51 protein-coding genes, 4 tRNA genes and 2 pseudogenes are annotated in these 56422 nt (G+C 69.2%); 42 read left to right on the plus strand and 15 right to left on the minus strand.

The window, feature by feature from the left end:
- The 4 genes from ACIPK3_RS31025 to ACIPK3_RS31040 all read right to left on the minus strand — a co-directional run.
- Nucleotides 1-188 (minus strand): hypothetical protein (locus tag ACIPK3_RS31025; protein ID WP_402575071.1); only part of this gene is annotated, 188 nt, incomplete at its 3' end.
- A gap of 207 nt (nt 189-395) precedes the next feature.
- The gene (locus ACIPK3_RS31030) at nt 396-1055 is read right to left on the minus strand and encodes a LuxR C-terminal-related transcriptional regulator (RefSeq protein ID WP_402575201.1); all 660 of its coding nucleotides are present in this window, start codon (nt 1053-1055) and stop codon (nt 396-398) included.
- A 229-nt stretch (nt 1056-1284) separates the two neighbouring features.
- Nucleotides 1285-2661, minus strand: coding sequence for a sensor histidine kinase (locus ACIPK3_RS31035; RefSeq protein WP_402575073.1), 1377 nt, complete (start codon nt 2659-2661; stop codon nt 1285-1287).
- Between the two features lie 111 nt (nt 2662-2772).
- Nucleotides 2773-3975: a sensor histidine kinase gene (locus tag ACIPK3_RS31040; RefSeq protein WP_402575075.1), complete on the minus strand. Its 1203-nt coding sequence runs from the start codon at nt 3973-3975 to the stop codon at nt 2773-2775.
- A gap of 207 nt (nt 3976-4182) precedes the next feature.
- On the opposite strand from ACIPK3_RS31040, the gene ACIPK3_RS31045 reads away from it, so the two are divergent.
- From ACIPK3_RS31045 to ACIPK3_RS31110, 14 genes are all read left to right on the plus strand, one after another.
- On the plus strand, nt 4183-4587 hold the full coding sequence (locus ACIPK3_RS31045) for an NADH-quinone oxidoreductase subunit A (RefSeq protein WP_402575077.1): 405 nt from the start codon (nt 4183-4185) through the stop codon (nt 4585-4587).
- A complete protein-coding gene (locus ACIPK3_RS31050) occupies nt 4578-5186 on the plus strand; it encodes an NADH-quinone oxidoreductase subunit B (RefSeq protein WP_402575079.1) in 609 nt (202 codons plus the stop codon). Before ACIPK3_RS31045 ends, ACIPK3_RS31050 begins: the two co-directional genes overlap by 10 nt.
- The gene (locus ACIPK3_RS31055; protein WP_402575080.1) at nt 5183-6646 is read left to right on the plus strand and encodes an NADH-quinone oxidoreductase subunit C; all 1464 of its coding nucleotides are present in this window, start codon (nt 5183-5185) and stop codon (nt 6644-6646) included. The genes ACIPK3_RS31050 and ACIPK3_RS31055 overlap by 4 nt, the downstream gene beginning before the upstream one ends.
- Entirely contained in the window at nt 6643-7611 is a 969-nt protein-coding gene (locus ACIPK3_RS31060; RefSeq protein WP_402575082.1) for an NADH-quinone oxidoreductase subunit H, read from the plus strand. The genes ACIPK3_RS31055 and ACIPK3_RS31060 overlap by 4 nt, the downstream gene beginning before the upstream one ends.
- Nucleotides 7612-7691: 80 nt before the next feature.
- Complete coding sequence (locus tag ACIPK3_RS31065) at nt 7692-8207, plus strand: 4Fe-4S binding protein (RefSeq protein WP_402575203.1); 516 nt, start codon at nt 7692-7694, stop codon at nt 8205-8207.
- Complete coding sequence (locus ACIPK3_RS31070) at nt 8204-8842, plus strand: NADH-quinone oxidoreductase subunit J (RefSeq protein ID WP_402575084.1); 639 nt, start codon at nt 8204-8206, stop codon at nt 8840-8842. The genes ACIPK3_RS31065 and ACIPK3_RS31070 overlap by 4 nt, the downstream gene beginning before the upstream one ends.
- Entirely contained in the window at nt 8842-9237 is a 396-nt protein-coding gene (nuoK, locus tag ACIPK3_RS31075) for an NADH-quinone oxidoreductase subunit NuoK (RefSeq protein WP_402575086.1), read from the plus strand. The genes ACIPK3_RS31070 and nuoK overlap by 1 nt, the downstream gene beginning before the upstream one ends.
- Nucleotides 9234-11228: an NADH-quinone oxidoreductase subunit L gene (locus ACIPK3_RS31080; RefSeq protein WP_402575088.1), complete on the plus strand. Its 1995-nt coding sequence runs from the start codon at nt 9234-9236 to the stop codon at nt 11226-11228. The genes nuoK and ACIPK3_RS31080 overlap by 4 nt, the downstream gene beginning before the upstream one ends.
- Nucleotides 11229-11234: 6 nt before the next feature.
- Nucleotides 11235-12809 (plus strand): NADH-quinone oxidoreductase subunit M, encoded by a 1575-nt coding sequence (locus ACIPK3_RS31085; RefSeq protein WP_402575090.1) that lies wholly within the window; start codon nt 11235-11237, stop codon nt 12807-12809.
- Nucleotides 12806-14341 (plus strand): NADH-quinone oxidoreductase subunit N, encoded by a 1536-nt coding sequence (locus ACIPK3_RS31090; protein ID WP_402575092.1) that lies wholly within the window; start codon nt 12806-12808, stop codon nt 14339-14341. The genes ACIPK3_RS31085 and ACIPK3_RS31090 overlap by 4 nt, the downstream gene beginning before the upstream one ends.
- A gap of 255 nt (nt 14342-14596) precedes the next feature.
- Complete coding sequence (gene htpX / locus ACIPK3_RS31095; protein ID WP_402575094.1) at nt 14597-15460, plus strand: zinc metalloprotease HtpX; 864 nt, start codon at nt 14597-14599, stop codon at nt 15458-15460.
- A complete protein-coding gene (locus ACIPK3_RS31100; protein WP_402575096.1) occupies nt 15457-15849 on the plus strand; it encodes a YccF domain-containing protein in 393 nt (130 codons plus the stop codon). Before htpX ends, ACIPK3_RS31100 begins: the two co-directional genes overlap by 4 nt.
- Before the next feature lie 378 nt (nt 15850-16227).
- Entirely contained in the window at nt 16228-16494 is a 267-nt protein-coding gene (locus tag ACIPK3_RS31105; protein ID WP_402575098.1) for a GlsB/YeaQ/YmgE family stress response membrane protein, read from the plus strand.
- Nucleotides 16495-17065: 571 nt separating this feature from the next.
- Nucleotides 17066-17761, plus strand: coding sequence for a L,D-transpeptidase family protein (locus ACIPK3_RS31110; RefSeq protein WP_402575100.1), 696 nt, complete (start codon nt 17066-17068; stop codon nt 17759-17761).
- 4 nt (nt 17762-17765) lie between these two features.
- On the opposite strand, the pseudogene ACIPK3_RS31115 reads toward ACIPK3_RS31110, so the two are convergent.
- The 4 genes and pseudogenes from ACIPK3_RS31115 to ACIPK3_RS31130 all read right to left on the minus strand — a co-directional run.
- A pseudogene (locus ACIPK3_RS31115) lies at nt 17766-17901 on the minus strand (gfo/Idh/MocA family oxidoreductase); the annotation flags it as partial.
- Nucleotides 17902-17915: 14 nt separating this feature from the next.
- Nucleotides 17916-18200: a hypothetical protein gene (locus ACIPK3_RS31120; protein ID WP_402575102.1), complete on the minus strand. Its 285-nt coding sequence runs from the start codon at nt 18198-18200 to the stop codon at nt 17916-17918.
- 110 nt (nt 18201-18310) lie between these two features.
- Complete coding sequence (locus ACIPK3_RS31125; protein WP_402575104.1) at nt 18311-19519, minus strand: phosphatidylserine/phosphatidylglycerophosphate/cardiolipin synthase family protein; 1209 nt, start codon at nt 19517-19519, stop codon at nt 18311-18313.
- Between the two features lie 259 nt (nt 19520-19778).
- Nucleotides 19779-20798: a saccharopine dehydrogenase family protein gene (locus ACIPK3_RS31130; RefSeq protein ID WP_402575205.1), complete on the minus strand. Its 1020-nt coding sequence runs from the start codon at nt 20796-20798 to the stop codon at nt 19779-19781.
- 150 nt (nt 20799-20948) lie between these two features.
- On the opposite strand from ACIPK3_RS31130, the gene ACIPK3_RS31135 reads away from it, so the two are divergent.
- The 3 genes and pseudogenes from ACIPK3_RS31135 to ACIPK3_RS31145 all read left to right on the plus strand — a co-directional run.
- Complete coding sequence (locus ACIPK3_RS31135; RefSeq protein WP_402575106.1) at nt 20949-21884, plus strand: helix-turn-helix domain-containing protein; 936 nt, start codon at nt 20949-20951, stop codon at nt 21882-21884.
- A gap of 247 nt (nt 21885-22131) precedes the next feature.
- Entirely contained in the window at nt 22132-22680 is a 549-nt protein-coding gene (locus tag ACIPK3_RS31140) for a putative immunity protein (protein ID WP_402575109.1), read from the plus strand.
- Between the two features lie 211 nt (nt 22681-22891).
- Nucleotides 22892-23167 (plus strand): annotated as a pseudogene (locus tag ACIPK3_RS31145) (GNAT family N-acetyltransferase); the annotation flags it as partial.
- A 124-nt stretch (nt 23168-23291) separates the two neighbouring features.
- Here ACIPK3_RS31145 and ACIPK3_RS31150 read toward each other — a convergent pair.
- Nucleotides 23292-23780 (minus strand): YajQ family cyclic di-GMP-binding protein, encoded by a 489-nt coding sequence (locus tag ACIPK3_RS31150; protein ID WP_402575111.1) that lies wholly within the window; start codon nt 23778-23780, stop codon nt 23292-23294.
- 227 nt (nt 23781-24007) lie between these two features.
- Here ACIPK3_RS31150 and ACIPK3_RS31155 point away from each other — a divergent pair.
- Together ACIPK3_RS31155 and ACIPK3_RS31160 are read left to right on the plus strand one after the other, a co-directional pair.
- Nucleotides 24008-24089 (plus strand) — tRNA-Tyr (locus tag ACIPK3_RS31155).
- A gap of 824 nt (nt 24090-24913) precedes the next feature.
- A complete protein-coding gene (locus ACIPK3_RS31160; RefSeq protein ID WP_402575113.1) occupies nt 24914-25147 on the plus strand; it encodes a hypothetical protein in 234 nt (77 codons plus the stop codon).
- A gap of 34 nt (nt 25148-25181) precedes the next feature.
- Here ACIPK3_RS31160 and ACIPK3_RS31165 read toward each other — a convergent pair whose 3' ends face one another.
- Both ACIPK3_RS31165 and ACIPK3_RS31170 read right to left on the minus strand, forming a co-directional pair.
- Nucleotides 25182-25838 carry an SDR family oxidoreductase gene (locus ACIPK3_RS31165; protein ID WP_402575115.1) on the minus strand — a complete coding sequence of 219 codons (657 nt, stop codon included), beginning with the start codon at nt 25836-25838 and terminating at the stop codon, nt 25182-25184.
- Between the two features lie 65 nt (nt 25839-25903).
- Nucleotides 25904-27172 (minus strand): amidohydrolase family protein, encoded by a 1269-nt coding sequence (locus tag ACIPK3_RS31170; protein ID WP_402575117.1) that lies wholly within the window; start codon nt 27170-27172, stop codon nt 25904-25906.
- 247 nt (nt 27173-27419) lie between these two features.
- Here ACIPK3_RS31170 and ACIPK3_RS31175 point away from each other — a divergent pair.
- The 9 genes from ACIPK3_RS31175 to ACIPK3_RS31215 all read left to right on the plus strand — a co-directional run bounded on the left by ACIPK3_RS31175 (nt 27420) and on the right by ACIPK3_RS31215 (nt 33068).
- Nucleotides 27420-27492: transfer RNA gene (locus tag ACIPK3_RS31175), tRNA-Thr, on the plus strand.
- Between the two features lie 46 nt (nt 27493-27538).
- Nucleotides 27539-27611 (plus strand) — tRNA-Met (locus tag ACIPK3_RS31180).
- A gap of 89 nt (nt 27612-27700) precedes the next feature.
- On the plus strand, nt 27701-27865 hold the full coding sequence (gene rpmG / locus ACIPK3_RS31185; RefSeq protein WP_003948671.1) for a 50S ribosomal protein L33: 165 nt from the start codon (nt 27701-27703) through the stop codon (nt 27863-27865).
- Nucleotides 27866-27965: 100 nt separating this feature from the next.
- Nucleotides 27966-28418 (plus strand): MaoC family dehydratase N-terminal domain-containing protein, encoded by a 453-nt coding sequence (locus ACIPK3_RS31190; protein WP_402575119.1) that lies wholly within the window; start codon nt 27966-27968, stop codon nt 28416-28418.
- A 5-nt stretch (nt 28419-28423) separates the two neighbouring features.
- Nucleotides 28424-28852, plus strand: coding sequence for a MaoC family dehydratase (locus ACIPK3_RS31195; RefSeq protein ID WP_402575121.1), 429 nt, complete (start codon nt 28424-28426; stop codon nt 28850-28852).
- A gap of 133 nt (nt 28853-28985) precedes the next feature.
- Entirely contained in the window at nt 28986-29555 is a 570-nt protein-coding gene (locus ACIPK3_RS31200) for a TetR/AcrR family transcriptional regulator (protein ID WP_402575123.1), read from the plus strand.
- Between the two features lie 96 nt (nt 29556-29651).
- Nucleotides 29652-31121, plus strand: a complete 1470-nt coding sequence (locus tag ACIPK3_RS31205; protein WP_402575125.1) for a DHA2 family efflux MFS transporter permease subunit — start codon at nt 29652-29654, stop codon at nt 31119-31121.
- Nucleotides 31122-31315: 194 nt separating this feature from the next.
- Entirely contained in the window at nt 31316-32371 is a 1056-nt protein-coding gene (locus tag ACIPK3_RS31210; RefSeq protein ID WP_402575127.1) for a UDP-N-acetylmuramate dehydrogenase, read from the plus strand.
- A gap of 22 nt (nt 32372-32393) precedes the next feature.
- Nucleotides 32394-33068 (plus strand): hypothetical protein, encoded by a 675-nt coding sequence (locus tag ACIPK3_RS31215; RefSeq protein WP_402575129.1) that lies wholly within the window; start codon nt 32394-32396, stop codon nt 33066-33068.
- Here ACIPK3_RS31215 and ACIPK3_RS31220 read toward each other — a convergent pair whose 3' ends face one another.
- Nucleotides 33069-34109 carry an adenosine deaminase gene (locus tag ACIPK3_RS31220; RefSeq protein WP_402575131.1) on the minus strand — a complete coding sequence of 347 codons (1041 nt, stop codon included), beginning with the start codon at nt 34107-34109 and terminating at the stop codon, nt 33069-33071.
- A 130-nt stretch (nt 34110-34239) separates the two neighbouring features.
- A complete protein-coding gene (locus tag ACIPK3_RS31225) occupies nt 34240-35466 on the minus strand; it encodes a pyridoxal phosphate-dependent aminotransferase (RefSeq protein WP_402575133.1) in 1227 nt (408 codons plus the stop codon).
- Nucleotides 35467-35730: 264 nt separating this feature from the next.
- On the opposite strand from ACIPK3_RS31225, the gene ACIPK3_RS31230 reads away from it, so the two are divergent.
- From ACIPK3_RS31230 to nusG, 3 genes are all read left to right on the plus strand, one after another.
- Nucleotides 35731-35803, plus strand: a tRNA-Trp gene (locus tag ACIPK3_RS31230).
- 107 nt (nt 35804-35910) lie between these two features.
- The gene (secE, locus tag ACIPK3_RS31235) at nt 35911-36198 is read left to right on the plus strand and encodes a preprotein translocase subunit SecE (protein WP_402575135.1); all 288 of its coding nucleotides are present in this window, start codon (nt 35911-35913) and stop codon (nt 36196-36198) included.
- 80 nt (nt 36199-36278) lie between these two features.
- Entirely contained in the window at nt 36279-37124 is an 846-nt protein-coding gene (gene nusG / locus ACIPK3_RS31240; protein ID WP_402575137.1) for a transcription termination/antitermination protein NusG, read from the plus strand.
- A 69-nt stretch (nt 37125-37193) separates the two neighbouring features.
- On the opposite strand, the gene ACIPK3_RS31245 is transcribed toward nusG, so the two are convergent.
- A complete protein-coding gene (locus ACIPK3_RS31245) occupies nt 37194-37613 on the minus strand; it encodes a DUF4440 domain-containing protein (RefSeq protein WP_402575139.1) in 420 nt (139 codons plus the stop codon).
- A 142-nt stretch (nt 37614-37755) separates the two neighbouring features.
- On the opposite strand from ACIPK3_RS31245, the gene rplK reads away from it, so the two are divergent.
- The 7 genes from rplK (at nt 37756) to ACIPK3_RS31280 (ending at nt 49496) form a co-directional block, all read left to right on the plus strand.
- Complete coding sequence (rplK, locus tag ACIPK3_RS31250) at nt 37756-38190, plus strand: 50S ribosomal protein L11 (RefSeq protein ID WP_402575142.1); 435 nt, start codon at nt 37756-37758, stop codon at nt 38188-38190.
- A 96-nt stretch (nt 38191-38286) separates the two neighbouring features.
- Nucleotides 38287-39012, plus strand: a complete 726-nt coding sequence (gene rplA / locus ACIPK3_RS31255; protein WP_402575144.1) for a 50S ribosomal protein L1 — start codon at nt 38287-38289, stop codon at nt 39010-39012.
- Nucleotides 39013-39243: 231 nt separating this feature from the next.
- Complete coding sequence (locus ACIPK3_RS31260) at nt 39244-40083, plus strand: DUF1396 domain-containing protein (RefSeq protein ID WP_402575146.1); 840 nt, start codon at nt 39244-39246, stop codon at nt 40081-40083.
- A 299-nt stretch (nt 40084-40382) separates the two neighbouring features.
- Complete coding sequence (rplJ, locus tag ACIPK3_RS31265; RefSeq protein WP_402575148.1) at nt 40383-40913, plus strand: 50S ribosomal protein L10; 531 nt, start codon at nt 40383-40385, stop codon at nt 40911-40913.
- 114 nt (nt 40914-41027) lie between these two features.
- Nucleotides 41028-41411, plus strand: coding sequence for a 50S ribosomal protein L7/L12 (gene rplL, locus ACIPK3_RS31270; protein WP_402575150.1), 384 nt, complete (start codon nt 41028-41030; stop codon nt 41409-41411).
- 600 nt (nt 41412-42011) lie between these two features.
- Nucleotides 42012-45497: a DNA-directed RNA polymerase subunit beta gene (rpoB, locus tag ACIPK3_RS31275; protein WP_402575152.1), complete on the plus strand. Its 3486-nt coding sequence runs from the start codon at nt 42012-42014 to the stop codon at nt 45495-45497.
- 96 nt (nt 45498-45593) lie between these two features.
- The gene (locus ACIPK3_RS31280; RefSeq protein ID WP_402575154.1) at nt 45594-49496 is read left to right on the plus strand and encodes a DNA-directed RNA polymerase subunit beta'; all 3903 of its coding nucleotides are present in this window, start codon (nt 45594-45596) and stop codon (nt 49494-49496) included.
- An 83-nt stretch (nt 49497-49579) separates the two neighbouring features.
- Here ACIPK3_RS31280 and ACIPK3_RS31285 read toward each other — a convergent pair whose 3' ends face one another.
- Nucleotides 49580-50851: a hypothetical protein gene (locus tag ACIPK3_RS31285; RefSeq protein ID WP_402575156.1), complete on the minus strand. Its 1272-nt coding sequence runs from the start codon at nt 50849-50851 to the stop codon at nt 49580-49582.
- Nucleotides 50852-51272: 421 nt separating this feature from the next.
- Between ACIPK3_RS31285 and rpsL the strand changes: the two genes are divergently transcribed.
- From rpsL to tuf, 4 genes are all read left to right on the plus strand, one after another.
- Nucleotides 51273-51644: a 30S ribosomal protein S12 gene (rpsL, locus tag ACIPK3_RS31290; protein WP_003948652.1), complete on the plus strand. Its 372-nt coding sequence runs from the start codon at nt 51273-51275 to the stop codon at nt 51642-51644.
- Nucleotides 51645-51646: 2 nt separating this feature from the next.
- Nucleotides 51647-52117 (plus strand): 30S ribosomal protein S7, encoded by a 471-nt coding sequence (gene rpsG / locus ACIPK3_RS31295; protein WP_005481264.1) that lies wholly within the window; start codon nt 51647-51649, stop codon nt 52115-52117.
- A gap of 39 nt (nt 52118-52156) precedes the next feature.
- Complete coding sequence (fusA, locus tag ACIPK3_RS31300) at nt 52157-54283, plus strand: elongation factor G (protein WP_402575158.1); 2127 nt, start codon at nt 52157-52159, stop codon at nt 54281-54283.
- Between the two features lie 154 nt (nt 54284-54437).
- Entirely contained in the window at nt 54438-55631 is a 1194-nt protein-coding gene (tuf, locus tag ACIPK3_RS31305; protein WP_351143372.1) for an elongation factor Tu, read from the plus strand.
- Nucleotides 55632-56422: the final 791 nt, after the last annotated feature.

The raw sequence follows: 56422 nt of genomic DNA on the forward strand, positions 1-56422 counted from the left end.
TTCCCGAACAACGCCGTCTCCGACGTGAACCGGTCACCCGTGAGCTGCATCCCATCACCCGAATCACCCGCAAAACGAATGATCACACGATCCAGGCTGCGGACATCCTTCACGCCACCCGGTTTGCGCTGATCTCCCACGACGGCTCCGTCGGCCTGCTCCGCTGGGCTGCTGACCTGGCTGGTCACTGAACTGGACCTCCTTCGAGGCGGCTGTCCGGGCGTGTCCGTCCCGCGGACTCTGCCAGGATCAACCCTACGTCGCCCTGACTTGTCATGATTTCTCGCCCCCGAGCTCTTTCTGGTGACGCTCCCCGCCTGTTTCTCGGTTCTGGATTCTGGGTTCTGGGTCTATCGGTTCCGGGTTCGGGACTTCGCTGACACAGTGTCAGTCCATCAGGAGTTCAGGTAGGTGAGGACGGCCAGAACACGCCGGTGGTCCCCTTCGCTGGGGGACAGGCCGAGCTTCAGGAAGATGTTGCTCACGTGCTTCTCGACTGCTCCGTCGCTCACCACCAGTTGCCTGGCGATCGCCGAGTTCGTCCGCCCCTCGGCCATCAGGCCCAGAACCTCCCGCTCCCGGGGGGTGAGCCCCGCGAGTACGTCCTGCTTGCGGCTGCGTCCCAGCAGCTGCGCGACCACCTCCGGGTCGAGGGCGGTGCCGCCTCCCGCCACCCGCACCACCGCGTCGACGAACTCCCGCACCTCGGCGACCCGGTCCTTGAGGAGATAGCCGACCCCCCGGGTGGAACCGGCCAGCAGTTCGGTGGCGTACCGCTCCTCCACGTACTGTGACAGCACCAGCACGCCGAGCCCGGGATGCTCCTTGCGCAGCCGTACCGCGGCCCGCACCCCCTCGTCGGTGTGCGTCGGTGGCATCCGTACGTCCGCCACGACGACGTCGGGCAGCTCGCCCCGCCCGTCGAGGTCGGCGATGGTCTTGACCAGCGCCTCGGCATCCCCGACCCCGCTGACGACCTCGTGCCCCCGATCGGTCAGCAACCGGGTCAGGCCCTCCCTGAGCAGCACTGAATCCTCGGCGATGACCACCCGCACCCTGTCCTCCACGATCTTCCAGCCCCCGTGCTCGCGCGTCTCCGTCTGTACGAAGGCCCAGCATTCCAGCAAGGGGGACGCGCCGCCCCCGGGCAGCGGGAATCGGGACACGGCTGTCAGGATCCGTGCCCCGAAACGGCTTGTCGTCGATCTGTCGTAGATCTGTCGTGGGCCTGTCGTGGGCCTGTCGTCGGCCTGTTCTCGGCCTTTCGGGGCCGTCGTGCGGTGGTCAGCCTCGCCAGGGCAGCTCCGCCGTGACCCTGGTGGGCCCGCCCGCGGGTGAGTCGACCGCCAGGATCCCGTCCACCGCGTCCAGCCGCTCGGCCAGCCCGGCGAGTCCGGAACCGGCGGACATGTCGGCTCCCCCCGTGCCGTCGTCCATGACCTGGAGCATCAGCCGGTCCTCCGAGCGCCACACGTCCACCGTCGCGCGACCGGCCCGCGCGTGCTTGCTGACGTTCTGGAGCAGCTCGGAGACGGTGAAGTAGGCGATCCCCTCGATGGCCGGCGCCGGACGCTCCACGAGGTCCACCTCGACCTGCACCGGCACCGCGCACCGCGAGGCGACCGCGGACAGCGCCGCGTCCAGCCCCCGGTCCGTGAGCACCGCCGGATGGATTCCGCGGGCCAGGTCACGCAGCTCCTGGAGCGCCGTCTTCACCTCGCCGTGCGCCTCCTCGACCATCCGCGCGGCCGTCCGCGGGTCCTCGGTCAGCTTCTCCTTCGCCAGCCCCAGGTCCATGGCCAGCGCGACCAGCCGCGCCTGCGCTCCGTCGTGCAGGTCCCGCTCGATGCGCCGCAGGTCGGCGGCGGCCGTGTCGACCACCGTCCCCCGGTCCGACTCCAGCTCCACCACCCGCGTCACCAGCCGCGACGGCCCGAGCAGCCCCCGCACCAGCAGCCTGTCCACCAGCGTCAGCGAACGCACGATCCACGGCGTGGACAGCGTCAGCAGCAGCCCGACCAGCGCGGTCACGGTGATCTCGAACGGGTTGTCGAGGTAGACGCGGTGGGTGTCGTCGCCGTACAGCTGAAGGCCGTCCTGGCCGCCGTACATCGGGAACACCCAGAACCACAGCGGATACGACACCAGCGCCCAGCCACACGTCCAGAAGGTCAATGCGACGACGAACGAGAACACCGACCAGGGGAACTGGAGCACCGCGTAGAGCAGGTGCCGCCACGACGTGCCGCTCTTCAGCGTCGCACCCATCCAGCCCAGCGCGCCCGGCCGGGCCACCCGCAGGGGCTCCGGGTCGGCCACTTCCAGGCGCAGCAGCTCGCGCGCCCGCGCCCGCTCCAGGACCCCGAAGCCCCGGCACCCGGCCAGCGCCGCCGCCAGCACCGGAACACCGAGGAACGTCACCAGCAGGCCCGCCCCGAGCGACACCGTCGTCACGGCGAACACGAACAGCAGGATGCCGATCGGCAGGCCGAGCAGTACGTAACCGAACTCCCGCAGGCTGCGGGCCTCGAACGGCGCGCGCAGCACGGCGGGCACGCGATGCTCCCGCGCGTCCTCCGCGCTCCGGAACCCGGGGCCGCCGTAGTACCCGTAGTCCTGCTCGTACCCCTGCTCGTACTCCCGTCCGTACTCCGTGGCCATCAGCGTCGTCCGTTCTCCTCGTCAGGCGGCCGTCTTGCCGTGCCTCCACACTCCCGTGCCGCGGGTTCTCAGGCCATGGAGGCCGTCGGCGTCCTGATCGGGGGGTTTTCCCTACCCCCGGGGAGGGGTGCGGTCCCGATCACGGTCCCGCCAGGGCAGCTCCGCCGTGACCGTCGTCGGACCGCCGGGCGGGGAGTCGACGACGAACAGCCCGTCCACGGCGCCCAGCCGCTCCGCGAGCCCCCGCATCCCGGTACCGCCGTCCAGCCGCGCGCCCCCACGGCCGTCGTCCCACACCTGTATCAACAGCCGGTTCTCCGACCGCCACACGTCGACCGACGCCGACCTCGCCCCGCTGTGCTTGCTGATGTTCTGCAACAGCTCCGAGACCGTGAAATAGGCGATCCCCTCGATCGCGGCCGCCGGTCGGGCGTCCAGGTCGGCCGTGACCTTCACGGGCACCGTGCAGCGGGAGGCGACCGACGACAACGCGGCGTCCAGACCGCGGTCGGTGAGCACCGCCGGGTGAATGCCGCGCGCCAGGTCGCGCAGCTCCTGGAGGGCCAGCTTCACCTCGCCGTGCGCCTCGTCCACCATCGCCGCCACCTGCTCGTCGGCCCGGCCCTCCAGCAGCTTCTCCTTGGCCAGACCCAGGCCCATCGCCAGATTGACCAGGCGGGCCTGCGCCCCGTCGTGCAGATCGCGCTCGATACGCCGCAGATCCGCGGCCGCCGTGTCGACCACGACCCCCCGGTCCGACTCCAGCTCGGCGATACGGCGCTCCAGCTCGTCGGACGGCGACAGCAGCCCGCGCACCATCATCCGGTCGACGTTGGTGAAACCCCGAACGATGAACGGCAACACCGGCCACAGCACGAAAAGGCCGGTCAGGGTGATGACGAAGGTCAGGATGCCCCACGGCAGCCGCACCAGGCCGTACAGCAGGGTCCGCCACCCCACCGGGTCCCGCAGCGCCATCCACACCCGCTGGAGCAGCCCGCCGGCCCTGGCGAACGGCAGCGCGCTCGGCTCCTCCACCCGCACCCCGAGCAGTCCTCGCGCCCGCGCGCGCTCCAGCCCGCCCAGCAGCCGCGCGCCCAGCAGCGCCAGAGCGAGCAGCGGAAAACCCACCACCGTGACGGTGAGCCCGCCGCTGACCGCCACGGCGGTGACGGCGTAAGTGAACCCGACCACCGCCACCGGCAGGTTCAGCAGGGAATGTGCGATCTCCCTCCAGGTACGGGAGTCGTAGGCGAAACGGGCCGGCGGCAGCGGCTCGTCACCGGGGGAGTCGGAAGGGGAAGGTGCGGTCATACCGGCAAGCGTGCCGTGTGACGGGGGAGGGCGCCATGATGTTCTCCGTCGCCCCTTCCTGGGGAAAACCCCACCCCGGCATCTCAGGGTGTGACGGGCTGCTTACGGTCTCTTTATCAGGGCCTAGACTCCCGTGCGTACAGATCGTCGAATCAGTCGCATCAAGCGTTGACCGGTGTCGCCAGGCCAGGGAGCGAGGGACGGACGTTGCGGGAGACGTTGGGGGGCTCGACCGTCGTTGCGGCGGACTACTTCCAGTCCTACTCGGTCGTGGGACTGCTCGTTCTGGTGGGCGTACTGTTCGTGGCAGTCGCCTTCGGCGCGGGACGGCTGCTGCGCCCGGTGGTCCCCACCCCCGAGAAACTGCTGACCTACGAGTGCGGCGTGGACCCCGTCGGTGAGGGCTGGGCACACACCCAGGTCCGCTACTACGTCTACGCCTTCCTGTACGTGATCTTCGCGGTCGACTCGATCTTCCTGTTCCCCTGGGCGACCGTCTTCGCCGCCCCGGGCTACGGCGCGACCACGCTCGTGGAGATGTTCATCTTCCTCGGCTTCCTGACCGTGGGCCTGCTGTACGCGTACAAGAAGGGAGTGCTGACATGGACGTGACTCCCGAGCCCTCCGGACCGGTGCCGCTTCCCGAGCCGATGCGGCTGGGCACGCTCGCCCGCCTCGCCCCGGAGCCCATGAAGGTGGTCCTCAACTGGGGCCGCCGCTACTCGCTCTGGGTCTTCAACTTCGGCCTCGCCTGCTGCGCCATCGAGTTCATCGCCGCCTCGATGGCCCGCCACGACTTCATCCGGCTGGGCGTGATCCCGTTCGCACCGGGCCCGCGCCAGGCCGACCTGATGATCGTCTCCGGCACGGTCACCGACAAGATGGCCCCCGCGGTCAAGCGGCTGTACGAGCAGATGCCCGAGCCGAAGTACGTCATCTCCTTCGGCGCCTGCTCCAACTGCGGCGGCCCCTACTGGGACTCCTACTCCGTCACCAAGGGCGTCGACCAGATCATCCCCGTCGACGTCTACGTCCCCGGCTGCCCGCCGCGCCCCGAGGCACTGCTCCAGGGGATCCTCAAGCTCCAGGAGAAGATCGCCAAGGAGTCCCTGGAGGAGCGCTACGGCGCCACCGGGACCCCGCGCCCCTCCGCCGCCGCGCTGCGGAGCCCCCTGGTACAGCCGCCCGCTGCCGAGGGAGACCCGCGATGACCACGGTCGGCTGGCTGCCCGCCCCCGCCGAGGAACTCTTCGGCCCGGAGGCCACGGCCGAGGAGTCGTACGAGGTCCTGACGGTGGACGTTCCGCCGTCCTCCTGGCTCACCGCCCTGGAGACGGCCCGAACGACCCTCTCCTGCACCTACTTCGACTGGCTGAGCGCCGTCGACGAACCGGGCACCGGCTTCCGCGTCGCGGCGCACGTGGCCGCCCTGTCCCCGGTCCGCCGACTGCTGCTGCGCACCACCGTCCCGCACGAGGACCCGGTACTCGCCTCCGCCGTCGGCGTCTACGCGGGCGCCGCCTGGCACGAACGCGAGACCCACGAAATGTTCGGCGTCCGCTTCGAGGGCCACCCCGCCCTGGACCACCTTCTCCTGCCCGAGACCTTCGAGGGCCACCCGCTGCGCAAGGACTTCGTCCTCGCGGCCCGAGTCGCCAAGGCCTGGCCCGGCGCCAAGGAACCGGGCGAGTCCGACCACGGCGGCCCCAAGCGCCGCCAGATTCTGCCCCCGGGCGTCCCCGACCCCAACGAATGGGGCCCCCTCAAGGGCCAGCTGCCTCCCGCCCCGGCCCGCCCGGCCCGGGCGGCGGCCCGCCCCGCTCGCGCGGCCGGCGAAGCCGGCGCGGGGGAGCGGCCGGTACGGCGTGCCCGCACCGCGGCGGAGCCGGCAGGCCAGGCCACAGCGGCGGAGCCGGCAGCCACCGACCAGACACCGCCGACCGGGAACGTCCCCCCCACTGCCCCACGCCGGGCGCGCAGCGCGAGCGACGGATCCGCTTCCCAACAGCACCCCACCACCCAGCCTCCGGAGTCCCCTGAGGCCCAGCCTCCCGCCGCCGGTCCGCGCCGGGCGCGCAGTGCGAGCAGTGGGTCCGCTTCCCAGCGGGCGCAGGATGCGGCTGAGGCGTCTGCCCCTGAGCCTGCCGAGCCGACCGGTCCGGCTGCCGGTCCGCGCCGGGCGCGCAGTGCGAGCAGCGGGTCCGCCTCTCAGCGGGCGCAGGATGCGGCCGAGAAGCAGATCCCCGATCCGGCCGCCCAGCGCAGCTCGGACGCCCCCTGGCACCACGCCCGCCCAGCCTTCGACGAGCCGGCCCAGAAACAAGAGCCGAAGCCGGAGCGCGGTCCGGACTCAAGTCCGGCCCCTGCGTCGGACTCGACCCCGGACGCGACTACGGAGCCGGAGCCGGAGCGTGCTCCGGACCTGGCGCGTGCCCCGGAGCCGACGCCGGACTCGGACCGTGCCCCGGAGCCGGAACGTGACCCGGACCTGATGCGCGAGCCGGACCCGGAGACGGGCCCGACGCCTGTCCCGGAGGCGCCCGCTTCCGAGTCGCCCGGCCCCAAACGGCCTGCCTCCGAACAGTCCGCCTCCGAGGACGCCGTCCCCGAATCGGATGCTGCCCCCGAACCGGACGCCGCCCCCGACAACCCCACCGGAGGCCCGCAGTGAACGACGTGCTCGACGTCGCCCTGCGACTCCTGGTCGTCTTCGTCGTCTTCCTCACTTTCCCGCTGATCGTCGGGCAGGCCGAGCACAAGGTGATGGCCCATATGCAGGGCCGGCTCGGCCCGATGTACGCCGGTGGGTTCCACGGCTGGGCCCAGCTCGTCGCGGACGGCGTCAAGTTCGCGCAGAAGGAGGACGTGGTCCCGGCGGGCGCGGACCGCCGTATCTTCCAGCTGGCCCCCGCCGTGGCCCTCCTGCCCTATCTGCTCGTCCTGCTCGCCATCCCTGTCGGACCCGGCGAGGGCGCGGTCGGCCAGGTCGTGGACGCGGGCGTCTTCTTCGTGCTCGCGGTGATGGGCGTCGGCGTCCTCGGCTCGCTCATGGCCGGGTGGGCCAGCGCCAACAAGTTCTCCCTTCTCGGTGGCCTGCGCACCGCCGCGCAACTCCTCGCCTACGAACTTCCGATGCTCCTCGCGGCCGCCTCGGTGGCGATGGCGGCCGGCACGGTCTCCCTTCCCGGCATCGTCGATGCCTTCCACTGGTGGTGGCTGCCGTGGCAGATCACCGGTGCGCTCGTGTTCTTCGTGGCCGGTCTCGCGGAACTCCAGCGCCCTCCCTTCGACATGCCCGTCGCCGACTCGGAGATCATTTTCGGCGCGTACACCGAGTACACCGGCCTGCGCTTCGCGCTGTTCCTCCTCGCCGAGTACGCCGGGATCATCGTCCTGTGCGGCCTGACCACCGTCCTCTTCCTGGGCGGCTGGCACGGTCCCTGGGGTGCCGACGGCCTCGGCTGGGTGTGGACCCTGCTGAAGGCGGCGGTCCTCGCCTTCGTCGTCATCTGGCTGCGCGTCACCTATCCCCGGCTGCGCGAGGACCAGCTCCAGAAGCTGTCCTGGACCCTCCTCGTCCCCCTCTCCCTCGCCCAGATCGCCCTCACCGGCATCGTCAAGGTGGTGATCTCCTAGTGGCCGAGAAGCCCCGGCCCGCCCGGTCCCGCATCCCTGGCTCCGGCCTCGCCAAAGGTCTCGCCGTCACCCTGCGCACGATGACCAGGAAGACGGTCACCGAGCAGTACCCGGAGGTTCAGCCCGACCTCGCGCCGCGCACCCGTGGCGTGATCGGTCTGTTCGAGGAGAACTGCACGGTCTGCATGCTGTGCGCCCGCGAGTGCCCGGACTGGTGCATCTACATCGACTCCCACAAGGAGACGGTCCCGGCGGCCACCCCCGGCGGCCGCGAACGCAGCCGCAACGTCCTCGACCGCTTCGCCATCGACTTCTCCCTGTGCATGTACTGCGGTATCTGCATCGAGGTCTGCCCTTTCGACGCGCTGTTCTGGTCACCCGAGTTCGAGTACGCCGAGACCGACATCCGTGAACTCACCCATGAGCGCGACAAGCTCCGCGAATGGATGTGGACGGTCCCGGCACCGCCCGCCCTCGACCCCGGCGCGGAGGAGCCCAAGGAACTCGCCGCTGCCCGGAAAACCGCCGAGAAGCTCGCGGCGACCCAGGCGCAGGCCCAGGCCGAGCCCCGGCTTCCCGAGGAGGGCAACGCGTGAGTCTCGCCGCCGTCACCCACGGCTTCCTCTCCCCGAACGGTGTCGAGATCGCCTTCCTTCTCGTCGGCCTGGTCACCTTCGGCGCCGCCCTGGTCACCGTCACCACCCGGCAACTGGTGCACGCCGCCCTGTGGCTCGTGGTGGCCCTCGGCGGTCTCGCCGTCGAGTACCTCCTGCTCACCGCCGAGTTCATCGCCTGGGTGCAGGTCCTCATCTACGTCGGGTCCGTCGTCGTCCTCCTTCTGTTCGGTCTGATGCTCACCAGGGCGCCCATCGGCCGCTCCCCGGACGCCGACTCCGGCAACCGGTGGGCCGCCCTCACCGTGGCGGTCGCCGCCGCGGCCGCCCTGGTCTGGGTGGTCGTCGACGCCTTCCGCACCACCTGGGTCGACCTCGACGGCGCCGCCGCGGGGTCGACGAAGGTCACCGGCGAGAGCCTCTTCCAGAACTGGGTGCTGCCCTTCGAGGCCCTCTCGGTCCTGCTCCTCGCGGCCCTGGTCGGTGCGATCGTCCTGTCCCGCAAGGCGAAGGCCGAGTCCGGCCCTCCCCATGTGAACTCGCGACCGGTGACCGAGAGTTCCACCTCCGTCACGGATTCCGGGATTCACCCGATCGAGCAGGAAGGCGCCCGCTGATGCACCTCGCCTATCCCGCCGTGCTCTCCGCCCTCCTCTTCTGCACCGGCCTGTACGGCGTCCTCGCCCGGCGCAACGCGATCCTGGTCCTGATGTCGGTCGAGCTGATGCTCAACGCCGTCAACCTCAACCTGGTCGCCTTCGACGTCTGGCTCAGCAAGACGGCCGCCGACACCCTGCACTCCGGGCAGGCCCTGACCCTGTTCACCATCGCCATCGCCGCCGCCGAGATCGGCATCGGTCTGGCGATCGTCCTCGCCGTGTACCGCAACCGCGGCACCTCCGACATCGACAGGCTCCGCGACACCGCCGAGGGCCACGAGCCCGACGGCCCCGACGGCGACGGCCCCGACAGCGGCGCGCCCGCGGCCGAGAAGGCTGAGGCCACCGCGTGACCACGACCACCCTCGCCGCCCTCGTCCCCCTCCTGCCGTTCCTCGGCGCCGTCGGCGGCCTGCTGCTCGGCCGCACCGCCCCCGGCTTCGTCCGGCCGCTCGCGATCCTGCCGACCCTCGCCGCACTGGCCCTGACCGTGCTGGTCGCCGTGCGCCAGGGCGGCGGCACCGCCGTCACCGCCCACACCCAGCTCACCCCGACCGGCTCGATCCCGATCGAACTCGCCCTGTACATCGACGGGTTCGCGGCCCTCGTCGCCGTACTCGTCGGAGTCGTCGCCACCTGCGTGCAGGTCTACTCGACCGGCTACCTGCGGGACGACCCGCGCTACCCCTCCTACGCGGCCCTCGTCTCCCTGTTCACCTCCGCGATGTTCCTGGTCGTCTACTCCGGCGACCTGATCGTGCTGCTGGTCGGCTGGGAAGTCATGGGCATCTGCTCCTACTTCCTGGTCGGCCACTACTGGGAGACCCCGGAAGCCCGCGCCGCCTCCCTCAAGGCCTTCCTGGTCACCAAGCTCGGCGACGTCCCCTTCCTCATCGGCCTGTTCGCCCTCGCCACCGACGCCGGGTCCTTCCGCATCACCCGGGTCCTCGACGCCGTGGCGAACGGCGGACTGCACCACCCGACCCTGATCGCCCTGCTGCTTCTCGCGGGCGTGGCGGGCAAGTCGGCCCAGTTCCCGCTGCACACCTGGCTTCCCGACGCCATGGCGGGCCCGACCCCCGTCTCCGCGCTGATCCACGCCGCGACGATGGTCGCCGCCGGTGTCTACTTCGTCGCCCGCCTCCTCCCCGTCTTCCAGGCGTCCTCCGCCGCGCTGGTCGTCCTCGCCGTCATGGCCGCCGTCACCATGGCCGGTTCGGGCCTCGCCGCCCTCGCCCAGGACGACATCAAACGCGTCCTCGCCTACTCGACCATCGGCCAGCTCGGCTACATGACCGGCGCCCTCGCCGTCGGCGACCGCGGCGCCGCCGTCTTCCACCTTCTCTCCCACGGCGCGTTCAAGGCGCTGCTGTTCCTCGCCGCGGGCGTGATCATCCACGCCGCGGGCACCAACTCACTGGCCGCCATGTCCCGCATGAGCCATCTGCGCGACCGCGTCCCGGACGCCTTCTGGACGATGACCGTGGCGCTCCTCGCGCTCGCCGCGATCCCGCCCTTCAGCGGCTTCTTCTCCAAGGAGTCCGTGCTCGGCGCCGCCGAACACGTCGCCACCGGCCACACCGGACACGCCCCGCCCGGCGCCGGCTGGATCGTCCTCGTCGCCGGCCTGCTCACCGCCCTGCTCACCGCGGGCTACGCGACCCGCCTGTGGCTGCTCGCCTTCCACGGCCGTGGCGCGGAGGCGCCGGACCACGGCAGGCAGCCCCTGACGATGACCGTGGTGCTGTGGGTGCTCGCCGTCCCGTCGCTCGCCCTCGGCGGGCTCGCCTACCGTGTGCTGCCCGACTGGTTCGACGGCCGCGACCTCAACCCGACCCTCCTCACCTCGATCCTCGGCACCGGCCTCGCCCTGGTCGGCGTCCTGGTCACCTACGGCGCCTGGCAGCGCACCGCACCGCTCGCCGCACGGTTCCCCCTCGGCGCGGTCGCCGCCCATCCCGAGGGCGACGCCGGACTCGTCGAGGAGGAGGCCATCGCCAGCCACAAGGCCGCCTACGGCGACGTGGCCCAAGCGCCCGACCCGGCGGACCCCGGACGGCTGCTGCTCGGCCCGCTGCACCGGCACGCCGCCGTCGGCTTCCACCTGGACGCCCTGTACGCGGTGCTGTTCGTCCGCCCGGTCCAGGCCGGGGCGAGCCTCGTACGGTTCCTCGACCGCGAGGTCGTCGAAACCTACGTACGCGGCGCGGCCGCGCTGCCACGGCTGCTCGGGGCGGCCGTACGCCGCGCGCAGACCGGCAATGTGCAGACCTACGTGAGCGCGCTGCTCGCCGGCTCCGTCGTCCTGGCGGTGGCCGTCCTCCTCGTCGCCACGGGAGCGTGAGCAGGCGTGATCGATATCAGCGAGTCCGTGATGCAGTTCCTTCTGGCGTTCGTCGTCGTCGGCCCGCTCCTCGGGGCCGCCGCCGCTCTCCTGCCCGCACCGCCCGGGCTGAAGGGGAAGTCACCCGAGCAGGCCGTACTGCGGCACGGTGTGACCGTCACCGGTGCGGTCCTCGCCGCCGCGATCGTCCTCGCGCTCGGCTTCGACCACGACCACCCGGCGAAGATGCAGGCCACGACCGACATCAGCTGGATCCCCGCACTCGACGTGCGGATCCACCTCGGCATCGACGGCATCTCCCTCCCCCTCCTGGTCCTGACCGCGCTGCTGACCTTCCTCTGCGCGCTGTACTCCTACTTCAAGCCGCCCACGGGCCCGGCCCCGAAGGCCTTCGTCGCGCTGCTGCTCGTCCTGGAGGCCGGCACCCTCGCGAGCTTCGCCGTCCTCGACCTGCTGCTGTTCTTCCTCGCCTTCGAGACGGTGCTCATCCCGATGTACTTCCTCATCGCCCGCTGGGGCGGTGTGGACCGGACCCGGGCCGCCTGGCAGTTCATCCTCTTCACGCTGCTCGGATCCGTCGTCATGCTGCTCGGCCTGCTCCTGATCGGAATCAAGGCGGGCACCTTCGACATGGTGGCACTCGCCACTGACAACGGCCGGTCCCTGACCACATCCGTGCAGGTCATCGCCGTTCTGGCGATCGGGATCGGGCTCGCGGTGAAAACCCCGATGTGGCCGCTGCACAGCTGGCTGCCCGACGCCCACACCGCCGCGCCCACCGTCGGCTCGGTCCTGCTGGCCGGTGTCCTGCTGAAGATGGGCACCTACGGGTTCGTCCGGATTCTGCTGCCGGTCGCCCCGGACGGCTTCCACACCTTCGCGCCCTACCTCGCCGCCTTCGCCGTCGTCGGGATCATCTACGGATCCCTGGCCTGCCTGGCCCTCGCCAGACAGGGCGCCAAGGGCGATCTCAAGCGGCTCATCGCCTACTCCTCCGTCGGGCACATGGGCTTCGTCCTGCTGGGCATCTCGACCATGACCCCGACCGGCGTGAACGGCGCCCTGTTCGCCAACATCGCCCACGGCCTCATCACCGGCCTGCTGTTCTTCCTGGTCGGAGCCCTGAAGGACCGCACCGGCACAACCGACCTCGACACCCTCGCGGAAGGGGCCGGTGCCGCGCTCTACGGCAAGGCCCCCCGCCTGGGCGGTCTCCTCGCGTTCGCGGCCGTCGCCTCCCTCGGCCTGCCCGGCCTGGCCGGGTTCTGGGGCGAGATGCTGGCCCTGTTCGGCGCGTTCGACCCCGCGGCGGGCCTCAGCCGGCCCGCGTTCCTCACGTTCATGTCGGTCGCCGCGTTCGGCACGCTGCTGACGGCCGCGTACATGCTCGCCGTGGTCCGCCGGGTGTGCATGGGCGCCGTGCCGCAGGAGGCGCCGAAGCTCGCCGACGTCCAGACGTACGAGTTCGCGGCCTGGACCCCGCTCGTCGCCCTCACCGTCGTCGCCGGACTGTGGCCGAGGGCCCTCCTCGGCCTCAGTGATCCGGCCGTGCAGCAGCTCCTCGCAGGAGGCACCCGATGAGCGTCCTGGCCCAGCCGCAGGCCCAGACGGCCGTCGCGTCGGCGGTCCAGTCCGTCGACTGGCTCGCGATCGCTCCGCCCACCGCCGCGGCGGTCGTCGCGCTCGCCGTCCTCGTCGCCGACCTGTTCCTGCCCGAGGCCAGGAAGGCCGTGCTCGGCTGGGTCTCCGTCGCGGGACTCGCCGTATCGGCCCTCCTGCTGCTGCCCCTGCTGGGCGGCGACCGCAGCACCTTCTGCCTGACCGGCGACCCGCACACGTGCAGCTACACGGCGGACCGGTTCACCCTCGTCATCCAGTTCCTCGTCCTCGGTGGCGCGCTCCTCGCCGCCCTGCTGTCGGTCACCGCGCTGAAGGACGACCGCAGGAAGATCCCGGAGGGCGAGTTCTGGTTCCTGCTGCTGTCGTCGGCGTCCGGCGCGGCCCTGCTGCCCGCCTCCCGCGACCTCGCCACCCTGGTCGTGGCCCTGGAAGTGGCCTCGCTGCCCGCCTTCGCCCTGGTCGGCATCCGGCACGGCGACCGGAGGTCCTCCGAGGCCGCCCTGAAGTTCTTCCTGTCGTCGGTCACCGCCACCGCGGTGAGCCTGATGGGCATCAGCTTCGTCTACGCCTCCACCGGCACCCTCTACCTGGCCCAGGTGGCCGCCCGCATCCAGCACGTCCCCGGCCAGCTCCACACGCTCGCCCAGGCCGGAGTCGTCCTCACCCTCGTCGGCTTCGCCTTCAAGACGGCCGCGGTCCCCTTCCACTTCTGGGTGCCCGACACGTACGTGGGAGCCCCGCTGCCCGTCGCCGCCTATCTGTCGGTCGTCGGCAAGGCGGTCGGCTTCTCCGGCCTGATCCTCGTCACCGTCGTGGCCCTGCCCTCGTACGGCGGCGTCTGGGGGCCCGCGCTCGCCGCGCTCGCCGCCCTCACCATGACCGTCGGCAACGTCGGCGCCCTGCGGCAGCAGGCCACGCGCGCGTACAGCGCGGTACGGCTGCTCGCCTGGTCCTCCGTCGGCCAGGCGGGGTACCTGCTGGTGCCGATCGCCGCCGCCGGATACGACCAGGACCCCCGGAAGGCGATCGGCTCCACCGTCGCCTACGCCCTGATGTACGGCGCCGTGAACCTCGGCGCCTTCGCGGTGGCCGCACTGGTCGGCCGTACGAAGTCCCTCAACCGGGTCTCCGACTACCGGGGCCTGTACGCGTCCCACCCCCTGGCCGCCCTGATCCTGGCGTTCTTCCTGCTCTGCCTGGCCGGACTGCCGCCGGGCGTCATCGGCCTCTTCGCGAAGGTCACCGTCTTCTCGGCGGCCGTCGACGCGGGACTCGGCTGGCTGGCCGTGGTCATGGCCGTCAACGTGGTGATCGCCCTCTTCTACTACCTCCAGTGGACAGCCCTGCTGTTCCGCGCCCCCGAGGGCGAGCCCGCCAGGCACCGCGTCCCGGGCCCGCTCACCGCCGCGATCACCGTCAGCGCGGTCCTCGGCGTCGTCCTGTCCGGCGCGCCCCAGCTGGTGCTGCGCTTCGCGGGCGCCGACCTGTTCTGAGCCGTACCGCGCTCTGAGTCGTACCGCGACGTGGCGGACGACCGGCCCCACGCGCGGCGGGGCCGGTCCGCCATCACCCGGACGGCGGACCCGGGCCGCCGTGCCCGCCGGGGAACCCGCGGCCGCCGCCTGGCGTTGACCATTGCGGGAGGGTCCACTGGACGTGACACCGCACAGTGACACCACAGTGGCCCCGCCTCAGCAAGCAAATCCGCAAGCAAAGGGTTCCCCTGCCGCACACTTGGAGGGCGTACCGTGCACCGCCGGCACAACGGGCTCAGGACGGCAGTACTCCTCGGGGGACTGTCCGCACTCATCATCGTCATCGGCAGCTTCTTCGGCCGCACGGGACTGATCGTCGCCGTTTTCGTCGCGCTCGGCACCAACGCGTACGCGTACTGGAACAGCGACAAGCTGGCACTGCGCGCGATGCGCGCCCGCCCCGTCAGCGAGTTCGAGGCCCCGGCTCTCTATCGCATGGTCCGCGAGCTCTCCACCCAGGCCCGCCAGCCCATGCCCCGCCTCTACATCTCACCGACCGAGGCGCCGAACGCCTTCGCGACCGGCCGCAACCCGCGCAACGCCGCCGTGTGCTGCACCGAGGGCATCATGCGACTCCTGGACGAACGCGAGCTGCGCGGTGTGATCGGCCATGAGCTCAGTCATGTCTACAACCGCGACATCCTCATCTCGTCGGTCGCCGGCGCCCTCGCCTCGGTGATCATGTTCCTGGTGAACTTCGCCTGGCTCATTCCCATAGGCCGCTCCGACGACGACGACGGCCCCGGTCTGCTCGGCATGCTGTTGATCATGATCCTGGGCCCGCTCGCCGCCACCGTCATCCAGCTGGCCATCAGCCGCTCCAGGGAGTACGAGGCGGACGCCTCGGGAGCCCAGCTCACCGGCGACCCGCTCGCCCTCGCGGGCGCCCTGCGCAAGCTCGACGCGGGTACCAAGCAGCTACCCCTGCCTCCCGAGCCCAAGATCGAGACCGCGAGCCACATGATGATCGCCAACCCCTTCCGCCCGGGCCGGGGACTGTCGAAGATGTTCTCGACACACCCGCCGATGGCGGAGCGGATCGCACGGCTAGAGAAGATGGCAGGTCGCAACCAGTGAAGACCATTCTGAACGTTATTTGGCTGGTCCTGAGCGGCTTCTGGCTGTTCCTGGGCTACCTGCTGGCCGGCGTCCTGCTCTGCATCACCATCATCGGCATCCCGTTCGGCATAGCGGCGTTCCGGATCGGCGTCTACGCCCTGTGGCCCTTCGGATATACGACGGTCGAGCGCCGTGACGCCGGAGCCCCCTCCTGCATCGGCAACGTCCTGTGGCTGGTTCTCGCGGGCTGGTGGCTGACCCTCGCCCACATCGTCACGGGTGTCGCCCTGTGCCTGACGATCATCGGCATCCCGTTCGGCATCGCCAACTTCAAGCTGATCCCGGTATCGCTGCTCCCGCTGGGCCGCGAGATCGTCCCCACGGACGAGCCGTTCGCGGCACGCTGAGGGCAGATCCGCGTCGGGTGCCGCCGACGGAATCGTGGCCGCACCCGCCTTCATGACCTCCCGCATCCCATCCCCATCGGCCGCCGGTCCAGGGGCTGCCGCCCCCTGCCCTCGGGCTGTAAGGGTTAGCCCCGGCCGACAGCAGGTCCGCGGCCGCAGGGTGACTGTCTGCCTGCGTGTGCGCAGTCCCGGCCGGGTGCCGCGTGTGGGCGCCGTCGCCGTACCGGAGGCCGACGCCCAGCTGATCTCCGCAACCGAACGGCGTTCCTCCGGCGTCCTCACCACCGACACGGCACGGCCTGTGCGGCACGGCCGACCCGGACGCAAGTCACAGGGCCGGCCAAGTGCGAGCACAGCACGAGAGGGCAGGTTCACGGCATGAGCATCATCGGCTGGATCATCCTGGGACTGTTGGCCGGAGCCATCGCGAAATTCCTGCTGCCGGGGCGCGACCCCGGCGGCTTCATCGGAACGACGGTCATCGGCGTGGCGGGCGCGTTCATCGGGGGCTGGATATCGGCCCGCTGGCTCGACCATCCGATCAGCAAGGACTTCTACGACGGCACCACCTGGGCAGCGGCCATCGGCGGCTCCCTGGTGCTGCTGATCGCCTACCGCATCCTCTTCGGCAACTCGCGCGACTGACCGAGCCTCCACGCGCGGACGGCACCCCGAAGGGCGGCCGCAATCGGCGGGCGCCCAGCCTTCCGCGCCGTCCCCCGCGCAGTGCGTCGACCTCCCACGCCGGCAGATGAAGGCGCGCCAACGGCTCACCGCTCCCGTCGCGCCCCGAACACCGCCCGGCAACGTCCGCGCGGGTCGGGCCGGTCGGTCACCGGTAGGCCCATGTTCCCTGGCTGTGCCCTCGGGCGCGGCAGAGGCCTCGGCCGTCAGGCCACGGGCTCGGACCGTTCGGCGGGGACGGGACAGCGGGGCGGGTATCCCGCCTTCAGGTCGGCGAGGATCCCCTCGTCCGTGGCCGACGCGGTCGGCCGCGCACCCGCCCAATCAGCGGGAACCGGACCGTGTCGGGTCCCACCTGTCGTAGGGGTCACCGCCCGTACGAGCGGCGAAGTTCACTGTCTTGTCACAGCCCGACCACTCGCACAACCGTGTCCGCCCTCAGCGGGTCTAGTAGTCCGAAGTCGCGCGAATCGCGCAGGGAGACACCCCGGGGCAGACCCTGGGGCGTTGGGGAGAAGAGGAAGTACTCATCATGGGGGACATACGCAGACGAGGTGCCATCGTGCTGGGTGTCACGGGGCTGGTGGCGCCGCTCACCCTTGCCTTCACCGCGGCACCGGCACAGGCCGCTGGTTGCACCACGCAGGCGGGGCCGTACCAGAAGCAGGTCGAGAAGTTCCTGGGCCGTCCGGTCGACGGCAAGCAGTCCGCCGCCGACTGCAAGGCGACCCGTGCCTTCCAGACCAAGCACGGGATCACGCCCAACATCGGCTACGCCGGGTCCATCACCTGGGGCGTGATGGACCTCATGAACAAGCAGAAGGCCGTCGGGCACAACCCGAACAAGGACGGCAAGTGCCCGGTGAACAAGGGCCGCATCGCCTGCGTGAACCTCACCCTCCAGCTCAGCTGGATCCAGGACGGCAAGAAGCTCGTCTACGGCCCGGTCCCGGTGCGCACCGGACGGGACGGGTACGAGACCCGCACCGGTCTGAAGAAGATCTACTGGCGGGACATCGACCACGTGTCGAACATCTACAACGTTCCGATGCCCTACAGCCAGTTCTTCGACGGCGGCCAGGCCTTCCACTCGGTGGGCCTGAGCATGTGGAACCCGCCGGGCTCGCACGGCTGCGTCAACATGACCACGACGACCGCGAAGAAGTACTGGTCGCTGCTGAAGAACGGCGACGACGTCTTCGTCTACGGCCGCAAGCCGGGCACCTGAGCCCTCACGCCGCGGGAGCTTCCCCGAAGCCGGCGTTCGCCGGCCGGACCCCACCCCACCCTGCTGTGCGACTCGTGCGCGACGATGCCCGGCAGGGTGCAGGGGGCGGCCGCCCGGGCGTTGACCGGCGGCAGCGTGCGCGCTCACTCACCGCCTACGCCTCGAAGTGGAGCTCCGTGTACACCAGGTCCACCAACTCCTCGGCCTCGGACGTACGGGAGCTGTCGGGAACCTCGTAATACCCGCCCAGGGTGGCGATCACGTCCTTGTGCGAGTGGTCGTACTCGTGGGCCTCGCTCTCCTTCTCCCCGGCGGTCTTCGAGCCGGGGTCCGGCCACCACCACACCGTGTCCCGGATCTCGTCCTTCGACAGAGGTCCGGCCAGGACGATGTCCCGGCCCTGGACCTTCCCGGTGATCCGTGCCGCATCGGTCGCCATGTGCCCTGTGTCCTTTCAGCGAGGGGGACACCGTGGCGTCCCGTTCCGATCAGGACAGCGACTACCCGCCGAAGCGTCTTTTCAACGGGTCGAACCGGACAGTCAGCGGATCACAGAAAGCGCCGGACGGGGGCGACCGCGACTTCCTTGACGCGCTGCAGAACGGCCCGTCGTCTCCAGCGAGTGAGGTCGATGTCCGCGCTGCGCCGCAGATCCGCCTCGAAGTCGGCGTCCAGCACGGCGGTGAACTCCTCGTCCAGGACGGCGAGCATGACTTCTTCGTCGTGGTCCATCGACCGGCGATTGAAGTTGGTCGATCCGACGAGAGCGGCCACCGAGTCCACGGTGATGATCTTGGCGTGCATCATCGTCGGCTGGTACTGACGCAGGTGGACGCCGGCCTCCAGCAGGCGCGTGTAGTGAAACTGACCGGCGAGCTGACAGGCCCGCTGGTCGGTGTGGGGTCCGGGCAGCAGGATCTCCACCCGCACGCCGCGCCGAGCGGTCTCGCACAGCAGGTCGATGAAGTAGGTGTCCGGGGCGAAATAGGCGGTGGCCAGCCGGAAGCGTTCCTGGGCGGAGGTGAGCATGACCCGCATGAGGGTCTGCATGTCCTGCCAGCCGATGCTCGCGGAGCCACGGACGACCTGTACCACGGACGATCCGGTCTGATCGTGCTCCGTGAAACGGTCACGGTCGTCGTAGAGCTCGTCATGGCACTCGGCCCAGTTCTGCGCGAACGCGGCCGCGACCCCGTCCACGGCGGGACCTCGCACCTGCACATGGGTGTCACGCCACTCGGCGGGATTGCGGGCGTCCCCGCACCATTCCTCCGCTATGCCCACGCCGCCGGTGAAGGCGGTGCACTCGTCGATGACGAGCGCCTTTCGATGGCAGCGGTGGTTCTGCTTGAACGGCGACAGTCGAACGGGCTTGCGGAACCAGGCGACCTGCACGCCCGCGGCCGTCATGACCTCCAGCAGCTGCTTCTCGATCTCCTTGGCGCCGAAGCCGTCGAGCAGCAGCCGTACCCGCACCCCTGCGCGAGCGCGGTCGGCCAGTGCTTCGGCGAAGTCGCGGGCCACCTGTCCCCGCCAGTACACGAACGTCATCATGTCGATCGTGTGCCGAGCCGAACGGATCGCCCCGAGCATCGCGGGGAAGATCTCATCACCGTTGCGCAGACGCACCAGTTCGTTGCCTTCGGTCGCGGCCACGCCGATCAGCCGCTCCAGACGGCGGCGCAGGCGCTGCTTGCGCGCCGCTGCGTCGGACGTCCCTTCGGGCGCGAATGACGCCGGTGTCTCATCGAGTGTCACGCGAACCCACCTACCTGTACCTGCCCATGCAGACAGAGGACCACGGGCTGCCGGACGAGCCCGAAAGACCGCATGCCCGGCCGCCGCCGTGTCACTCCAGCCGCCTGCCCGGCCCCGACCGGCGCAGTGGCGCGCCCACCGTGTGCAGATGGCCGAGAGCGTGGCCGGTTCAGGAAGAAGTGACGCCGGCGAAGGCGCCGTCGAGGAACCCGGAGATGCGGGTCGTATTGCTGACGGCGCGTTCGACGGACGGGTGGGGTCAGGCGTTCTGTTTCTGCGGGTGCAGGTCGAGTGTGATGTGCGGGGCGAGTGCGTGCAGGAAGTCGGGGGCGTCGAAGATCTCGCCGGCGGAGACGGCGCCGAGGGTCTTGGTGCGGCCGGTCAGGACGCGCTCGAGAGCCTCGGCAACGAGGGGCGCGGTGACGGCGTAGATGTCCTGGCCTCGGGCCGTGGCCCGGCGTTCGGCTCCGCCGGAGCGCACGACCACATCGACGAGGAAGGTCTGGTCGGAGCGCCCCCTCTCGTCCGCGGCGGTCGGGGCCGGAGTGTGGGAAGCGGCGACGTCGCGGACCGCGTCGGCGTTCATGTAGGTGGTCACGTCGGGTATGGACAGGTGCTGGGGAACGGTGACGGCGTCCGCCATGGTGAACTCCCCGACCACCTGCCGGGGTCCCACCGGTTCCGGGAAGGCCCACTCCAGGATGGGCGCGGCGTCGGTGCGGTGCTCCCATTGTCCGCCGCTGTAGCGCAGGCGGCGGTCGCCGCGCCGCTCACGGGAGACCGCACCCGAGCGCCGGGTGCCGGCGGTGGGGTGCCAGTCGCTGAGCGCGTAGGCGATGTGAGCCTCGTCGGCCTCGGTCCAGTCGCCCATTGCCGCGGTGACCAGCAGGTCGCCGAGGCCGCCGAAGAACGCCATGGCCGGGACGATCACCGCTCCCGCCTCCCGTGCCCGCTCGCGGTAGAGGGCGAAGGTGTCGAAGTTGGCCTCGAGTTCGGCGGCCACGTCCAGGTAAGGAATGCTCGCGCGGAGCGCGGCCTCGATCACGGGGCCGGTCGTTGAGGCGAAAGGGCCGGCGCAGTTGATGACTGCCGCGGTGCCTGCCAAGGCCCGGTCCAGCGAAGCCGGGTCCTCGACCGAGGCCACCCGGGCCACCAGCCCGTGTTCGCGGGCCAGTTCCTCCAAGCTCTGCGCGTTGCGCCCGGACAGCACCGGGACGAAGCCACGCGCGGTCAGCTCCGCGACCACGAACCGTCCGGTGTGACCGTACGCGCCGAACACCGCAACCAGCCGGCTTTCCCCCACGAGACTCTCCTGTGCACTCGGACACCCGCCGCGAGTCGAACCTCTGCGGCCTGACACCCACATCCTGTCCTCAGGGCATCACTCCGCACGACTGTCGGAAACGACATGACGCGTACAGTTTCGGACATGCCTGCTGTCGCACTGGCCGTCACCGACGGCATGCTCCACTACGAACTGTCCGTGGCCGTCGAGATCTTCGGGGCCGACCTGACCCACATCGTGGATCCCTGGTACGGCTTCTCCGTCTGCGGAAGCGGTCCGGTACACATCGGCCGCTTCCGCCTTGAACCCGACCACGGACTCGACCACCTCGTGCACGCGGACACGGTGATCGTCCCCGGCTGGGCCGACACCGACCGCGAACCGACCGCCGAGCTGGTCGAGGCGGTACGTGCCGCCCACGTGGCCGGCGCCCGCGTGGCCTCACTGTGCACGGGAGCCTTCGTCCTGGGCGCGGCAGGACTGCTGGACGGCAGGCGCGCCACCACGCACTGGGCCCACACCAGGGAACTGGCCCGGAGGCACCCGGCGGCCACCGTCGATCCGGACGTCCTCTACGTCGACAACGGTGACGTCCTCACCTCCGCGGGCAAAGCCGCCGCCATGGACCTGTGCCTGCACCTGGTCCGCCTCGACCATGGTTCGGCCAACGCCAACAAGATCGCGCGCCGTCTGGTCATTCCACCCCACCGCGACGGCGGCCAGGCCCAGTTCATCGCCACCCCTCTCCCCGCCCCGGGCAACCACCCACTGGACGAGCTCTTCCCCTGGGCACTGGAGAGGCTGGACCAACCGCTCACCGTGGAGGACCTGGCTCGCCAGGCCCGCATGAGCTCACGTCACCTGGGCCGCCACTTCAAGCACCTCACCGGCACCACACCACTTCAATGGCTCCACACCCAGCGCATCCGCCACGCCCAGGAACTACTGGAGACAACCAACGCCACCGTGGACACCATCGCCTCGGCCACCGGCATGGGCACCGCCACCACCCTGCGCCGGCACTTCCAACGCAGCGTCGGCGTCCCACCCGACACCTACCGCCGCACCTTCCGCCCCTGAGAAGTGCCCCCGGTGCCACCAGGAAATCGGACAGCACCACGGCACCGTGCTGTCCGAAGTGCTGAACACCTGCTGCCCAAACTCGGGTTCTGCGGTACTCACGCTGGTCGAGGGCGACAGCGCGGAGTAGGTCATCCGGCAGAGTGGTCGGCTCACCCCCACCAGCCACTGACCCTCAACAACGATGAGCCGGCCCGGAGCCGTCCCAGCCGCCTGGCTGTCCAGCGCAATGGTCGACGATGGAGTCATGACAGGGGAAGCGAGCGAGATCGCTCTGAGTAGGCAAGATCTTCGTGAGGTCACCGCGTTCGCTGCGGCGTGCGCGGAAGTGGTGCTTGAGGTATTCGAGGACGATCAGCCGGATGACTTGCGGCCTCGAGACGCTATCGGCGCCGCGTGGGAGTTCGCTCGAGGTGGTGAGCGGGGGAAGACTCTGCGCGACAGAGCGTGGGCGGCACTCAAGGCAGCCAATAGCGTGGACACTGCGGCTGCGCGCGAGGCGGCTCGGGCAGCGATGTCTGCGGCAGGCGCCGCCTACCTGCATCCGCTGGCCAAGGCCACCCAGGTCAAGCACATTCTCGGAGCCGGCGCTCATGCGGCCAGAGCGGTTGAACTCGTCGCCGGCGACGATCGGAGCGTTGGTGCCGAACATCTTGAGCGGACGCTGCATCGTGCGACGCCGGTCGTCGTTGAGGTGCTCAAACGCTTCCCGACGGCGCCGGGTGGCGGCGGACGGGTTGGTGAGTTGATCCGCATGCTGGACGCTGACCTTCGTTCACTCACCCTCGCTGAGTGACTCACTCGCCCGCCTCGGAGATCCGCAGCCGTTGCCGGACTTCATCGACCGTGCCCTGACCGACGACGACACCGCGGAGGGCGCGAACCTGGACTACCGGGCGCTGTGGCTGGGGGCGTTGCCGCCACCGCAGCGTTCATGCGGGACCGGGACCTGTCGGGCTGGGATCCGGTGACCCTGTACGCGCACTCGCTGCGGGCACTACTGACCGCCGGCACCTGACGACCTGCGCCCAGAGGACGGACATCGAACGTTCGGACTCACGGAACTCGCCGTGCGTACATGATGGCGCCGACAGGGCAGCGCTCGGCGACTGCACCAGACATTCCTCGACATCGTCGAGGTCGAGCGAGTGCTGCTCAATGTCCACTCCGGGAGCAAGGCGGCGTCGGCCGCCCACCGCGCGTGGGGATGTCGCAAGGCGGGTGAGGCCCGCCCGTGGGAGGGCGCGGACCTGCATGACGTGATGCTGCTCGCCCCGCGGTAGCCCCGCTCGCGCGTGCCCGGTCGCGTGCCGACACCGGACCGCTGAGCGGGGGACGGCGGCGACGCGGGGGACGCTGCCGACGGGTCCCCCTCCACGGCTTTCCTCTTTGCTCTCAGGGACCTGATCAGCGGTAGTTCACGAACTGGATCGCGAAGTCGAAGTCCTGGCCCTTCAGCAGCGTGATCACGGCCTGGAGGTCGTCGCGGCTCTTGGAGCTGACGCGCAGTTCCTCGCCCTGCACCTGGGCCTTGACGCCCTTGGGGCCCTCGTCGCGAATGATCTTCGCCACCTTCTTGGCGTTCTCCTGGGAGATGCCCTCCTCGATCGAGGCGAAGATCTTGTACTCCTTGCCGGAGAGCTGGGGCTCGCCCGCGTCCAGCACCTTCAGGGAGATGCCGCGCTTGATCAGCTTGGACTGGAAGACGTCGAGGATCGCCTTGACCCGTTCCTCGGAGTTCGCCTGCATCAGGATCTTCTCGCCGGACCAGGCGATCGAGGCGCCCACACCCTTGAAGTCGTAGCGCTGCGAGACCTCCTTGGCGGCCTGGTTGAGGGCGTTGTCGACCTCCTGCCGCTCGACCTTCGAGACGATGTCGAAACTGGAGTCGGCCATGTCCTGTGGCTCCTTGTATCCGGGTGCGGGTCGGGTGCGGGCGGTCCGCGCGCGGCGGCTGCCGAGCCCGGCACTTGGCCGGGCCGCATCCGCACCAGCCTAGCCACCCCCACGTCCCGCGGGCGGCGATCAAGTGGGTGGCGCAGCACCCCTGGGTATCGGGTATTGTTTACGTCGTTGCCAGCGAGCTCCGCGAAGAGCGGTTCGATTTGATGGCAGCAAACCCCGGCGGTGTGCCCGAGCGGCCAAAGGGAGCAGACTGTAAATCTGCCGGCTCAGCCTTCCCAGGTTCGAATCCTGGCGCCGCCACATCGGGGAAGACCCCCTCTGATCTGTGAGAGCAGATCAGAGGGGGTCTCTTCGTTTCCCGGAACCTTCCGTCGTGAGGTGACATGCCTCACTGGGGGCAACCGCCACCATTCGCCACCCTGCAAACCTCGGAATCGCAAGTCCAGGGGCTGAGCCCTCGGTACTGTCCGAAGAGTCCGGCCGCGTCTCCACCCGCACGCCTGCCTGAACGAGGCGGGTCCCAACTGTGTTGGGAACGTAGCGAGACGGAAGGTCGGAACAGATGGGGCGATCGAGTGGGAGGAAGCGGGGCCGCGGACGCAGCCAGTTACCCGACTGGGTGCAGCTCGCGGCACTGATCCTCACGACGATCACTGCCGTCGCGGGTTGCGTCGAACACTTCGTGTGACACGTGCGTGGTGGGCCGGACGGCTGGCCGGGCGCGTGAATGAGCCCGGCCGACAGGTATTCGGCCGGACCCATCCGTAACCCCGCGCGCGAGTCTGGCTCCGGGAGGCAACCCGGAGCCAGACTCTCCATGTTCCGCGGGTGGGGCCGGACTTCGATGACCTCCGTTCGGCCCGCAGGACGAGGGAACCTCAAGTCGTCGGGCGCATCAAGCGGCTCGTCGGCCGCTGCCCCGATTTGTCCATGGCGAAGGCCATGGCTACAGGTGGCGACAGCGGGTGGCGCAGGCGCATGTTCGCCGACTGCGAAAGTAAATCTCCAGGTGGTCGGCCCCGCCGGGGGTGGCGAATCCTGGCGAATCGCGGGCCCGGCGGCGACTGTGCGTGAGCGCGTGGGGAGTTCGTGACCGGGACCGGTGCGCGGGGCACACTGACCCCATGTCCTCCCCACTGGCCTCCCGTCCCTCCCGGCGCAGGGTCTGCCCGGTGTGCCGTCGTGAAATCGCCGTCGTCGCGGGGCGTTTCGCGCGGCACGATCCGCCCGGTGCGCGGGGGAGCGGGGACCTCGTGTCCTGCTCGGGGTCGCGTGGCCAGGCACAACTCGGTGCGGTGCAGCCCTCGTTGGACGGATACGTGGTGCCGGAGTTCCCCGGGCAGCTGCCCCTCTTCTGAACCCCGAAGCAACCCCGGAAGCAGCCCCCAAGGCTCAGTTGCCCGCCACCGACTTCACCGCCACCGACACCGGGGTCGAACCTCCGGTCAGCTCCAGGGTCAGCCCGGCCGTCGCCGAGGTGTCGATGAGTTCCGCCAGTACGGCGGCCACGTCGTCACGCGGGACCGCGCCGCGTCCGGTGTGCGCCTCCAGGCGTACGAGACCGGTGCCGGGGTCGTCCGTCAGGGCGCCGGGGCGCAGGACCGTCCAGTCCAGGGCGTCCAGGCCGCTGACGTAGGCGTCGGCCGCTCCCTTGGCCCGCAGGTACACGTCGAAGACGTCGTCGCCGCGGTGCGCGGGGTCGGCGCCCATCGACGAGACGACCACGAAACGGCGTACGCCCGCGCGGACGGCCGCGTCCGCGAACAGCACCGCCGCGCCCTTGTCCACCGTGTCCTTGCGGGACGTACCGCTGCCCGGGCCCGCGCCCGCCGCGAAGACCGCCGCGTCCGCGCCGCGCAGCTGTGCCGCGACCTCGTCCACCGAGGCCGACTCCAGGTCGAGCAGGACCGGTTCGGCGCCGGCCTCCCGCAGATCGTCACCCTGCCCGGCCGTGCGGATGATCCCCACGGGCTCGTCCCCGCGCGCGGCGAGCAGTCGCTCCAGCCGCAGCGCGATCTGACCATGACCACCAGCAATGACAATGCGCATGTTTCAGACCGTACGCCCGAACGGCCCCGTCCGCCGCGTCGCTCGGCGCCCTCCGTCCGCCCGGCCTACGACACCTCCCGCCGCCCCTGCCGGGGCAGCCCCAGTTCCGCCGCCGCTGCCGAGTTGCAGTACTCGCGCACCGCGCTGGTGCGGGCCACCACCCGTCCGCGGTGCACCACGATCCGGCTGTACGCCAGCGACAGGACGCCCGCCAGATGGTCACCGCGCACCGCGAGGAGCTCGGCGGGGAAGCCCGCCTCCACCCGGACCTCGGGGAGGCCGAGCACCGCGCGCGCGGAGGTGCTCACCGCGTCGTAGGCGTCCTCGGGGCGCAGGCCGTGCCGGGAGGACAGGAGGAAGGCCGCCTCCAGGGGGTCGCCGCGGCCGACGGGGTTGGCGACGTCCCGCAGCGCGCCGCTGCCGGCCGCGACCCGGACACCGGCGGCGCGCAGCAGCCGTACCGGAGCCGTGCCCCGTCGGTCGGTGCCGCCGCAGCCGCCCTGGGGCAGGCAGACCACCGTGATCCCGGCGGCCGCGAGCCGGTCCGCGACCCGGGAGGCAGCCTCGGCGGGCAGCCGGGACAGGCCCCCGCACGGTCCGAGCGTCACGCCCGGGCGCAGGCCGCCCGCCATCGCCGCGAGCCGGGTGAGGCGGGCCGGGTCGGTGGCGTCCGTGTGCAGGTCGACGGGGCAGCCGTGCTCGGCGGCCACCTCCAGGACCGCCTCCGCGTAGCCGGCGGGGTCGGGGTCCAGGTCCGGGCAGCCGCCCACCACGGTGGCGCCCATCTTCACCGCGTCCCGCAGCATCGCCAGCCCCTCGGCGCCGGCCGCCCCGGTCAGCACCCGGGGCGTCGCCACCGTCGTCAGCTCCGCGAGCCCGCGCAGCGACCGCCGCGTCCGCAGTACGGCGGCGAGCGCGCCCAGCGCCGGTACGTCGCCCACGCGTACGTGCGCCCGCAGTGCCGTGGCCCCGTGGCTGAGTTGCAGGAGGGCGGCTTCCGTGGAGCGGCGCTGGACGTCCTCCGGGTCGTACGAGACCGGTCCGCCGGCGTCGGCGGAGAGCGCGGTGTCCGCGTGGGCGTGCGGTTCGGCCGGGGCGGGCAGCAGCAGATACCCGGAGAGGTCCACGCGCGTGCCCGCGGCCCGGGCCGGTACCGGAGCGAGGCTCCCGGCCGTGCCGACCGCCTCGATACGCCCGCCGCCCAGCCGCACGTCCACGGTCCGGCCGTCGGTCAGCCGCGCCCCGCACAGCAGCACGGGGGCCGTGTCGGACTGTCCGGGGGAGCCCGGCGAGTTCGACGACGAGGGGGGCGGCTGCGGCTGGCTGTCGGGCATCGCGCTCCAGGGGCTCGGGGACCGTGCACGGGGACGCAAGATCACGCAGGGTGAGCCGAGCCTAGGACGGCGAACCGCGTGCGCCGGGGAGGGCCGCAATAGTCGTACTGGCGTGGCCCGGTCGTGCCCGCGAGGCTCACCACAGGGCTGTACGAGGCCGCCGGGAAGCCGGTGCAACGGGCCCGGCAGACCTGCCGGATACGGATTTGGGTGAACGGCTGCCGAGCGTGTAATGTCTTCATCGCTCGCCCCAATAGCTCAGTCGGCAGAGCGTCTCCATGGTAAGGAGAAGGTCTACGGTTCGATTCCGTATTGGGGCTCTGGTGTGAAAGGTTCCCGTCGCAAGGCGGGATCCAATCGCATCACAGCGGTGTAGCTCAGTCGGTAGAGCAAGCGGCTCATAATCGCTGTGTCACCGGTTCAAGTCCGGTCACCGCTACTGACAGTAGCCGATTGCGGGGTCGGTCCTTCGATCGGCTACTCTTTCTTGCGTTGTATTGACCCATCCGTTCGTCAAGGAGCACTCACGTGGCTGCCACCGACGTCCGCCCGAAGATCACGCTGGCCTGCGTGGAGTGCAAGGAGCGGAACTACATCACCAAGAAGAACCGGCGTAACAACCCGGATCGACTGGAGATGAAGAAGCACTGCCCGCGTTGCAATGCGCACACCGCGCATCGCGAAACGCGATAAATCAGGCTCGTACACGAGGCCGTTCCCGAGAAATCGGGGGCGGCCTCGCGTCGTTCCATGTCCCGTACCGGCCAGTAGAGCAACCAGGAGGTAGCGAGCCATGGCGCTCGACCAGTCCTTCGTGGGACGGACCTATCCGCCCGGCGACCCGTACGAGGTCGGCCGGGAGAAGATCCGCGAGTTCGCGGAGGCCGTCGGCGACAGCAATCCGGTGTACACCGACCCGGAGGCTGCCAAGGCGCTCGGGTACGCCGATGTGATCGCCCCGCCGACCTTTGTGTTCTCGATCACCTTCAAGGCGGCGGGACAGGTCGTCCAGGATCCCCAGCTGGGCCTGGACTACAGCCGGGTGGTGCACGGCGACCAGAAGTTCGCCTACCGGCGCCCGGTGCGCGCGGGGGACCGGCTCACCGTGACCTCGACCATCGAGGCCGTGAAGTCCATGGCGGGCAACGACATCCTGGACATCCGCGGCGAGGTGCACGACGAGACCGGCGAGCACGTCGTGACCGCCTGGACCAAGCTCGTGGCCCGCGCGGCCGAGGAGGCGTGAGAGCGATGACGGCGAGGATCGCCTACGACGACGTCGAGGTCGGCACCGAGCTGCCGGCACAGTCCTTCCCCGTGGACCGGGCCACGCTCGTCCGGTACGCGGGAGCCTCCGGGGACTTCAACCCCATCCACTGGAACGAGAAGTTCGCCAAGGAGGTGGGCCTGCCGGACGTCATCGCGCACGGCATGTTCACCATGGCCGAGGCGGTCCGCGTGGTCACCGACTGGGCCGGGGATCCCGGAGCGCTCGTCGACTACGGCGTCCGGTTCACCAAGCCCGTCGTCGTCCCGAACGACGACAAGGGCGCCGTGATCGAGGTGTCCGGCAAGGTGGCCGCCAAGCTCGACGACAACACCGTGCGGGTCGACCTGACGGTGACCAGTGGCGGCCAGAAGGTGCTCGGGATGTCCCGGGCGGTCGTCCGGCTGGCCTGACAGCGTAAGCGCGCGAGTGCCTGCGAGCGCGCAAGGACCTGACTGAGGGGCGTTCTCCCTGGTGGGAGCGTCCCTCAGTGGCTTCCCGGCATAGCGCTTGACTTAGTTAGTGATTGAGTACTAACTTTCTCGCATGGCCAGGATGAGTGCAGACGAAAGGCGCGAGAGCGTCGTCCGCGCGGCGATCGCCGAGTTCGCGCAGAGGGGCTACTACGGCACCTCCACCGACGCGATCGCCAAGCGGGTGGGCGTCTCGCAGCCGTATCTCTTCCGGCTGTTCCCGGGCAAGAAGGCGATCTTCGTGGCCGCCTCGGAGCGCTGCATGCGGGAAGTGCGCTGCGCCTTCGAGGAGGCGGCGAAGGGGCTCACGGGCGAAGAGGCCATGCGGGCCATGGCCAACGAGTACGTGCGTCTGATCCAGGAGCAGCCGGAACGGCTCCAGATGCAGATGCAGACGTACATCGCCGTGGCCGCCGCAGAGGCGGAGGGTGACCACGAGTTCGGCGAGGCCGTACGGGCCGGCTGGATGAAGCTCTGGGACACCGTGCATCTGCCGCTGGGGGCCGATGTGGGGGAGACGACGAACTTCCTGGCCTACGGGATGCTCGTCAACACCCTGGCGGCCATGGGTTTTCCACCGGAGCACCGGGTCTGGCAGGGGATGTATCCGACCGCCCGGGTCACCGGGCGGCTGGAGAAGTAGGGCGACAGGGGGAGGCGGTCCGCCGTCTTTTTCAGGGGCTCAAAAGTTAGTAATCAATAACTAATCCGTTACGGCGGACCACGCTCTGGGGGAGCGATGTCACAGCAGACCGCACAGCAGACCGAACCGACCACCACACGCCGCGGGCAGGTCGCCTGGGCCCTGATCATCACCAGCGTCGCGGGCTTCATGGCGTCCCTGGACAACCTCGTCGTCACCACCGCACTGCCCTCCATCCGCAAGGACCTCGGAGGAGCCCTGGACGACCTGGAATGGACCGTGAGCGCCTACACGCTCACCTTCGCCGTCCTGCTGATGTTCGGCGCGGCGCTCGGTGACCGCTTCGGCCGCCGACGGCTCTTCCTCACCGGTATCACCATCTTCACCGGCGCCTCCGCCGCCGCGGCCATGGCGCCCGGCATCGACTCCCTGAACGCGGCCCGCGCCGTCCAGGGCATCGGCGCGGCCATCATGATGCCGCTCACCATGACCCTGCTCACCGCGGCCGTGCCCGCCGCCAAGCGCGGCATGGCGTACGGCATCTGGGGGGCCGTCAACGGTCTCGCGGTCGCCTCCGGACCGCTCATCGGCGGCGGTCTGACCGAACACATCTCCTGGCACTGGATCTTCTGGCTGAACGTCCCGCTCGGTCTCGCCCTGCTGCCGCTCGCCCGCTTCCGCCTCGCCGAGTCCCACGGCACCGGCACCCGGCTCGACATCCCCGGCACCCTCCTCGCCAGCGGCGGCCTCTTCGGCCTCGTCTACGGCCTGGTCCGCGGCCCCGCCGACGGCTGGACCGACTCCGTCGTCCTCACCGGCCTGATCGCCGGTGGCGCGCTGCTGGCCGCCTTCGTCGTCCACGGCTCCCGTGCCAGGAACGCAATGCTCCCGATGCGACTGTTCCGCTCCCGCGCCTTCTCCGGGATCAACGCCGCGAGCCTGCTGATGTTCGTCGGCATGTTCGGCTCGATCTTCCTGCTCAGCCAGTACATGCAGGGCGTGCTCGGCTACTCGCCCACCGAGGCGGGCCTGCGGATGCTTCCCTGGACCGGCATGCCGATGATCGTCGCCCCCATCGCCGGAATCCTCTCCGACCGCATCGGCGGCCGCCCCGTCGTCGCCACCGGGCTCTTCCTCCAGGCCGTCGGCCTCGGCTACATGGCCTACGCGGCCACCGCCGACGCCTCCTACGTCTCCCAGCTGCCCGCCCTGATCCTCAGCGGCATCGGCATGGCCCTCTACTTCGCCCCGGCCGCCAACCTGGTGATGTCCAGCGTCCGGCCACAGGAGCAGGGCATCGCCTCCGGCGCCAACAACGCCTTCCGCGAGGTCGGCGGCGCACTCGGCGTCGCGATCATGTCGTCGATCTTCTCGGCCCAGGGCGGCTACCAGTCCGCGCAGTCCTTCGTCGACGGCCTGCGGCCCGCGCTGGTCACCGGCGCCGCGGTCGTCGCCCTCGCCGCCATCGCGGCCCTGGTGATCCCGGCCCGCCGCCGCGCCGCCGAGGCCGTGCGGACGACCGAGGCGAACGAGCCCGCCCCGGCCCTGGAAACCGTCGCCGGCTGATCCCCCACCGCCCTCCCCGCACGCGTACGGCCCCGTCCCTGGTGGACGGGGCCGTACGCGCGTGTCCACGAGCCGCTCCTGCCGGACCCGTACCCGTGCCCGGACCGGTCAGGGGCCGTACCGCGCGGGGGTCCCGGGCAGGCCGCCGCTCACGGCCGGCGTCGCTGTCACCGGTGTCTCGTAGTCTTGAGCGCGTGCAAGAACTCCACGACGCCCCCCTCGCCCCGCTGACCACCTTCCGGCTGGGCGGCCCCGCGGCCCGGCTGGTCACCGCGACCACCGACGCCGAGGTGATCGAAGCCGTCCGCGAGGCCGACGACAGCGGGACGCCGCTGCTGGTCATCGGCGGCGGCTCGAACCTGGTCATCGGCGACAAGGGCTTCGACGGCACCGCCCTGCACATCGCCACCAGCGGGTTCGAACTGCGGGGGACGACTCTGGAGCTGGCCGCCGGCGAGGTCTGGGCCGACGCCGTCGCCCGCACCGTGGAAGCGGGCCTGGCCGGGATCGAGTGCCTGTCCGGCATCCCGGGCTCGGCCGGCGCGACACCGATCCAGAACGTCGGCGCGTACGGCCAGGACGTCTCCTCGACCATCACCGAGGTGATCGCCTACGACCGGCACAGCGGACGGACGGTCACCCTCACCAACGAGGAGTGCGCCTTCTCGTACCGGCACAGCCGCTTCAAGGGCGACCCCGCCCGCTTCGTCGTGCTGCGCGTCCGCTTCGAGCTGGAGGACGCCTACGGGCTGTCCGCGCCGGTCGGCTACGCCGAGACGGCCCGCGCCCTCGGCGTGCGGCCCGGCGACCGGGTGCCGCTGGCCGCCGCCCGCGACACCGTCCTCGAGCTGCGCGCGGGCAAGGGCATGGTCCTGGACCCCGAGGACCACGACACCTGGTCCGCCGGATCCTTCTTCACCAACCCGATCCTCACGCACGAACAGTTCGCCGCGTTCCACGCGCGCGTGCGCGAGCGGCTCGGTGACGGCGTCGAGCCGCCCGCCTACCCCGCGGGCGACAGCCACACCAAGACCTCGGCCGCCTGGCTGATCGACAGGGCCGGCTTCGCCAAGGGATACGGCACCGGCCCCGCCCGCATCTCCACCAAACACACCCTCGCCCTCACCAACCGCGGCCACGCCACCACCGAGGACCTGCTCGCGCTGGCCCGGGAGGTCGTCACGGGAGTCCGTGAAGCCTTCGGGATCACCCTGGTCAACGAGCCGGTGACGGTGGGCGTGAGCCTCTGACGAGCCCACGGGGGACTGCCGCGTGCAGCTGAGACTGCGCGAGTTCCGTCCCCGGACGGGCCCGCACGAACACCGGATCGTCCAGCCCCGGCACCCGCTGCGCCACACCTCGCTGCGCGCCCCGGACCCGATCGGCCTGCTCCACGGCGACCACGACGGGCTGAACCGGCTCGCCGGCCTGTTCTCCTTCGCCGCCCACTCACGCCGAACGATCGTCCATGTGCCGCTGCGGGACGCCGTCCCGCCGACGGAGGGCGTCGGAGAGCTGGTCGACCTCGTCCTGGTCCACCACTCGTACGGGCTGCGCCCCAGCAAGTGGCCCGCACTGCGCCGCGCGCTCGGACCGGGCGTCCCGCTCACGGTCCGCACCGACGAGGCGCGCACCGCGCGGGACGCCGACTCCTGGCGTCGCCGCCGGCACCACGCGGACTTCCGCGACGAACTGCGGCACACCACGCACGCCCGCACGCTCTTCCTGTTCGGCAGCCGGGACGTCTTCGCCATCACCGCCGGGTCGCTCGCTTATGCGGCGGGCTATGGACCACGCCACAAGCGCGTGGCCGAGGGGAAGTCGGCCTTCATGGGGGCGCTGCTGGTGGAGGAGCCGCCGGCCGGTGTCGGCGGGCACCGCGACGAGATCCTGATCTGCTTCGGCGCCTACCCGCCCTACGCCCACTTCAAGAGACCGGCCCGCTGATCAGGCCACCGGCCCCGTCAGCCACTCGTCCACCCCGGACAGCAGCTTCTCCTTCACGTCCTGCGGCGCCGCCGACCCCCGCACCGACTGACGGGCGACTTCCGCCAGCTCCGCGTCGGTGAAACCGTGGTGGCGGCGGGCGATGTCGTACTGCGCGGCCAGCCGGGAGCCGAACAGCAGCGGGTCGTCGGCGCCCAGCGCCAGCGGGACGCCCGACTCGAAGAGGGTGCGCAGCGGCACGTCCTCCGGCTTCTCGTACACGCCGAGGGCCACGTTCGACGCGGGACACACCTCGCACGTCACCTGGCGGTCCGCGAGCCGCTTCAGCAGCCGCGGGTCCTCCGCCGCGCGGACACCGTGGCCGATCCGCGCCGCGTGCAGGTCGTCCAGGCAGTCCCGCACCGACGCCGGACCGGTCAGCTCGCCGCCGTGCGGCGCCGCCAGCAGCCCGCCGTCCCGGGCGATCGCGAACGCCCGGTCGAAGTCCCGCGCCATGCCCCGCCGCTCGTCGTTGGACAGCCCGAAGCCCACCACGCCCCGGTCCGCGTAGCGCACCGCCAGCCGGGCCAGGGTGCGCGCGTCCAGGGGGTGCTTCATGCGATTGGCCGCCACCAGCACACGCATGCCGAGGCCGGTCTCCCGTGAGGTGGTCTCCACCGCGTCGAGGATGACCTCGAGCGCCGGGATCAGCCCGCCCAGCCGGGGCGCGTACGACGTCGGGTCCACCTGGATCTCCAGCCAGCCCGACCCGTCCTTCAGGTCCTCCTCGGCGGCCTCCCGGACCAGCCGCTGGATGTCCTCCGGCTCTCTCAGGCAGGAGCGCGCCGCGTCGTACAGCCGCTGGAAACGGAACCAGCCCCGCTCGTCGGTGGCCCGCAGCTTCGGCGGCTCACCGCTGGTCAGCGCTTCCGTCAGCACGTCCGGCAGGCGTACGCCGTGCTTGTCGGCCAGTTCCAGGACGGTCCCCGGCCGCATCGAGCCGGTGAAGTGCAGGTGCAGATGGGCTTTCGGCAGCTCAGAGACATCACGTACACGCTCCATCCAAAGATCCTGCCGCACGCCCCCGCCGTCCCGGTAGCGCTTTCCCCGAACGTGGGCTTGCTCGCACAAAAGAAGGACGGGCCCGCCTCCCGGATTCCGGGAGGCGGGCCCGTGAACGGCGGCGGGGACCTCAGTCCCGCGCCTCCGCGAGCAGCTTCTGCATCCGGCTCACGCCCTCGACGAGATCCTCGTCACCCAGCGCGTACGACAGCCGCAGATAGCCCGGGGTGCCGAACGCCTCGCCGGGGACCACCGCGACCTCCGCCTCCTCCAGGATCAGCGCGGCCAGTTCGACCGAGTTCTGCGGGCGCCTGCCGCGGATCTCCTTGCCCAGCAGGCCCTTGACCGTCGGGTACGCGTAGAAGGCGCCCTCGGGCTCCGGGCAGACCACGCCGTCGATCTCGTTGAGCATCCGCACGATCGTCTTGCGGCGGCGGTCGAACGCCTCGCGCATCTTCGCGACGGCTTCCAGGTCACCGGAGACGGCGGCCAGGGCGGCGGCCTGGGCGACGTTCGAGACGTTCGAGGTGGCGTGCGACTGGAGGTTCGTCGCGGCCTTGATCACGTCCTTCGGGCCGATCACCCAGCCGACGCGCCAGCCGGTCATGGCGTACGTCTTCGCCACGCCGTTGACGACGATGCACTTGTCGCGCAGCTCGGGCAGGAGGGCGGGCAGCGAGGTGAACTTCGCGTCGCCGTACACGAGGTGCTCGTAGATCTCGTCCGTGAGGACCCACAGGCCGTGCTCGACGGCCCAGCGGCCGATCGCCTCGGCGTCCTGCTGGCTGTAGACGGCGCCGGTCGGGTTGGACGGGGAGACGAAGAGGACCACCTTCGTCCGCTCCGTGCGGGCCGCCTCCAGCTGCTCCACGCTGACCCGGTAACCGGTCGTCTCGTCCGCGACGACCTCGACCGGGACACCGCCGGCCAGGCGGATCGACTCCGGGTACGTCGTCCAGTACGGCGCCGGGACGATCACCTCGTCGCCCGGGTCGAGGATCGCGGCGAAGGCCTCGTAGATCGCCTGCTTGCCGCCGTTGGTGACCAGGATCTGTGCCGGGTCGACCTCGTAGCCCGAGTCGCGCAGCGTCTTCGCCGCGATGGCGGTCTTCAGCACGGGCAGGCCGCCGGCCGGGGTGTAGCGGTGGTACGTCGGGTTCCGGCAGGCCTCGACGGCGGCGTCGACGATGTAGTCCGGGGTCGGGAAGTCGGGCTCACCGGCGCCGAAGCCGATCACCGGACGTCCGGCGGCCTTGAGGGCCTTGGCCTTGGCGTCCACGGCCAGCGTGGCGGACTCGGAGATCGCGCCGACTCGGGCGGAGACCCGGCGCTCGGTGGGAGGGGTTGCAGCGCTCATGGCCCCCATGGTTTCAGACCGGAAACTTCCGCGGCACCGCGGTTTCACAGACTGAACGGGATCGGGCCGCGCCGCGAACAGCTGTCCGTATCCGGGTCGCCGCCAGGACGATCTTCCGTTCCGGAGGCCGGTACGGGCACTTTCTGTTCGACGCCGGGCGCAGGACCACGTACACTCTCACCTCGTTGGCCTCAGCCAGCCGCTGAACAGCCGGTGCACACCGAGCACCCGGTCGGATGCGGTAAGTTGGGGGAGACAACTCAAAGGGTCGTAGCTCAATTGGTAGAGCACCGGTCTCCAAAACCGGCGGTTGGGGGTTCAAGTCCCTCCGGCCCTGCTACACACACCGCCAGGATGTGTGCGCATGTACGTACAGCATTGCACCGCCGTGCAGCTCTGGAACCGGGCGCGGCACGGCCACGACCCGGGATCAGGTGAGGACGAATGACGGACGCCGTGGGCTCCATCGATACACCTGATGCCCAGGACGAGGTGTCGGAGGACAAGAAGAAGGCCCGCAAGGGCGGCAAGCGTGCCAAGAAGGGCCCGCTGAAGCGCCTCGCCACCTTCTACCGCCAGGTCGTCGCGGAACTCCGCAAGGTCGTCTGGCCCACTCGCAACCAGCTGACGTCGTACACCACCGTGGTGATCTTCTTTGTGGTCATCATGATCGCGCTGGTTACCGTGATTGACTATGGGCTCAACCACGCCGCCAAGTACGTCTTCGGCTGAGCCAAGAGCGAAGGGCGCCGTGGTACCGGCGCCCGTTTTCGCATGTTCCACCTCTATGTATCCAGGAAGAAGCAGCCATCGTGTCTGACCCGAACCTGAACGACGCCCCTGAGCCTCGCGGGGATGCCGCCGAGACGGTGGACGACGAGCTCGACATCGTCGAGGGAGCGGACGAGCAGGACGAGTTCGAGGCTGCCGAGGCCGAGGCGGGAGAGCCGGCCGAGGAGGCCGCCCTGCACGTCGTGGACGAGGACGAGGCGGCCGAGGAAGAGCCTGAAGAGGCCGCAGAGCCCGAAGAGGCCGAGCCCGTCGACCCCGTCCAGGCCCTGCGCGAGGAACTGCGCACCCTGCCCGGCGAGTGGTACGTGATCCACACCTACGCCGGCTACGAGAACCGCGTGAAGACCAACCTGGAGCAGCGCGCCGTCTCGCTGAACGTCGAGGACTACATCTTCCAGGCCGAGGTGCCGCAGGAAGAGGTCGTCCAGATCAAGAACGGCGACCGCAAGACGATCAAGCAGAACAAGCTCCCGGGCTATGTCCTGGTCCGCATGGACCTGACGAACGAGTCCTGGGGTGTCGTCCGTAACACGCCCGGCGTCACCGGCTTCGTGGGCAACGCCTACGACCCGTACCCGCTGACCCTGGACGAGATCGTCAAGATGCTCGCCCCGGAGGCCGAGGAGAAGGCCGCCCGCGAAGCCGCCGAGGCCGAGGGCAAGCCCGCTCCGCAGCGCAAGGTCGAGGTCCAGGTGCTGGACTTCGAGGTCGGCGACTCGGTCACCGTCACCGACGGCCCGTTCGCCACGCTCCAGGCGACCATCAACGAGATCAACGCCGACTCCAAGAAGGTCAAGGGCCTGGTGGAGATCTTCGGCCGCGAGACGCCGGTCGAGCTGTCCTTCGACCAGATCCAGAAGAACTGACGCTTCAGCAGCACACCGACGAGTGCTCACCGGGACGCGTCCCGGTGAGCACTCGTCGTCGTTCCGGTGTCATTCCATGTCGGGTGGTACGGGCGTGCCCTGGTGGTAGTACAACCGCCAGCCCGGAGCCCCGGCTTCCCCGTGTGCTCCCTCGCGCCAGACCGAACTGCGCCTGGTCCTGCGGCCGTCGAGCACGGTCTCGTAGGTCAGATGCACCAGTCCCGGCGCGAGCAGCGTCCCCGACATGAGCGAGGGCTCGGGGCGGGGAGCGTCGGGCGGCCCGCTCTCGCTGTCTGCCGCCATGGCGGCGAGCATCGACTCGCGGGTCCACAGCCGCCCCGATCTGCCCACCTCTGTGAACTCGGGGTCGAGGAGCTGTTCGACCCGCTCCTGCGACGCCCGGAACCGCGGGTCCATGAGCAGCAGTTCGTTCGCGATCGCCTGACGTATGTCGTCCGCCGCCCGCTCCGTCTGTCGCGTTCGTTCCATGGCCGCATCCTCGCAGGTCGGCCCGTCTGACCTGCACGGTTTTTGGCCGCGCATACATACCCGCTATCGTTGTGCGGTATGCCTGCGTCCGGGTGGTCCCCGGCGCGCGGGCAGGACCCGAAGTGAAAGGACCCGGAGAGCTATGCCTCCCAAGAAGAAGAAGGTCACGGGGCTCATCAAGCTCCAGATCCAGGCTGGTGCCGCCAACCCGGCCCCGCCGGTCGGCCCCGCGCTGGGTCAGCACGGCGTCAACATCATGGAGTTCTGCAAGGCCTACAACGCCGCGACCGAGTCGCAGCGTGGCTGGGTCATCCCGGTGGAGATCACGGTCTACGAGGACCGTTCCTTCACCTTCGTGACCAAGACGCCGCCGGCCGCGAAGATGATCCTCAAGGCCGCGGGCATCGAGAAGGGCTCCGGCGAGCCGCACAAGACCAAGGTCGCCAAGATCACCGACGCCCAGGTCCGCGAGATCGCCACGACGAAGATGCCCGACCTCAACGCGAACGACCTGGACGCCGCGGCGAAGATCATCGCCGGCACCGCGCGTTCCATGGGCGTCACGGTCGAGGGCTGAGCGCCTTCCTTGTAGAACCATGCGGCCACGGCCGCACGTGGTAGGGCCTGCTCGGCCCGTACACCACGCCTCCTCCAAGAACACACAGGAGCAGTTGTGAGCAAGCGCAGCAAGGCCCTTCGCGCTGCGGACGCCAAGATCGACCGGGAGAAGCTCTACGCCCCGCTCGAGGCCGTCCGTCTCGCCAAGGAGACCTCCACGTCCAAGTTCGACGGCACCGTCGAGGTCGCCTTCCGTCTGGGTGTCGACCCGCGCAAGGCCGACCAGATGGTCCGTGGCACCGTGAACCTTCCGCACGGCACCGGTAAGACCGCCCGGGTCCTGGTCTTCGCGACCGGTGACCGTGCCGAGGCCGCGCGTGCCGCGGGCGCCGACATCGTCGGCTCCGACGAACTGATCGACGAGGTGGCGAAGGGCCGTCTGGACTTCGACGCCGTCGTCGCCACCCCGGACCTCATGGGCAAGGTCGGCCGCCTCGGCCGCGTCCTCGGCCCGCGTGGTCTGATGCCGAACCCGAAGACCGGCACCGTCACTCCCGACACCGCCAAGGCCGTCACGGAGATCAAGGGCGGCAAGATCGAGTTCCGCGTCGACAAGCACTCGAACCTGCACTTCATCATCGGCAAGACGTCCTTCGAGGACGCTCAGCTGGTGGAGAACTACGGCGCCGCGCTGGAGGAGATCCTCCGTCTGAAGCCGTCCGCCGCCAAGGGTCGTTACATCAAGAAGGCCGCCATCAGCACCACGATGGGCCCCGGCATTCCGCTCGACTCGAACCGCACCCGCAACCTCCTCGTCGAGGAGGACCCGGCCGCCGTCTGAGCCCACGCTCGGCCCGGCAGCCGCGTCAGGGACGCGTAAGCAAGAGGGACGGGCCCGGAACCGTTTGAGGTTCCGGGCCCGTCCCTTTTCGTGTGCCCCACTGGTGCAGGGGCGAGGAGCGGGGCCGGGCGCCCGGCCGAAAATGCAAAATCTTGCCCTGTCCCGGTGGGATACCCTGCCTTTGCTGTGAATCGGTTGTGTGTTCCATTGTGTTCCATGGGGGGACCCGGAATGAAGATGTCAGTACGTGTGCGGGGCAACGTCGCGGCCGCGAGCCTTGGGGCCCTGGTCCTGGCCTCCGGGGTGGTCGGCTGCGGCAAGCAGTCCGACGAGAAGTCGCCCGCCATGACGCCTGCGGCGGCCGTCGCCAAGGCCGCGAAGAAGACGGGGGACATCACCTCCCTCCGCTACAAGATGTCCGGAAAGGCTCCCGGCGCCGGCACCATCAGCGGTGAGGCGGCGATGAACACCAAGCCGCTGGCGATGAGCATGAAGATCACCTCCTCCCAGTCGCCCGACCCGGTGGAGCTGCGGATGGTCGACAAGGCGCTGTACATCAACGGCGGCGCCGCGGCGGCCAAGGAGCTCGACGGCAAGTCCTGGATCAAGTTCGGCAGTGACAGCCTCGGCGCCATGGGCGGCGGCTCTCCGGGCGCCTCGCAGGCCGACCAGAACCCGACCGCCGAGTCCGGCTTCCTCACCGATTCCAAGAACGTGAAGCGCGTCGGCACCGAGACCGTCGACGGGGTGGAGACCACGCACTACAAGGGCACGGTCTCCCTCGACGAGCTGCGCAAGGGGCTGAAGGACGAGGACAAGGAGACCCGCGAGCGCCGGGAGAAGAGCCTCAAGCAGTACGAGAAGATGGGCGTCGACAAGCTGACGATGGACATGTGGGTCGACGGCGCCGACCACGCCAAGCAGGTCCGGATGCGCGGGGACGCCGACAAGGGCCCCCTCGACATGACCATCACCATCCTGGACATCAACAAGCCGGTGACGGTCAAGGCGCCGCCCGCGAAGGACACCGCCGACCTCGCGGAAATGATGAAGTCGGCCCAGCAGGGCTGAGCCCCGTAGGGCCGACTTCGGCCCGATTTGCTTGACCGGTACCCGTTCCCGTAGTCTCTCCGCGAAGCCAAAGACCGCTGGTCGTTGCCGTGCGCTTGCAAGAGCGTGCGGTGGCCGAAGGATCCGCTGAAAAGTGGACGACCCGCGCAGGTGACCGTGGAAGAACTCCTGGAGCACACGCCCCGAGTGTGTGCGCCCGGTCGAGTCCGCCCCGAGCGCCTGCGCCGGGGCGTTTCGTTTTACCCAGTCCTCCTTCGGGTCCGCGCGGTCCGAATCACCCGGAAGGAGGCCGAGGCTCTATGGCGAGGCCCGACAAGGCTGCCGCGGTTGCCGAGCTGACGGACAAGTTCCGCAGCTCCAACGCCGCCGTGCTGACCGAGTACCGCGGTCTCACCGTGGCGCAGCTCAAGACGCTGCGCCGGTCGCTCGGTGAGAACGCCCAGTACGCCGTGGTGAAGAACACGCTGACCAAGATTGCGGCCAACGAGGCCGGGATCACGCTGGACGACCAGCTCTTCGCTGGTCCGACGGCCGTCGCCTTCGTCACCGGTGACCCGGTGGAGTCGGCGAAGGGTCTCCGTGACTTCGCCAAGGACAACCCCAACCTCATCATCAAGGGCGGTGTCCTTGACGGTAAGGCGCTGTCCGCCGATGAGATCAAGAAGCTCGCGGACCTCGAGTCCCGCGAGGTTCTGCTCGCCAAGCTGGCGGGCGCCTTCAAGGGCAAGCAGACTCAGGCTGCTCAGGTCTTCCAGGCGCTCCCGTCGAAGCTCGTCCGCACCGTGGACGCGCTTCGTGCCAAGCGGGACGAGCAGGGCGGTGCCGAGTAATTCGGCTCGCTTTCCGGTTCTCGCCGCATGAGGTGAGGGCCGATGCGGGCCCGACGTACGCCCGCCTCACCCAGTACACCCGGCACCAGCCGAATTAGTGGAAGGACCGCCACCATGGCGAAGCTCAGCCAGGAAGACCTGCTCGCCCAGTTCGAGGAGATGACCCTCATCGAGCTCTCCGAGTTCGTGAAGGCCTTCGAGGACAAGTTCGACGTCACCGCCGCCGCCGCGGTCGCCGTCGCCGGCCCGGCCGGTCCGGCCGCCGCCGCCGAGGCCGTCGAGGAGCAGGACGAGTTCGACGTCGTCCTCACCGGCGCCGGCGAGAAGAAGATCCAGGTCATCAAGGTCGTGCGCGAGCTCACCTCCCTCGGCCTCAAGGAGGCCAAGGACCTGGTCGACGGCACCCCGAAGCCGGTCCTGGAGAAGGTCACCAAGGAGGCCGCGGAGAAGGCTGCCGAGTCCCTCAAGGCCGCCGGCGCCTCCGTCGAGGTCAAGTGACCTCACGAGTCCGCACGGACTCTCCTGCGCGCTGACTTCGGCCCCGTAGGGCTGTAACGCGAACGCACCGAAGAGCGATCATCCATCCGGGTGGTCGCTCTTCGGCGTTCGAGGGGTCCGGTGGCGGCTGCCTTGCACCCGGGACGGCGGGGAGTATGGTGATCTTCGTCGTGCCCTCAAGTGCCCCTGGTATCCGGCTGCAAGTGACGAGCGCAGCATCCGGTTTGGGCAAGGGGGGCCTTGACGAACCGCACGCAGCGCGCAATTCTCAGGACGCGTCGTCACAAGGATCCGAATCCGAGGCATGGATCGGCGGCGAAGAGGGCAGTATGAACGTGCGTTAAGGGCAGCATGCCGAGGGCGTTGACAAGGGCGTTGAGAACAACGAGGGTCTCGAAAAACCCGCACTGGACATCAGTGTGCCAAGTGGCTACACTGACCCTTTGCGCTGCCTGTTAGCTGTCCCCTGCCCGTCACCAGGGGCATGCCCTCACTTGAGTACAGACGATCAGACGTTCCCTGACCTGGGACTTCTGTCTCCGTGCACAGTGGGGGGCCGGTACGCGCGTAGTGAGTCCGAGCCCTCGGAAGGACCCCCTCTTGGCCGCCTCGCGCAATGCCTCGACCTCGAATATGAACAACGGCGCCAGCACCGCCCCGCTGCGCATCTCCTTTGCAAAGATCAAGGAGCCTCTTGAGGTTCCGAACCTGCTCGCGCTGCAGACCGAGAGCTTTGACTGGCTGCTCGGCAACACCGCCTGGCAGACTCGGGTCGAGGAGGCCCTGGAGAACGGTCAGGACGTCCCGACCAAGTCCGGACTGGAGGAGATCTTCGAGGAGATCTCCCCGATCGAGGACTTCTCGGGTTCCATGTCGCTGACCTTCCGCGACCACCGCTTCGAGCCGCCGAAGAACTCCATCGACGAGTGCAAGGAGCGCGACTTCACGTACGCCGCCCCGCTCTTCGTGACGGCCGAGTTCACGAACAACGAGACCGGCGAGATCAAGTCCCAGACGGTCTTCATGGGCGACTTCCCGCTCATGACCAACAAGGGCACGTTCGTGATCAACGGCACCGAGCGTGTCGTCGTGTCGCAGCTGGTCCGTTCGCCCGGCGTTTACTTCGACTCCTCCATCGACAAGACGTCCGACAAGGACATCTTCTCGGCCAAGATCATCCCCTCCCGGGGTGCCTGGCTGGAGATGGAGATCGACAAGCGCGACATGGTCGGTGTCCGTATCGACCGCAAGCGCAAGCAGTCCGTCACCGTCCTTCTGAAGGCGCTCGGCTGGACGACCGAGCAGATCCTTGAAGAGTTCGGCGAGTACGAGTCCATGCGCGCCACCCTGGAGAAGGACCACACCCAGGGCCAGGACGACGCGCTGCTCGACATCTACCGCAAGCTGCGTCCGGGCGAGCCCCCCACGCGTGAGGCCGCGCAGACGCTCCTTGAGAACCTGTACTTCAACCCGAAGCGCTACGACCTCGCCAAGGTCGGCCGCTACAAGGTCAACAAGAAGCTGGGCGCGGACGCCCCGCTCGACGCGGGCGTGCTGACCGTCGAGGACGTCATCTCGACGATCAAGTACCTGGTCAAGCTGCACGCGGGCGAGACCGAGACGGTCGCCGACAGCGGCCAGTCGATCGTCGTCGAGACCGACGACATCGACCACTTCGGCAACCGCCGCCTGCGCAGCGTCGGCGAGCTCATCCAGAACCAGGTCCGCACGGGTCTGGCGCGTATGGAGCGCGTCGTGCGTGAGCGCATGACCACGCAGGACGTCGAGGCGATCACGCCGCAGACCCTGATCAACATCCGGCCGGTCGTCGCCTCCATCAAGGAGTTCTTCGGCACCAGCCAGCTGTCCCAGTTCATGGACCAGAACAACCCGCTGTCCGGGCTGACGCACAAGCGTCGTCTGTCCGCGCTCGGCCCGGGTGGTCTCTCCCGTGAGCGGGCCGGCTTCGAGGTCCGTGACGTGCACCCGTCCCACTATGGACGCATGTGCCCGATCGAGACCCCCGAAGGCCCGAACATCGGTCTGATCGGCTCGCTCGCCTCCTACGGCCGGGTCAACGCGTTCGGCTTCGTCGAGACGCCGTACCGCAAGGTCGTCGACGGCCAGGTCACCGACGAGGTGGACTACCTGACCGCCGACGAGGAGGACCGCTTCGTCATCGCGCAGGCCAACGCCACGCTCAACGACGACATGCGGTTCACCGAGAACCGCGTCCTGGTCCGCCGCCGTGGCGGCGAGGTCGACTACGTCGCCGGTGACGACGTGGACTACATGGACGTCTCGCCGCGCCAGATGGTGTCGGTCGCGACCGCCATGATCCCCTTCCTCGAGCACGACGACGCCAACCGTGCCCTCATGGGCGCGAACATGATGCGTCAGGCCGTGCCGCTGATTAAGTCCGAGGCCCCGCTCGTCGGCACCGGCATGGAGTACCGCTCCGCCGTCGACGCCGGCGACGTGGTCAAGGCCGAGAAGGCGGGTGTGGTCCAGGAGGTCTCCGCGGACTACATCACCACCGCCAACGACGACGGCACGTACATCACGTACCGCCTGGCCAAGTTCGCCCGCTCCAACCAGGGCACCTCGGTCAACCAGAAGGTCATCGTCAACGAGGGCGACCGGATCATCGAGGGCCAGGTCCTCTCCGACGGTCCCGCCACCCAGAACGGCGAGATGGCCCTCGGCAAGAACCTGCTCGTGGCGTTCATGCCGTGGGAGGGTCACAACTACGAGGACGCGATCATCCTGTCGCAGCGCCTCGTACAGGACGACGTCCTCTCCTCGATCCACATCGAGGAGCACGAGGTCGACGCCCGTGACACCAAGCTCGGCCCCGAGGAGATCACCCGGGACATCCCGAACGTCTCCGAGGAGGTCCTCGCCGACCTCGACGAGCGCGGCATCATCCGCATCGGCGCCGAGGTCATCGCGGGCGACATCCTCGTCGGCAAGGTCACCCCGAAGGGTGAGACCGAGCTGACCCCGGAGGAGCGCCTGCTGCGCGCGATCTTCGGTGAGAAGGCCCGTGAGGTCCGTGACACCTCGCTGAAGGTGCCGCACGGCGAGACCGGCAAGGTCATCGGTGTGCGCGTCTTCGACCGCGAGGAGGGCGACGAGCTGCCGCCGGGCGTGAACCAGCTGGTCCGCGTCTACGTCGCGCAGAAGCGCAAGATCACCGACGGTGACAAGCTCGCCGGCCGTCACGGCAACAAGGGTGTCATCTCCAAGATCCTGCCGATCGAGGACATGCCGTTCCTCGAGGACGGCACCCCGGTCGACATCATCCTCAACCCGCTCGGTGTCCCGTCCCGAATGAACCCGGGACAGGTCCTGGAGATCCACCTCGGCTGGCTCGCCAGCCGCGGCTGGGACGTCTCCGGCCTCGCGGACGAGTGGGCGCAGCGCCTCCAGGTCATCGGTGCCGACCAGGTCGCCCCCGGCACCAACGTCGCCACCCCGGTCTTCGACGGTGCCCGCGAGGACGAGCTGGCGGGTCTGCTCCAGCACACCATCCCGAACCGCGACGGCGAGCGCATGGTGCTCCCGTCCGGCAAGGCGCGGCTGTTTGACGGCCGTAGCGGTGAGCCGTTCCCGGACCCGATCTCGGTCGGCTACATGTACATCCTGAAGCTGCACCACCTGGTCGACGACAAGCTGCACGCCCGCTCGACCGGCCCCTACTCGATGATCACCCAGCAGCCGCTGGGTGGTAAGGCGCAGTTCGGCGGTCAGCGCTTCGGTGAGATGGAGGTGTGGGCCCTCGAGGCCTACGGCGCCGCGTACGCCCTCCAGGAGCTGCTGACCATCAAGTCCGACGACGTCACCGGCCGCGTGAAGGTCTACGAGGCCATCGTCAAGGGCGAGAACATCCCCGAGCCCGGCATCCCCGAGTCCTTCAAGGTGCTCATCAAGGAGATGCAGTCGCTCTGCCTGAACGTGGAGGTGCTGTCCAGCGACGGTATGTCCATCGAGATGCGTGACACCGACGAGGACGTCTTCCGCGCAGCGGAGGAGCTCGGCATCGACCTGTCCCGGCGCGAGCCGAGCAGCGTCGAAGAGGTCTGACGGGAGTCCGGCGGGGCCCTTACCCACAGGGCCCCGCCGACCCCCAGGCCCCCGTTTCAGACCAAAACTCACGACCCTGAGAGGGATTGACGCATAGTGCTCGACGTCAACTTCTTCGACGAGCTCCGGATCGGCCTGGCCACCGCGGACGACATCCGTCAGTGGAGCCACGGCGAGGTCAAGAAGCCCGAGACGATTAACTACCGCACCCTCAAGCCCGAGAAGGACGGACTCTTCTGCGAGAAGATCTTCGGTCCGACCCGGGACTGGGAGTGCTACTGCGGCAAGTACAAGCGTGTCCGCTTCAAGGGCATCATCTGCGAGCGCTGTGGCGTCGAGGTCACCCGCGCCAAGGTGCGCCGTGAACGGATGGGCCACATTGAGCTGGCCGCGCCCGTCACGCACATCTGGTACTTCAAGGGCGTTCCGTCGCGGCTGGGCTACCTGCTCGACCTCGCCCCCAAGGACCTCGAGAAGGTCATCTACTTCGCGGCGTACATGATCACGTACGTCGACGAGGAGCGTCGCACCCGCGACCTGCCCTCCCTGGAGGCGCATGTCTCCGTCGAGCGTCAGCAGGTCGAGAACCGCCGCGACGCCGACCTCGAAGGCCGCGCCAAGAAGCTCGAGACGGACCTCGCCGAGCTGGAGGCCGAGGGCGCCAAGGCCGACGTGCGCCGCAAGGTGCGCGAGGGTGCCGAGCGCGAGATGAAGCAGCTGCGCGACCGCGCGCAGCGCGAGATCGACCGTCTCGACGAGGTGTGGACCCGCTTCAAGAACCTCAAGGTCCAGGACCTCGAGGGCGACGAGCTCCTCTACCGCGAGCTGCGTGACCGCTTCGGCACGTACTTCGACGGTTCGATGGGCGCCCAGGCCCTGCAGAAGCGCCTGGAGTCCTTCGACCTCGACGAGGAGGCCGAGAGGCTCCGCGAGATCATCCGCACCGGCAAGGGCCAGAAGAAGACCCGCGCCCTCAAGCGGCTGAAGGTCGTCTCCGCGTTCCTGCAGACGTCCAACAGCCCCAAGGGCATGGTCCTGGACTGCGTGCCGGTCATCCCGCCGGACCTGCGTCCGATGGTGCAGCTGGACGGTGGCCGCTTCGCGACCTCCGACCTGAACGACCTGTACCGCCGTGTGATCAACCGCAACAACCGTCTGAAGCGGCTGCTCGACCTCGGCGCGCCCGAGATCATCGTCAACAACGAGAAGCGCATGCTTCAGGAGGCTGTTGACGCCCTCTTCGACAACGGCCGTCGTGGTCGCCCGGTGACGGGCCCCGGCAACCGGCCGCTGAAGTCCCTCAGCGACATGCTGAAGGGCAAGCAGGGTCGTTTCCGTCAGAACCTGCTCGGTAAGCGAGTCGACTACTCGGCGCGTTCCGTCATCGTCGTCGGCCCGCAGCTCAAGCTGCACCAGTGCGGTCTGCCCAAGGCGATGGCCCTCGAGCTGTTCAAGCCGTTCGTGATGAAGCGCCTGGTCGACCTGAACCACGCGCAGAACATCAAGAGCGCCAAGCGCATGGTGGAGCGCGGCCGCACCGTCGTGTACGACGTCCTCGAAGAGGTCATCGCCGAGCACCCGGTGCTGCTGAACCGTGCGCCCACCCTGCACCGCCTCGGCATCCAGGCCTTCGAGCCGCAGCTGGTCGAGGGCAAGGCCATCCAGATCCACCCGCTCGTCTGCACCGCGTTCAACGCGGACTTCGACGGTGACCAGATGGCCGTGCACCTGCCGCTGTCCGCGGAGGCGCAGGCCGAGGCCCGCATCCTGATGCTGTCCTCGAACAACATCCTGAAGCCCGCCGACGGCCGTCCGGTGACGATGCCGACCCAGGACATGGTCCTCGGTCTGTTCTTCCTCACCACCGACGGCGAGCTGCGTGACACCAAGGGCGAGGGCCGGTCCTTCGGCTCGACGGCCGAGGCGATCATGGCGTTCGACGCCGGCGAGCTCGCACTGCAGTCCACGGTCGACATCCGCTTCCCGGTGGGCACCATCCCGCCGCGCGGCTGGACCCCGCCGGCGCAGGAAGAGGGCGACGACGGCGAGTGGCAGCAGGGTGACTCGTTCCGTCTGCGGACGACCCTGGGCCGCGCGCTCTTCAACGAGCTGCTGCCCGAGGACTACCCGTTCGTCGACTACTCGGTGGGCAAGAAGCAGCTCTCCGAGATCGTCAACGACCTGGCCGAGCGGTACCCCAAGGTCATCGTGGCGGCGACGCTCGACAACCTGAAGGCGTCCGGCTTCTACTGGGCGACCCGTTCCGGTGTCACCGTGGCCATCTCCGACGTCGTCGTTCCCGAGGCGAAGAAGGAGATCGTCCGCGGCTACGAGGCGCAGGACGAGAAGGTCCAGAAGCAGTACGAGCGCGGTCTGATCACCAAGGAAGAGCGCACGCAGGAGCTCATCGCGATCTGGACCAAGGCGACCAACGAGGTCGCCGAGGCGATGAACGCGAACTTCCCCAAGACGAACCCCATCTTCATGATGGTTGACTCGGGTGCCCGAGGAAACATGATGCAGATGCGGCAGATCGCCGGTATGCGTGGTCTGGTGTCGAACGCGAAGAACGAGACCATCCCGCGTCCGATCAAGGCGTCCTTCCGTGAGGGCCTGTCCGTGCTGGAGTACTTCATCTCCACGCACGGTGCCCGTAAGGGTCTGGCGGACACCGCTCTGCGTACCGCCGACTCCGGTTACCTCACCCGTCGTCTGGTCGACGTCTCCCAGGACGTCATCATTCGCGAGGAGGACTGCGGTACCGAGCGCGGCCTCAAGCTGCACATCGCGTCCCGCGACGCGGACGGCGTCCTGCGCAAGGAAGAGAACGTCGAGACGTCCGTGTACGCGCGCTGCCTCGCCGAGGACATCGTGGTCGACGGTCAGGTCCTGGCTCCGGCCGGCACCGACCTCGGCGACGTCCTCATCGAGGAGCTCGTGGGCCGTGGCATCGAGGAGGTCAAGACCCGCTCGGTCCTGACCTGTGAGTCCGCGGTCGGCACCTGTGCCATGTGCTACGGCCGTTCGCTCGCCACCGGCAAGCTGGTCGACATCGGTGAGGCGGTCGGCATCATCGCCGCCCAGTCCATCGGTGAGCCCGGTACCCAGCTGACGATGCGTACCTTCCACACCGGTGGTGTGGCCGGTGACGACATCACCCAGGGTCTGCCGCGTGTCGTCGAGCTCTTCGAGGCCCGTACCCCGAAGGGTGTCGCCCCGATCTCCGAGGCCAACGGCCGCGTCCGGATCGAGGAGACCGAGAAGACCAAGAAGATCGTCATCACGCCGGACGACGGCAGCGACGAGACGGCGTTCCCGATCTCGAAGCGCGCCCGTCTCCTGGTCAGCGAGGGCGAGCACGTCGAGGTGGGCCAGAAGCTCACCGTGGGTGCCACCAACCCGCACGACGTGCTGCGCATCCTGGGTCAGCGTGCCGTCCAGGTCCACCTGGTCGGCGAGGTCCAGAAGGTGTACAACTCGCAGGGTGTGTCGATCCACGACAAGCACATCGAGATCATCATCCGGCAGATGCTGCGCCGCGTGACGATCATCGAGTCGGGCGACGCCGAGCTGCTGCCCGGCGAGCTGGTCGAGCGGTCGAAGTTCGAGACCGAGAACCGTCGTGTGGTCCAGGAGGGCGGTCACCCGGCCTCCGGTCGTCCGCAGCTGATGGGTATCACCAAGGCCTCGCTGGCGACGGAGTCCTGGCTGTCGGCCGCCTCCTTCCAGGAGACGACCCGAGTTCTGACGGACGCGGCGATCAACGCCAAGTCCGACAGCCTCATCGGCCTCAAGGAGAACGTCATCATCGGTAAGCTCATCCCGGCCGGTACGGGTCTGTCCCGCTACCGCAACATCCGGGTGGAGCCGACCGAGGAGGCCAAGGCCGCGATGTACTCGGCCGTCGGCTACGACGACATCGACTACTCGCCGTTCGGCACCGGCTCCGGCCAGGCCGTTCCGCTGGAGGACTACGACTACGGTCCGTACAACCAGTAAGCGCGCGATCGTATGAAGGGCGGCCACCCCATCACGGGGTGGCCGCCCTTCGGCGTCCCGGCGGCGTGCGAGCAGCGGAGCCCTTAGGGAATCCCCAGCTCGAAGATCACATAGTGGGCGTACCACCCCGAAGCCACGGCCGCCGTCGCGAAGAACACGGTCAGGCTCGGCCACTTCAGCCGGCTCATGGCGGTCGCCGGAGCGAGGAGGAGGGGGAAGACGGGGAGCAGATAGCGCGGGGTGTTGCCGAAGATCTGCTGGGTGCCCAGGACCATGACGATCGACGCCAGGGTGTAGGCGGTCAGCACCAGGGGCGGCCGTTTCCGCAGCATCAGCGCCACGAGGAACGGTAGGGCCACCACCGTCTGCACGGCGATCAGGTCCGGCACGGAGAAGGCGAAGACGTAGTCCTGGTGGCCCACCGCCACGTTCCGCAGCACGTCCAGGGTGTACGCGCCGTAGTCGAAGTGGTGGGCCCACGCCCGGCGCTCCAGCTTGAAGTACGCCGTGAGGTCGCCCATGGAGACGCCGACCCAGACCACGTAGGTCAGGAGCCCGAGCGGCGCGGTGAGCAGCGCGTACAGCGGGCGCGCCACGCCCTGCTCGCGCCGGCTGTCCCGTCGTACGAGGACGAGCAGCGCGGCCAGGCCCACCGCCCCGATGAGCGACGCCGCCGTGGGGCGGCTCAGGCCCGCCACGAAGGCCAGCTGCCCGGCCGTCACCCAGCGGCGCTTCAGTACGGCGTGGCAGGTCCAGGCGGCGAGTGCGACGAACAGGGACTCCGTGTAGACGGCCCACTGGACGCCCGCGGCGGGAGCCACCGCCCACAGCCCGGCGGCGATGGCGCCCGCCCGGGCGCCGGCGAGGAGCGAGACCACCGCGTGGACACCGGCGGCCGCCAGGAAGGAGCAGAGGACCGAGACGAGGATCGCCGAGCCGTACACACCGAGTCCCGTGATCCCGGAGACGCCCCGGATCAGGCCCGGGTAGAGCGGAAAGAAGGCGACCGAGTTCTGCTGCGCGGTGAACAGCCCGCCCGGTGGGAGCGACCGCAGCGGCTCGGGGCGGTAGCCCTGCTGTGCCACCTGGAAATACCACCAGCCGTCCCAGGTGGACAGGACGTCCCACCAGTGGGCGCCGCCGCCGAAGCGGGCGTTCTTGCGGTGGTAGTCGCCCGCGTACTCCAGCAGCCAGGCGAAGATGCCGAGGCCGGTCAGCTTGAGCACGCCGTAGAGGGCGAGCGGCGGAAGGTAGGGGCGCAGGGCCGTGGCCGACCGGGTGCGCCAGTCGGGTGCCGGTGGCTCCTCGGCGACGTCCGCTTCCGCACCGGACATGTCGCTCGTGGCCGTACTCATCCGGTATCTCCCCCGAGTGAACTGAACATCCCAAGATCGGAAAAAGGGTCGCACGGGTGTCCGTCCGGCGGGGGTGAACGCAGGAAGGCTTCCGTTCGCATCTTGGCCGTCTCTGTGGTAAGGATTTACTTGAATCGCAAAACCGCAGGTCAAGCGGCTGTGTGCCGCCCCGGTTCCGGCCATGCCGCTTTTGTTTTGACCAGAGTGATTGCGCTGGGTACGCTCAGACCTTGTGCCTGGGGTGTGCCCTGGCTCCTGTGCGTGCCTTCGACCGCACGGCGAGCCGATTTCGGCCACCGTAATCTGCGCCGTGTTCCTTTCGCCTCGTGCAAAGGCTCGCCGGATTCGACACACCCGACCGCGTGGGTCGGTGACGTTCCAGGTTAGCTGTACCTATCGGCACACAGAAACCGGAGAAGTAGTGCCTACGATCCAGCAGCTGGTCCGCAAGGGCCGGCAGGACAAGGTCGAGAAGAACAAGACGCCCGCACTCGAGGGTTCCCCTCAGCGTCGTGGCGTCTGCACGCGTGTGTTCACGACCACCCCGAAGAAGCCGAACTCGGCCCTGCGTAAGGTCGCGCGTGTGCGTCTGACCAGCGGGATCGAGGTCACCGCTTACATTCCGGGTGAGGGACACAACCTGCAGGAGCACTCCATCGTGCTCGTGCGCGGCGGCCGTGTGAAGGACCTGCCCGGTGTTCGCTACAAGATCATCCGCGGTTCGCTCGACACCCAGGGTGTCAAGAACCGCAAGCAGGCCCGCAGCCGCTACGGCGCCAAGAAGGAGAAGTAAGAATGCCTCGTAAGGGCCCCGCCCCGAAGCGCCCGGTCATCATCGACCCGGTCTACGGCTCTCCTCTGGTGACCTCCCTCATCAACAAGGTGCTGCTGAACGGCAAGCGCTCCACCGCCGAGCGCATCGTCTACGGCGCCATGGAGGGTCTGCGTGAGAAGACGAGCAACGACCCCGTCATCACGCTGAAGCGCGCGCTGGAGAACATCAAGCCGACCCTCGAGGTCAAGTCCCGCCGTGTCGGTGGTGCGACGTACCAGGTTCCGATCGAGGTCAAGCCCGGTCGCGCCAACACGCTCGCGCTGCGCTGGCTCGTCGGTTACTCCCGCGCCCGTCGCGAGAAGACCATGACCGAGCGTCTGCTCAACGAGCTTCTCGACGCTTCGAACGGCCTCGGTGCGGCCGTCAAGAAGCGCGAGGACACGCACAAGATGGCCGAGTCCAACAAGGCCTTCGCGCACTACCGCTGGTAGTCGCTACCCACATCGAGACCGAGAGAAGACCGAAGCCTTATGGCTACCACTTCACTTGACCTGGCCAAGGTCCGCAACATTGGGATCATGGCCCACATCGACGCGGGCAAGACGACCACCACCGAGCGGATCCTGTTCTACACCGGTGTGTCCTACAAGATCGGTGAGGTCCACGACGGCGCTGCCACCATGGACTGGATGGAGCAGGAGCAGGAGCGTGGCATCACGATCACCTCTGCTGCCACCACCTGCCACTGGCCGCTGGAAGACGTCGACCACACCATCAACATCATCGACACGCCGGGCCACGTCGACTTCACCGTCGAGGTGGAGCGTTCGCTGCGCGTGCTCGACGGTGCTGTCACGGTGTTCGACGGCGTCGCCGGCGTTGAGCCCCAGTCCGAGACGGTGTGGCGTCAGGCGGACCGCTACGGCGTTCCGCGTATCTGCTTCGTCAACAAGCTCGACCGGACCGGTGCCGAGTTCCACCGCTGCGTCGACATGATCTCTGACCGCCTCGGCGCTCAGCCGATCGTGATGCAGCTGCCGATCGGTGCCGAGGCCGACTTCAAGGGCGTCGTCGACCTCGTGACGATGAAGGCCTTCGTCTGGTCCGCCGAGGCCACCAAGGGCGAGATGTACGACGTCGTCGACATCCCGGACACGCACGCCGAGGCTGCCGAGGAGTACCGCGGCAAGCTGCTCGAGGCCGTGGCCGAGAACGACGAAGAGATCATGGAGCTGTACCTGGAGGGCACCGAGCCCTCCGTGGAGCAGCTGTACGCCGCGATCCGTCGCATCACCATCGCGTCCGGCAAGTCCAAGGACATCACCGTCACCCCGGTGTTCTGTGGCACCGCGTTCAAGAACAAGGGCGTTCAGCCCCTGCTCGACGCGGTCGTGCGCTACCTCCCCTCCCCGCTCGACGTCGAGGCCATCGAGGGCCACGACGTCAAGGACGCGGAGACGGTCGTCAAGCGCAAGCCGTCCGACGACGAGCCGCTGTCGGCGCTGGCGTTCAAGATCATGAGCGACCCGCACCTCGGCAAGCTCACCTTCGTCCGGGTCTACTCGGGCCGCCTGGAGTCCGGCACCGCGGTGCTGAACTCCGTCAAGGGCAAGAAGGAGCGCATCGGCAAGATCTACCGCATGCACGCGAACAAGCGTGAGGAGATCGAGTCGGTGGGCGCCGGCGACATCATCGCCGTCATGGGTCTGAAGCAGACCACGACCGGTGAGACGCTGTGCGACGACAAGCAGCCGGTGATCCTGGAGTCCATGGACTTCCCGGCCCCGGTCATCCAGGTCGCCATCGAGCCCAAGTCGAAGGGCGACCAGGAGAAGCTCGGCGTCGCGATCCAGCGTCTGGCCGAGGAGGACCCGTCCTTCCAGGTCCACTCGGACGAGGAGACCGGCCAGACCATCATCGGTGGTATGGGCGAGCTGCACCTCGAGGTGCTGGTCGACCGTATGCGCCGTGAGTTCAAGGTCGAGGCCAACGTCGGCAAGCCGCAGGTCGCGTACCGCGAGACGATCCGCAAGGCCGTCGAGCGCGTGGACTACACCCACAAGAAGCAGACCGGTGGTACCGGTCAGTTCGCCAAGGTGCAGATCGCGATCGAGCCCATCGAGGGCGGCGACGCCTCGTACGAGTTCGTTAACAAGGTGACCGGTGGTCGTATCCCGAAGGAGTACATCCCTTCGGTCGACGCCGGTGCGCAGGAGGCCATGCAGTTCGGCATCCTCGCCGGTTACGAGATGACCGGCGTGCGCGTGATCCTGCTCGACGGTGGCTACCACGAGGTCGACTCCTCCGAGCTCGCCTTCAAGATCGCCGGTTCGCAGGCCTTCAAGGAGGCCGCGCGCAAGGCTTCGCCCGTGCTCCTCGAGCCGATGATGGCCGTCGAGGTCACCACGCCCGAGGACTACATGGGCGAGGTCATCGGCGACATCAACTCCCGCCGTGGCCAGATCCAGGCCATGGAGGAGCGGGCCGGTGCCCGCGTCGTCAAGGGCCTCGTGCCCCTGTCGGAGATGTTCGGCTACGTCGGCGACCTCCGCAGCAAGACGTCGGGTCGCGCAAGCTACTCGATGCAGTTCGACTCCTACGCCGAGGTTCCGCGGAACGTCGCCGAGGAGATCATCGCGAAGGCCAAGGGCGAGTAACGCACCGCGTTCACACGCTTTAGGCTTGACTCCGGAGCCGCCAGGGGCATTCACCCACGTTCGTGGGGGATTGCCCCCGGCCCCGGGCTTTCCAGCAAAGATCACCTGGCGCCGATGAAGCAAGGCGTTCAGAACCACTCCACAGGAGGACCCCGTGGCGAAGGCGAAGTTCGAGCGGACTAAGCCCCACGTCAACATCGGCACCATTGGTCACATCGACCACGGTAAGACGACCCTCACGGCCGCCATTACCAAGGTGCTGCACGACAAGTACCCCGACCTGAACGAGGCCTCGGCCTTCGACCAGATCGACAAGGCTCCCGAGGAGCGTCAGCGCGGTATCACGATCTCGATCGCGCACGTCGAGTACCAGACGGAGGCGCGTCACTACGCCCACGTCGACTGCCCGGGTCACGCGGACTACATCAAGAACATGATCACCGGTGCCGCGCAGATGGACGGCGCGATCCTCGTGGTCGCCGCCACCGACGGCCCGATGCCGCAGACCAAGGAGCACGTGCTCCTGGCCCGCCAGGTCGGCGTTCCGTACATCGTCGTCGCCCTGAACAAGGCCGACATGGTGGACGACGAGGAGATCCTGGAGCTCGTCGAGCTCGAGGTCCGTGAGCTCCTCTCCGAGTACGAGTTCCCGGGCGACGACGTTCCGGTCGTCAAGGTCTCGGCGCTCAAGGCGCTCGAGGGCGACGCGACGTGGGGCCAGTCCGTTCTGGACCTCATGGACGCCGTCGACTCCGCGATCCCGGAGCCGGAGCGCGACGTCGACAAGCCGTTCCTCATGCCCATCGAGGACGTCTTCACGATCACCGGTCGCGGTACGGTCGTCACCGGCCGTATCGAGCGTGGTGTCCTGAAGGTCAACGAGACCGTCGACATCATCGGCATCAAGACCGAGAAGACCACCACCACGGTCACCGGTATCGAGATGTTCCGCAAGCTGCTCGACGAGGGCCAGGCCGGTGAGAACGTCGGTCTGCTGCTCCGCGGCATCAAGCGCGAGGACGTCGAGCGCGGCCAGGTCATCATCAAGCCGGGCTCGGTCACCCCGCACACCGAGTTCGAGGCGCAGGCCTACATCCTGTCCAAGGACGAGGGTGGCCGTCACACGCCGTTCTTCAACAACTACCGTCCGCAGTTCTACTTCCGTACCACGGACGTGACCGGCGTGGTGACCCTCCCCGAGGGCACCGAGATGGTGATGCCGGGTGACAACACCGAGATGAAGGTGGAGCTCATCCAGCCCATCGCCATGGAAGAGGGCCTGAAGTTCGCCATCCGTGAGGGTGGTCGCACGGTGGGCGCCGGCCAGGTCATCAAGATCACGAAGTGATCCTGGTCTGACCCGGCCGGGTCTCTGACCTGGTAGCTGTCGAAAAGGCCCGTACGGCTTCGGTCGTACGGGCCTTTTCGCGTGCGCGTACCGGTGCGTACCGGTTCGATCACGTCTGACGCGTGCATCTCATGAGGGGCTTGTGAACGGCGTGTGCCGCCGCGTACGAATGATCACGGACGACCGTCCGGCCAGACCGTTCAGAAAGCGAGCCCGTGAGTACCGTTCCGCCCTCCGACTCCCCTGGCGACCCGTCAGGGGACGCTTCCTCCATATCCGATGCCGAGTGGGAGGCGTTCCAGCGCGCGGCAGCCGAGGGCGGCGACGGCCACGTGCCGAAGGAGCCGTCCGCGCGGGCCCGCATGGTGACGCGGCGGCTGCGCGAGGAGGACGCGGCGGCCGGAACCCGGACCGGGCGGCGCCGCCGGTGGGGCAGGCGGTCGGCCCCCGCACCGGCCACCCCGCCGGGCTGGCGCACCGGCCCCGCCCTGCATGGGGTGTACGGCGGCACGTCCCGCCGCCGCAAGGTGTACTCCGCGGTCGGTGTCCTCCTGGCCGTCGGCATCGCCGTACTGGCGATCAGGCCCTCGGTGCTGCTGGACCGGCTGCCGGGCCACCACGGCACGACCGCCGACGTCCCCACGACGCTCCTGCCCCCCGAGACCGCGGCGCCCACCACGGCCCCGTCCGCTGCTGAGGGTACGGCCGAACCCCTTCGCCGGGTCGCCCGCCGAACGCTGGGCCGAGGGCGCCGACGCCATCGTGCTGCCCGAGGCGAAGGCGACCGGGGG

The organism is Streptomyces sp. NPDC086787 (genome assembly GCF_044745865.1).
Classification (GTDB): domain Bacteria; phylum Actinomycetota; class Actinomycetes; order Streptomycetales; family Streptomycetaceae; genus Streptomyces.

Excerpts from the sequence above, each read along its gene's own strand:
- ACIPK3_RS31285 (WP_402575156.1), bottom strand. The coding sequence starts at position 50,851 with ATGAGTACGGCCACGAGCGACATGTCCGGTGCGGAAGCGGACGTCGCC.
- ACIPK3_RS31055 (WP_402575080.1), top strand. The coding sequence starts at position 5,183 with ATGACCACGGTCGGCTGGCTGCCCGCCCCCGCCGAGGAACTCTTCGGC.
- rplK (WP_402575142.1), top strand. The coding sequence starts at position 37,756 with ATGCCTCCCAAGAAGAAGAAGGTCACGGGGCTCATCAAGCTCCAGATC.
- ACIPK3_RS31135 (WP_402575106.1), top strand. The coding sequence starts at position 20,949 with ATGCCTGCTGTCGCACTGGCCGTCACCGACGGCATGCTCCACTACGAA.
- rpsG (WP_005481264.1), top strand. The coding sequence starts at position 51,647 with ATGCCTCGTAAGGGCCCCGCCCCGAAGCGCCCGGTCATCATCGACCCG.
- ACIPK3_RS31050 (WP_402575079.1), top strand. The coding sequence starts at position 4,578 with ATGGACGTGACTCCCGAGCCCTCCGGACCGGTGCCGCTTCCCGAGCCG.
- ACIPK3_RS31105 (WP_402575098.1), top strand. The coding sequence starts at position 16,228 with ATGAGCATCATCGGCTGGATCATCCTGGGACTGTTGGCCGGAGCCATC.
- ACIPK3_RS31035 (WP_402575073.1), bottom strand. The coding sequence starts at position 2,661 with ATGGCCACGGAGTACGGACGGGAGTACGAGCAGGGGTACGAGCAGGAC.
- ACIPK3_RS31165 (WP_402575115.1), bottom strand. The coding sequence starts at position 25,838 with ATGCGCATTGTCATTGCTGGTGGTCATGGTCAGATCGCGCTGCGGCTG.
- nuoK (WP_402575086.1), top strand. The coding sequence starts at position 8,842 with ATGCACCTCGCCTATCCCGCCGTGCTCTCCGCCCTCCTCTTCTGCACC.
- rplJ (WP_402575148.1), top strand. The coding sequence starts at position 40,383 with ATGGCGAGGCCCGACAAGGCTGCCGCGGTTGCCGAGCTGACGGACAAG.
- ACIPK3_RS31205 (WP_402575125.1), top strand. The coding sequence starts at position 29,652 with ATGTCACAGCAGACCGCACAGCAGACCGAACCGACCACCACACGCCGC.
- ACIPK3_RS31190 (WP_402575119.1), top strand. The coding sequence starts at position 27,966 with ATGGCGCTCGACCAGTCCTTCGTGGGACGGACCTATCCGCCCGGCGAC.
- ACIPK3_RS31110 (WP_402575100.1), top strand. The coding sequence starts at position 17,066 with ATGGGGGACATACGCAGACGAGGTGCCATCGTGCTGGGTGTCACGGGG.
- fusA (WP_402575158.1), top strand. The coding sequence starts at position 52,157 with ATGGCTACCACTTCACTTGACCTGGCCAAGGTCCGCAACATTGGGATC.
- ACIPK3_RS31120 (WP_402575102.1), bottom strand. The coding sequence starts at position 18,200 with ATGGCGACCGATGCGGCACGGATCACCGGGAAGGTCCAGGGCCGGGAC.
- ACIPK3_RS31090 (WP_402575092.1), top strand. The coding sequence starts at position 12,806 with ATGAGCGTCCTGGCCCAGCCGCAGGCCCAGACGGCCGTCGCGTCGGCG.
- ACIPK3_RS31200 (WP_402575123.1), top strand. The coding sequence starts at position 28,986 with ATGGCCAGGATGAGTGCAGACGAAAGGCGCGAGAGCGTCGTCCGCGCG.
- ACIPK3_RS31065 (WP_402575203.1), top strand. The coding sequence starts at position 7,692 with ATGACCAGGAAGACGGTCACCGAGCAGTACCCGGAGGTTCAGCCCGAC.
- ACIPK3_RS31160 (WP_402575113.1), top strand. The coding sequence starts at position 24,914 with ATGTCCTCCCCACTGGCCTCCCGTCCCTCCCGGCGCAGGGTCTGCCCG.
- ACIPK3_RS31195 (WP_402575121.1), top strand. The coding sequence starts at position 28,424 with ATGACGGCGAGGATCGCCTACGACGACGTCGAGGTCGGCACCGAGCTG.
- ACIPK3_RS31245 (WP_402575139.1), bottom strand. The coding sequence starts at position 37,613 with ATGGAACGAACGCGACAGACGGAGCGGGCGGCGGACGACATACGTCAG.
- ACIPK3_RS31220 (WP_402575131.1), bottom strand. The coding sequence starts at position 34,109 with ATGGAGCGTGTACGTGATGTCTCTGAGCTGCCGAAAGCCCATCTGCAC.
- ACIPK3_RS31225 (WP_402575133.1), bottom strand. The coding sequence starts at position 35,466 with ATGAGCGCTGCAACCCCTCCCACCGAGCGCCGGGTCTCCGCCCGAGTC.
- ACIPK3_RS31040 (WP_402575075.1), bottom strand. The coding sequence starts at position 3,975 with ATGACCGCACCTTCCCCTTCCGACTCCCCCGGTGACGAGCCGCTGCCG.
- ACIPK3_RS31150 (WP_402575111.1), bottom strand. The coding sequence starts at position 23,780 with ATGGCCGACTCCAGTTTCGACATCGTCTCGAAGGTCGAGCGGCAGGAG.
- ACIPK3_RS31170 (WP_402575117.1), bottom strand. The coding sequence starts at position 27,172 with ATGCCCGACAGCCAGCCGCAGCCGCCCCCCTCGTCGTCGAACTCGCCG.
- ACIPK3_RS31140 (WP_402575109.1), top strand. The coding sequence starts at position 22,132 with ATGACAGGGGAAGCGAGCGAGATCGCTCTGAGTAGGCAAGATCTTCGT.
- secE (WP_402575135.1), top strand. The coding sequence starts at position 35,911 with ATGACGGACGCCGTGGGCTCCATCGATACACCTGATGCCCAGGACGAG.
- ACIPK3_RS31260 (WP_402575146.1), top strand. The coding sequence starts at position 39,244 with ATGAAGATGTCAGTACGTGTGCGGGGCAACGTCGCGGCCGCGAGCCTT.
- rplL (WP_402575150.1), top strand. The coding sequence starts at position 41,028 with ATGGCGAAGCTCAGCCAGGAAGACCTGCTCGCCCAGTTCGAGGAGATG.